37 protein-coding genes (2 of these 37 only partly in view) are annotated in these 57671 nt (G+C 70.7%); 15 read left to right on the top strand and 22 right to left on the bottom strand.

Going from position 1 to position 57671, the window contains the following annotated elements:
• Positions 1–38, bottom strand: the 5' portion of a protein-coding gene (locus tag QLQ12_RS36175) for a MarR family winged helix-turn-helix transcriptional regulator (RefSeq protein WP_282765298.1). The gene continues 403 nt to the left of window position 1, outside the view; only the first 38 of its 441 coding nucleotides appear in the window; the start codon lies at positions 36–38; its stop codon lies off the left edge, out of view.
• Between the two features lie 84 nt (positions 39–122).
• Here QLQ12_RS36175 and QLQ12_RS36170 point away from each other — a divergent pair, with 84 nt between their 5' ends.
• Positions 123–2186 carry an LLM class flavin-dependent oxidoreductase gene (locus QLQ12_RS36170; RefSeq protein ID WP_282765297.1) on the top strand — a complete coding sequence of 688 codons (2064 nt, stop codon included), beginning with the start codon at positions 123–125 and terminating at the stop codon, positions 2184–2186.
• Complete coding sequence (locus QLQ12_RS36165; RefSeq protein WP_282765296.1) at positions 2183–3079, top strand: LLM class flavin-dependent oxidoreductase; 897 nt, start codon at positions 2183–2185, stop codon at positions 3077–3079. The genes QLQ12_RS36170 and QLQ12_RS36165 overlap by 4 nt, the downstream gene beginning before the upstream one ends.
• Positions 3080–3114: 35 nt before the next feature.
• Here QLQ12_RS36165 and QLQ12_RS36160 read toward each other — a convergent pair whose 3' ends face one another.
• The 3 genes from QLQ12_RS36160 to QLQ12_RS36150 form a co-directional block, all read right to left on the bottom strand.
• On the bottom strand, positions 3115–3783 hold the full coding sequence (locus tag QLQ12_RS36160; RefSeq protein WP_282765295.1) for a response regulator: 669 nt from the start codon (positions 3781–3783) through the stop codon (positions 3115–3117).
• Complete coding sequence (locus tag QLQ12_RS36155; RefSeq protein WP_282765294.1) at positions 3780–4949, bottom strand: sensor histidine kinase; 1170 nt, start codon at positions 4947–4949, stop codon at positions 3780–3782. Before QLQ12_RS36155 ends, QLQ12_RS36160 begins: the two co-directional genes overlap by 4 nt.
• 91 nt (positions 4950–5040) lie before the next feature.
• A complete protein-coding gene (locus QLQ12_RS36150; protein ID WP_282765293.1) occupies positions 5041–5643 on the bottom strand; it encodes a hypothetical protein in 603 nt (200 codons plus the stop codon).
• A 225-nt stretch (positions 5644–5868) separates the two neighbouring features.
• On the opposite strand from QLQ12_RS36150, the gene QLQ12_RS36145 reads away from it, so the two are divergent.
• Positions 5869–6366, top strand: coding sequence for a hypothetical protein (locus QLQ12_RS36145; RefSeq protein WP_282765292.1), 498 nt, complete (start codon positions 5869–5871; stop codon positions 6364–6366).
• Positions 6367–6467: 101 nt separating this feature from the next.
• On the opposite strand, the gene QLQ12_RS36140 is transcribed toward QLQ12_RS36145, so the two are convergent.
• Positions 6468–6905, bottom strand: coding sequence for a chemotaxis protein CheW (locus QLQ12_RS36140; protein ID WP_282765291.1), 438 nt, complete (start codon positions 6903–6905; stop codon positions 6468–6470).
• 384 nt (positions 6906–7289) lie between these two features.
• Between QLQ12_RS36140 and QLQ12_RS36135 the strand changes: the two genes are divergently transcribed.
• From QLQ12_RS36135 to QLQ12_RS36120, 4 genes are read left to right on the top strand one after another with little or no spacing between them, the layout of a single operon-like run.
• The gene (locus tag QLQ12_RS36135) at positions 7290–8198 is read left to right on the top strand and encodes an amino acid ABC transporter permease (RefSeq protein ID WP_282765290.1); all 909 of its coding nucleotides are present in this window, start codon (positions 7290–7292) and stop codon (positions 8196–8198) included.
• Complete coding sequence (locus QLQ12_RS36130; protein WP_282765289.1) at positions 8195–8950, top strand: amino acid ABC transporter ATP-binding protein; 756 nt, start codon at positions 8195–8197, stop codon at positions 8948–8950. The genes QLQ12_RS36135 and QLQ12_RS36130 overlap by 4 nt, the downstream gene beginning before the upstream one ends.
• Before the next feature lie 50 nt (positions 8951–9000).
• The gene (locus QLQ12_RS36125) at positions 9001–9966 is read left to right on the top strand and encodes an ABC transporter substrate-binding protein (protein WP_282765287.1); all 966 of its coding nucleotides are present in this window, start codon (positions 9001–9003) and stop codon (positions 9964–9966) included.
• On the top strand, positions 9963–10664 hold the full coding sequence (locus tag QLQ12_RS36120) for a GNAT family N-acetyltransferase (RefSeq protein WP_282765286.1): 702 nt from the start codon (positions 9963–9965) through the stop codon (positions 10662–10664). Before QLQ12_RS36125 ends, QLQ12_RS36120 begins: the two co-directional genes overlap by 4 nt.
• A gap of 150 nt (positions 10665–10814) precedes the next feature.
• On the opposite strand, the gene QLQ12_RS36115 is transcribed toward QLQ12_RS36120, so the two are convergent.
• From QLQ12_RS36115 to QLQ12_RS36075, 9 genes are all read right to left on the bottom strand, one after another.
• Positions 10815–11933, bottom strand: a complete 1119-nt coding sequence (locus tag QLQ12_RS36115) for an LLM class flavin-dependent oxidoreductase (protein WP_282765285.1) — start codon at positions 11931–11933, stop codon at positions 10815–10817.
• Positions 11934–11935: 2 nt separating this feature from the next.
• Positions 11936–12949 (bottom strand): LLM class flavin-dependent oxidoreductase, encoded by a 1014-nt coding sequence (locus QLQ12_RS36110; RefSeq protein ID WP_282765284.1) that lies wholly within the window; start codon positions 12947–12949, stop codon positions 11936–11938.
• Positions 12946–14214, bottom strand: coding sequence for an LLM class flavin-dependent oxidoreductase (locus QLQ12_RS36105; RefSeq protein WP_282765283.1), 1269 nt, complete (start codon positions 14212–14214; stop codon positions 12946–12948). Before QLQ12_RS36105 ends, QLQ12_RS36110 begins: the two co-directional genes overlap by 4 nt.
• A complete protein-coding gene (locus QLQ12_RS36100; protein ID WP_282765282.1) occupies positions 14207–15172 on the bottom strand; it encodes an LLM class flavin-dependent oxidoreductase in 966 nt (321 codons plus the stop codon). The genes QLQ12_RS36105 and QLQ12_RS36100 overlap by 8 nt, the downstream gene beginning before the upstream one ends.
• Positions 15169–16698 carry a nickel ABC transporter ATP-binding protein NikE gene (nikE, locus tag QLQ12_RS36095; RefSeq protein WP_282765281.1) on the bottom strand — a complete coding sequence of 510 codons (1530 nt, stop codon included), beginning with the start codon at positions 16696–16698 and terminating at the stop codon, positions 15169–15171. The genes QLQ12_RS36100 and nikE overlap by 4 nt, the downstream gene beginning before the upstream one ends.
• A 55-nt stretch (positions 16699–16753) precedes the next feature.
• Positions 16754–17602, bottom strand: a complete 849-nt coding sequence (locus tag QLQ12_RS36090) for an ABC transporter permease (RefSeq protein WP_282765280.1) — start codon at positions 17600–17602, stop codon at positions 16754–16756.
• An 85-nt stretch (positions 17603–17687) separates the two neighbouring features.
• Positions 17688–18608, bottom strand: coding sequence for an ABC transporter permease (locus QLQ12_RS36085; protein ID WP_282765279.1), 921 nt, complete (start codon positions 18606–18608; stop codon positions 17688–17690).
• Complete coding sequence (locus QLQ12_RS36080; protein ID WP_282765278.1) at positions 18605–20239, bottom strand: ABC transporter substrate-binding protein; 1635 nt, start codon at positions 20237–20239, stop codon at positions 18605–18607. The genes QLQ12_RS36085 and QLQ12_RS36080 overlap by 4 nt, the downstream gene beginning before the upstream one ends.
• 486 nt (positions 20240–20725) lie before the next feature.
• Positions 20726–22018: a NucA/NucB deoxyribonuclease domain-containing protein gene (locus QLQ12_RS36075; RefSeq protein WP_282765277.1), complete on the bottom strand. Its 1293-nt coding sequence runs from the start codon at positions 22016–22018 to the stop codon at positions 20726–20728.
• Between the two features lie 603 nt (positions 22019–22621).
• On the opposite strand from QLQ12_RS36075, the gene QLQ12_RS36070 reads away from it, so the two are divergent.
• Positions 22622–23461 carry a hypothetical protein gene (locus QLQ12_RS36070; RefSeq protein WP_282765276.1) on the top strand — a complete coding sequence of 280 codons (840 nt, stop codon included), beginning with the start codon at positions 22622–22624 and terminating at the stop codon, positions 23459–23461.
• A 188-nt stretch (positions 23462–23649) separates the two neighbouring features.
• Here QLQ12_RS36070 and QLQ12_RS36065 read toward each other — a convergent pair whose 3' ends face one another.
• Positions 23650–24057, bottom strand: a complete 408-nt coding sequence (locus QLQ12_RS36065) for a hypothetical protein (protein WP_282765275.1) — start codon at positions 24055–24057, stop codon at positions 23650–23652.
• A 596-nt stretch (positions 24058–24653) separates the two neighbouring features.
• Here QLQ12_RS36065 and QLQ12_RS36060 point away from each other — a divergent pair.
• From QLQ12_RS36060 to QLQ12_RS36040, 5 genes are all read left to right on the top strand, one after another.
• Positions 24654–25304 carry a cutinase family protein gene (locus QLQ12_RS36060; RefSeq protein ID WP_282765274.1) on the top strand — a complete coding sequence of 217 codons (651 nt, stop codon included), beginning with the start codon at positions 24654–24656 and terminating at the stop codon, positions 25302–25304.
• Between the two features lie 45 nt (positions 25305–25349).
• Positions 25350–25598, top strand: a complete 249-nt coding sequence (locus tag QLQ12_RS36055; RefSeq protein WP_282765273.1) for a hypothetical protein — start codon at positions 25350–25352, stop codon at positions 25596–25598.
• A gap of 468 nt (positions 25599–26066) precedes the next feature.
• Positions 26067–26900 (top strand): hypothetical protein, encoded by an 834-nt coding sequence (locus QLQ12_RS36050; RefSeq protein WP_282765272.1) that lies wholly within the window; start codon positions 26067–26069, stop codon positions 26898–26900.
• Complete coding sequence (locus QLQ12_RS36045) at positions 26897–27820, top strand: hypothetical protein (RefSeq protein WP_282765271.1); 924 nt, start codon at positions 26897–26899, stop codon at positions 27818–27820. The genes QLQ12_RS36050 and QLQ12_RS36045 overlap by 4 nt, the downstream gene beginning before the upstream one ends.
• On the top strand, positions 27820–30042 hold the full coding sequence (locus QLQ12_RS36040; protein WP_282765270.1) for a hypothetical protein: 2223 nt from the start codon (positions 27820–27822) through the stop codon (positions 30040–30042). Before QLQ12_RS36045 ends, QLQ12_RS36040 begins: the two co-directional genes overlap by 1 nt.
• On the opposite strand, the gene QLQ12_RS36035 is transcribed toward QLQ12_RS36040, so the two are convergent.
• The 4 genes from QLQ12_RS36035 to QLQ12_RS36020 all read right to left on the bottom strand — a co-directional run bounded on the left by QLQ12_RS36035 (position 30013) and on the right by QLQ12_RS36020 (position 36279).
• Complete coding sequence (locus QLQ12_RS36035; protein WP_282765269.1) at positions 30013–31122, bottom strand: cation:proton antiporter; 1110 nt, start codon at positions 31120–31122, stop codon at positions 30013–30015. The genes QLQ12_RS36040 and QLQ12_RS36035 overlap by 30 nt on opposite strands.
• Positions 31123–31148: 26 nt before the next feature.
• Positions 31149–32075, bottom strand: a complete 927-nt coding sequence (locus QLQ12_RS36030; protein WP_282765268.1) for a hypothetical protein — start codon at positions 32073–32075, stop codon at positions 31149–31151.
• A 79-nt stretch (positions 32076–32154) separates the two neighbouring features.
• The gene (gene fxsT, locus QLQ12_RS36025; RefSeq protein ID WP_282765267.1) at positions 32155–35883 is read right to left on the bottom strand and encodes an FxSxx-COOH system tetratricopeptide repeat protein; all 3729 of its coding nucleotides are present in this window, start codon (positions 35881–35883) and stop codon (positions 32155–32157) included.
• 180 nt (positions 35884–36063) lie between these two features.
• The gene (locus QLQ12_RS36020) at positions 36064–36279 is read right to left on the bottom strand and encodes a hypothetical protein (RefSeq protein ID WP_282765266.1); all 216 of its coding nucleotides are present in this window, start codon (positions 36277–36279) and stop codon (positions 36064–36066) included.
• 121 nt (positions 36280–36400) lie between these two features.
• Between QLQ12_RS36020 and QLQ12_RS36015 the strand changes: the two genes are divergently transcribed.
• The gene (locus QLQ12_RS36015; RefSeq protein ID WP_282765265.1) at positions 36401–37546 is read left to right on the top strand and encodes an aKG-HExxH-type peptide beta-hydroxylase; all 1146 of its coding nucleotides are present in this window, start codon (positions 36401–36403) and stop codon (positions 37544–37546) included.
• A gap of 1046 nt (positions 37547–38592) precedes the next feature.
• On the top strand, positions 38593–39438 hold the full coding sequence (locus QLQ12_RS36010; RefSeq protein ID WP_282765264.1) for an alpha/beta fold hydrolase: 846 nt from the start codon (positions 38593–38595) through the stop codon (positions 39436–39438).
• Between the two features lie 177 nt (positions 39439–39615).
• Here the strand turns inward: QLQ12_RS36010 and QLQ12_RS36005 are convergent, their stop codons facing one another.
• The 3 genes in view from QLQ12_RS36005 to QLQ12_RS35995 are tightly spaced (each overlapping or abutting the next) and all read right to left on the bottom strand, a layout consistent with a single transcriptional unit that may run on beyond the window.
• Entirely contained in the window at positions 39616–40881 is a 1266-nt protein-coding gene (locus QLQ12_RS36005; RefSeq protein ID WP_282765263.1) for an MFS transporter, read from the bottom strand.
• Positions 40878–51500, bottom strand: coding sequence for a non-ribosomal peptide synthetase (locus tag QLQ12_RS36000; RefSeq protein WP_282765262.1), 10623 nt, complete (start codon positions 51498–51500; stop codon positions 40878–40880). Before QLQ12_RS36000 ends, QLQ12_RS36005 begins: the two co-directional genes overlap by 4 nt.
• Positions 51497–57671, bottom strand: partial view of a non-ribosomal peptide synthetase gene (locus QLQ12_RS35995; protein ID WP_282765261.1) — the 3' portion only. The gene runs 107 nt beyond the window's last position; the window shows 6175 of its 6282 coding nt (coding positions 108–6282); its start codon lies beyond the right edge, outside the window — the gene reads right to left on this strand; it ends in the stop codon at positions 51497–51499. The genes QLQ12_RS36000 and QLQ12_RS35995 overlap by 4 nt, the downstream gene beginning before the upstream one ends.

The raw sequence follows: 57671 nt of genomic DNA, 5'->3' as shown, positions 1-57671 counted from the left end.
TGGTACGCCTGCCAGGCGGTGAGGAGGTCGGGGGTCACGGTCGAATGTTACGTCTGTTTGCGGATCAGCTCGGGGTTGATGTATCAACTAAGTTGACACATCAACCGGGGAAGGCGACCACGATGACACACCGGCTGCGCTTCGGCGCTCTGGTCACCTCGGTGGCCGGGGCACGCCGGGCCGAGGAACTCGGCTATGACCTGGTCGCGGTCCCGGACACCCCGGACACCGACACCTGGACCCTGCTGGCCTGGATCGCCGGCCACACCGAGCGGATCGGCCTCGCCGCCACCGGGCTCGACGTGGCCCAGCGCGAGCCGGCGGTGCTCGCCCGCGCCGCCGCCAGCCTCGACCTGCTCTCCGGCGGCCGGCTCGACCTGGCCCTCACCGGCGACCACCTGGGCGAGGTCACCGCCATCGTCCGAGGCGTCCTCGACGCGGGCGTTCCCGGCCCCCTGCGCCACCTCGGCGCGCACCACCGGGTGCCGAAGGCCCAGCGCGGCCCGCTGCCGGCCCACCGCATCCCGATCTGGCTGACCGGCGCCGACCCGGATTCGCTGCGCCTGGCCGGGAGCACCGCCGACGCCTGGGTCGCGGACCTCGCGCTCATCGACGCGGCGGAGCTCGCCGCCGCGTACAAGATGATCGACGAGGCCGCGGCAGAGGCCGGCCGTGAGCCCGAGGAGATCCGCCGGATTCTGATCATCGGCCCGGGCCTCGGCCCGGACGAGCTTCTCGCGCTCGGCGCGGACACCTTCCTGGTGGACGCCGGCGATCCGCCGCCGCTGACGCCGTGGCAGACGCTGCGGGAGGCCCCCGGTCCGGCCGTCTTCCGGCCCGCGTCGGTCCGGGCGAAGCGCCGCCCCGGCATCGACTACGACGCGATTCCGGCGAGCCTGGCCGGCACCGCGGTCGAGCCCGGTGACCTCGACTACGCGCGGGTCCGCTCGACCTACATGCGGGGCGGCTCCCCCGGCCTCGTGCTGCGGCCCCGCACGACGGCCGAGGTGGTCGACGCGCTCGCCGTCGTCCGCGCCCATCCCGGTGTGCCGTTCGGTCTGCGCAGCGCCGGTCACGGCGTCAGCGGGCGGTCCACCAACGACGGTGGCATCGTGATCAGTCTGGCCGCGATGAACACCGTCGAGATCCTCGACAAATCCCGGCGCCTCATCCGCGTCGGGCCCGGCGCACGCTGGATGGACGTCGCGCGGGCGATCGGCCCGCACGGCTGGGCGCTGAGCTCGGGCGACTACGGCGGCGTCGGTGTCGGCGGCCTCGCCACCGCCGGCGGGGTGGGCTGGCTGGCCCGCAAACACGGCCTCACCATCGACCACCTGCACGCGGTGGAGGTGGTGCTCGCCGACGGCACGGTCGTGCGGGCCTCGGCCGGCGAGAACACCGACCTGTTCTGGGCGGTCCGCGGCGCCGGCGCCAACTTCGGCGTGGTGACGTCGTTCGAATTCGAGGTGTACGAGGTCGGCGACGTCGGGTTCGCGCAGCTCGTGGTCGCCGCCGACGACCCCGCCGACCTGCTGGTCAAGTGGGGCCGGGCGATCGAGGCGGCGCCCCGCGACGTCAGCGGCCAGCTGATCATGGGCCCGCCACGGCCCGGTCAGCCCGCGTTCGCACAGCTGATGGCGGTGGTCGACAACGACGACCCGGAAACCATCATCGACCAGCTCCAGCCGATCGCCGCGGTCGCGCCGCTGTACCAGCAGCAGGTGACCCTCACCCCGTACACCGCGGTCATCTCCAACGCCGCCGACGGCGGCTACCACCAGGGCGCCGGCGAGCCGATCTCCCGCTCCGGCCTGATCGAACACCTCACCCCCGCGTTCGCACGGGCGGTGGCCGAGCTGCTCGACAGCGGCGCGGTGCACTGGTTCCAGATCCGTACGGTCGGCGGAGCGGTCGCCGACGTCCCCGCCGGCGAGACCGCCTACGCCCACCGCGACGCCAACTTCTCGGTCATCGTGATGGGCGCGGACAAGCAGCGGGTCGACGCCGCCTGGGCCGGCCTGCAACCGCACTTCCAGGGCCTCTACCTCAGCTTCGAGACCGGCCTCTCGTCCGTCGAGGACGCGTTCCCGCCGGCCACCCTCGCCCGGTTGCGCGACCTCAAGCACCGCTACGACCCGGACAACCTCTTCCGCGACAACTTCAACATCAAGGCGGCGACCCGATGACCGACTACGGACAGGACCTTCTCTTCGGTACGTTCATCACGCCCACCGCCCAGCCGGCGCACCAGGCGGTCGAACTGGCCGTCGTCGCCGACCGGGCCGGGCTCGACCTGGCCACCTTCCAGGACCATCCCTACCTGCCGAAATTCCACGACACCTGGACGCTGCTGTCGTACGCCGCCGCCCGCACCTCGACGATCCGCCTCAGCGGCAACGTGCTCAGCCTTCCGCTGCGTCAGCCCGCGGTCCTGGCCCGCAGCCACGCGAGCCTGGACCGGCTCACCGGCGGCCGGATCGAGCTGGGCCTGGGCGCCGGCGCGTTCTGGGACGGCATCGAGGCCATGGGCGCCCGCCGCCTGACCGCGGGCCAGTCGGTCGACGCGCTCGGTGAGGCGATCGAGGTGATCCGGGCGGTCTGGGCCGCCGGCGAGCCCGGCCCGGTCCACGTGCCCGGCGAGTACTACCAGGTGGACGGCCTGAAGCGGGGCCCGGCGCCGGCGCACGACATGAGCATCTGGGTCGGCGCCTACAAGCCGAGGATGCTGCGCCTGATCGGCCGCGCCGCCGACGGGGTGCTGCCGTCGCTGTCCTACCTCGCGGGCGGCCCGGGCGACTACGCCGAGATCAACAGGCACATCGACGGCAGCGCCGCCGAGGCCGGCCGCGACCCGGCCCGGATCCGCCGCCTGCTCAACATCAACGGCACGTTCAGCCAGTTCGGCCGCTCCTTCCTCGACGGCCCGGCCGAACAGTGGGCCGAAGACCTCGCCGGCCTCGCCCTGGAACACGGCATCAGCGCGTTCATCCTGGCCACCGACGACCCCGCCGCCATCGAGGAGTTCGCCGCCGACGTCGCCCCCGCCGTCCGCGAACTCGTCGCCGCCGAACGAGCCTGACGACAGCGCGTCGCGAGCCCGGAACCGATGTGCGGTCAGTCGGATCTGCCGGGGACGGCCAGGCCGGTTTCGTAGGCGACGATGACCGCCTGGATCCGGTCGCGCAGCCCGAGTTTGGTGAGTACGTTGCTGACGTGCGTCTTGACGGTGTGTTCGCTGATCACCATGGCTTCGGCGATCTCCACGTTGGCCATCCCGCGGGAGATGAGCTTGAGGGTTTCCTGCTCGCGGCCGGTCAGTGCGGCGAGCCGCTCGGTCGACGGCGCCGGGCGGGGCTGGGCCGTCTCGGTGGTGAACCGGGCGATGAGCTTGCTGGTGATCGAGGGCGCCAGCAGTGACTCACCGGCGGCCACGACGCGTACCGCGTGGACGAGGTCGGCACGGCGGACGTCCTTGAGCAGGAATCCGCTCGCACCGGCCCGAAGCGCCTCGAATACGTATTCGTCCAGGTCGAAGGTGGTCAGGATGATCACCCGGGTGCCGGTCTCGGCGCAGATGACACGGGCCGCCTGGATGCCGTCCATCCCGGGCATGCGGATGTCGAGGAGCACCACGTCGGGCCGGTGGGTGCGGACCGCTTCGACCGCCTCGGTGCCGTTGCCCGCCTCGGCGACCACCTCGAAGTCGGGTTGCGCGTCGAGGATCATGGAGAACCCGGCGCGGACGAGTTCCTGGTCGTCGGCGACCACGATGCGCACGCTCATCCCCACACCTGCCGCACGGCGAGCGGGAGCTGGACGTGGACCTGGAAACCCGGGCCGTCCGGGCGCGGGCCCATCGCCGCTGTGCCGCCGCAGGCGGCGGCACGTTCCCGGATACCGACCAGGCCGTCACCGCCTGAGGGCAGCGACCTGCCCGCGCCGCGGCCGTCGTCGTTGATCTCGATGATCAGTGTCCTCTCCTGCCAGAGCAGCCGGATGTCGGCGCGGCCGGCACCCGCGTGTTTGACGACGTTGGTGACCGCCTCCTGGACGATCCGGTAGGCGGCGACCTCGACGTCGGGCCGCAGGGGCCGCTGTTCGCCCGTCGCGGTGCAGGTCACGGTCAGTGCGGGACCGGACGCCTTGGCGGCCAGCACGGCCAGGTCGTCGATCGTCGGCTGCGGGCTCCGCGGCCCGTCGTCCTCCTTGAGCACGTCGAGGATCCGGCGGAGTTGGACCATCGCATCGCGGCCCGCGGTGGAGATGGCGTCGAAAGCCGCCTCGGCGCGCTCCGGAGCGGTGTGGAGCATGACCGGGCCGGCTTCCGCCTGGACCACCATGACCGCGACGGCGTGGGAGAGAATGTCGTGCATGTCGCGGGCGATCCGGGCACGCTCACGCTCCGCGGCCCGCTGCATCTCGATGCCGCGTTCCCGCTCGATCTGTGCGGCGCGCTGGCGCAGGGCGGCGGTGTAGGCCCGCGACGTGGTGGCGGCCCGGCCGATCGCGTAGGCGGCGATGAACAGGACCCCGCTCCGCAGCGCGGTCTCCGAGGATGTGATCGCGAGGCTGCCACCGACGGTGACGATGAGCATGGCCACCCGGGGCAGGTGGCGTGATCGCTCCGCGACGGTGTAGATCGCCACCAGCCCGCCGTACCAGATCGGCTGGGCCGGCACGTCGCCGAACAGGTCGTAGCAGGCGGTCGCGGTCAGACTCGCCACCAGCACGGCGACCGGCGCGCGCCGGCGCCACAGCAGCGGTACCGCGGAAGCCGCGACGACGGCGTAGCCCCACCAGTGCCACGGCGCGCCCGAGGGGTTGATCCGGGAGCCGAACGGCCAGCCTTGCACGGCCACGACGAGTACGACGAGGGCCGCGTCGACCCAGCCGGGTGGCAACTCCCGCAGGCGCCGGCGGACAGGCTCGAGGATCGGCAACGCTGACACGAGGTCCCATCCTGCCTCTCCCCCACGAACTCGCCGCCGTCGGGCCGCGCTGATCCGGCGGGCACAGGATGCCCCCCGGATCAGCGTTCGGCTATACCAGGACCGTGGTGGCACTGGTGGTCTCGGCGACGCGGGAGGTCCGGGAGATCCGGCGCGCGATCCCGGCGTAGGAGAAGAGCAGGATGACGGCCCCGAGCGGGATGAGGTCCTTGTCGATGAACGGCATCAGGAGGTCGGCCAGGACCAGCACAGGCGTCCACGCTGTGATCCGGCGCATCACGGCGAGCTGGATCACGAGCGCGAGCTGACCCAGGTAGAACAGGTAGGGACCCAGGTCGTAGGCCACCAGCGAGACCACGGGATTCTGCCGGACCTGTTGGGTCAGCACACTCATGGCGAGGTGGTCGTCGGCCATGAATCCGGCGACCACGTCGATCCCGAACTGCACCGTCAGGGCCAGCGCGCCGGCGGAGGCGACCGCGGTCAGCACAGTGGACAGCACGTTGCGGCCGGCCAGCCGCCGCATCCAGAGGAAGACGACGACGAACAACGCCAGGGCGCCGAGAAAGGCCAGGTGACCAGTGGTCCACGCGAGTCCGGGCCCGCGGACGCCGTCGAGCCCGTCGATGATTCGGATCACTCCGTAGGCCAGGGTGAGCAGCGGGGCGCCCAGGAAGGCGATACGCGGGTTCATTTTCGGGCTCCTTGATCGGTGGGAACATCACCGATCCTGGTCCGGCCCGCACGCGAAGTAATCGCCGACGAGAGCGATCTTCGCACTCCCTCTCACGAGGGAGTGCCGCCCCCGATCCGGTCAGACCCCGCACAGCTTGAATCGGGCCGCTCATGCCTTCGCCCCTGCTTGACACCTTCGAGGAGGATGGCCGGAGTTGTCCACGGTCTTGGAGGTCCGATGCGAATGACGAAGTTCGCTGTACTGCCGATGGCGGTCGCGCTGCTGGCCGGTACGGCCGCCACCGCACACGCCGCCGACGTCGCGGAGGAGGCGGTCACGGAGTTCCGGTTCACCGCCGACGCGGGCGCCCACCCGCTCCACAGCGCAAGTGGTGTCTGGGCCACGCCCGACCGCGAGGTGCGGGTGTGGGAGAGCGAGAACGTCGTCAAGATCGACTCTGCCACCTGGCAGAACAGCGAGCCATTCCGGTTGGAGTTGAGCACCCCGGACGGGAGCGCGCTCGGGGTGGGCGCTTACCAGCAGGGGCAGGCGCCGGAGACGCTGCGCACCCTGGTCATCTTCAACGGCCTCGGCTGCGTCGAGGCACGCGCCGCCGTCCTCGTGGACCGCATTGAGCGCAACGCCGAGGGTTCCTTGACCGCGTTCGACGCGACGCTGGAGCACTACTGCGTTGGCTCCGACGACCAGGGCCTGCACGCCCAGGTGCGCTACCGCGCCTGAAGAGCGTGGGGCTGAGCCGAGGGCGGAGTAACCGGCGATAGCTCCCGGTGCGGGTGAACAGCGAAGGGCTCCGTCAGCGCGACGCTGACGGAGCCCTGGTCTCAGGCCGTGACGCGGGCGGTGTTCACGCACTCGGCGACGTCGAGCACCAGCAGCAGCCGACCTTCGGTCTTGTACGCGCCGGTGACCAGCGCCCGTGACGGGCCGGTCAGTGTCGCCGGCGGCTCCTCGAACAACTGCGCCTCCAGGTCGGCGACCTGCCCGATGCGATCCACCAACAGACTCACCGGCTCACCGGCGTACCGCACGATCACGTTCATCACCAGGCCGGACATGTCCCGGCGCGGCAACCCGAACTGCACACGCAGGTCCACCGCGGCGATCACCTGCCCGCGTAGGTTGAACAGCCCGCCGACCGCGTTCGGTGCCAGCGGCACCGGCGTGTACTCGCTGTACGACAACACCTCCTGCACAGCGTCCACGTCCACGCCGAAGAACTGGCCGGCGACCTCGAAGGTGACGAACTGACGACTGGACATCTGCGACTCCCGGGGTGATGACCGCCGGGGAACGTGCTGCGACGGATCACCAGGACTATCGGGAGTCGATTACCCAACTCAAGGAATCAAGCCCTTCGAGCTTTTCGCCGGACTCGTCGAGTCGAATGCTTCCACTGCCGGAATTCGCTCGGACTGGCCCTGCGCCTCGGCTACGACACCGTCGACGCCGGCACACTGGCGCAGAGCTGGCGCATCGAACCGGAGACCACCGCCTACACCCGCTTCTACCTGGCCGACCGCGCCTTCTGAGGGCCATCACGAGTCCCACCCCTTGGCGGCGGTACACCGTTGCAACGAGGCCGTTAAACATATATTCCTGATAGGTTTTGTGGGTTATGTGGGTCATTGCCTAGCGTTTCAGCCATGACCGTCCTGACTCCGCCACGGCGGAAGGAAAACGTCGACGACCCCGTCGTGGTCCCGGCCCGCCACCCCTGGCGCTGGGCCGGCACCGCGCTGGTCCTGGTCCTGGTGGCGCAGTTCGTGCACGGGCTCGTCACCAATCCCGGCTGGGACTGGACGACGTTCTTCGGCTACTTCCTGGAGAAATCGGTCCTCGAGGCGCTGGGCCTGACCCTGCTGCTCACCCTCGCCGGCGCGGTGTTCGGGTTCCTCGGCGGCATACCGCTCGCCGCCATGCGGCTGTCCCCCAACCCGGTGCTGGCCACGGTCAGCTGGGCGTACATCTGGGTGTTCCGGTCGGTCCCACTGCTCGTGCAGCTGCTGTTCTGGGCGAACCTCGGCTACCTCTACGACACCCTGCAGATCGGCATCCCCTTCGGGCCCGGCTACAGCTTCCCGACGGTCGACCTGATCAGCTCGTTCGGCGCCGCGCTGCTGGGCCTGGCCCTGCACGAGGCCGCCTACGCCGGAGAGATCATCCGGGCCGGCCTGCTCTCGGTCGACCACGGCCAGCACGAGGCGGCCGCCGCGCTCGGCATCCCGCAGTGGCGGCAGTTCTCCCGGATCGTGCTGCCACAGGCGATGCGGGCGATCCTGCCCAACGCGGCGAACCTGCTGGTCAGCCTGCTCAAAAGCACGTCCATCGTGTACGTGCTGGCCATCGGCGAGCTGTTCTATCAGGTCCAGGTGATCTACGGCCGCAACGGCCGGGTCGTGCCCCTGCTCATGGTCGCCACCGTCTGGTACGTCATCCTCACCGCCCTGCTGTCGATTCTGCAGTACTACACCGAGCGCCACTTCGCCCGCGGCGCGGTCCGCACCCTGCCGCCCACCCCGTTCCAGCGAATCAAGGCGGCGATCACGCGATGATCGAGATCTCCGGTGTGCACAAGTCGTTCGGCGACGTGGCGGTCCTCAAGGGCATCGACCTGTTCGCCGAGGCCGGTTCGGTCACCGTCATCCTCGGCCCGTCGGGCTCCGGCAAGTCCACCCTGCTGCGCTGCGTGAACCACCTGGAGAAGGTCGATCGTGGCCTGATCCGCATCGACGGCGAGCTGATCGGCTACCGACAGGCCGGCAACCGGCTGCACGAGCTCAGCGAACGGCAGGTCCTCCGGCAACGCGCCAGGATCGGCTTCGTCTTCCAGAACTTCAATCTGTTCCCGCATCGCACGGCCCTGCAGAACGTCGCGGAAGCGCAGATCTGGGCGCTCGGCAAATCCCCCAGCGCAGCGTACGAGAAAGCTCACGAGCTGTTGTACGCCGTGGGGCTGTGGGATCGTGCCGGCGCCTACCCCAGGCAGCTCTCCGGCGGACAGCAGCAACGGGTGGCGATCGCCCGCGCCCTGGCCCTGGAGCCGAAGCTGATCCTCTTCGACGAGCCGACCTCGGCGCTGGACCCGGAGCTGGTCGGCGAGGTGCTCGACGTGCTCCGGGACCTGGCCGCCGGCGGCACCACGATGATCGTGGTGACGCACGAGATCGGCTTCGCTCGGGAGGCCGCCGACACGGTCGTCTTCATGGACGAGGGCCGGATCGTCGAGCAGGGCACCCCCGCCGCCGTCCTGGACGACCCACAACACGAACGCAGCCGGGCCTTCCTGTCCAAGGTCCTGGTCTGACCGCCGCCTCTTTCGTGGAAACTGGAGATCTCGTGCGTACAAAATGGATTGTGGCTCTCGCTGCGGTGACCTTGAGCCTTGCCGCCTGCGCCGCGCCGGAGGAGAAGGCCCCGGTGTCCGCGGCGGTCGATCCGGCGGGCTCCTCCTCCGCTGCCGGCTCGCTGAACCTCACCCCGGAGCAGAACCGGATCGTCCCGGCCAAGGACGAGGCCGCCGCCGCGCTGCTGCCCGCCGACGTCAAGGCGTCCGGCAAGCTGATCATCGGGGTCGGTGCGGCCGGCTCCGGCTTCCCCCCGCTCGCCTTCGCCGCGACCGACAACAAGACGCTGATCGGCAACGAGCCGGACATCGCCGTCGCGATCGCCGGCACGCTGGGCCTGGAACCGATCCTGGAGAACGCCTCCTGGGAGAACCTGTTCATCGGCCTGGACAGCGGGCGGTACCAGATCGGCGCGTCGAACATCACGGTCACCGAGGAACGCAAGCTCAAGTACGACTTCGTCACCTATCGCCTGGACAACCTGGCCTGGCTGGCCAAGAAGGGCTCCGGCCTCTCCGTTTCCCAGGCCGCCGACATCGCCGGAAAGAAGGTGTCGGTCAGCTCCGGCACCAACCAGGAGAAGATTCTGGTCGAGTGGGCCGAAGAGGTGAAGAAGCAGGGCCTGCCCGAGGTCGAGATCAAGTACTACCAGACCAACCAGGCCGTCTATCTGGCACTCGGCTCCGGCCAGATCGACCTGCACCTCGGCCCCAACCCGTCGGCCGCCTACCACGTCGCCACCACCGGCCAGACCGAGATCGTCGGTAGCTACTCCGGCGCCGGCAAGGACCTGCAGGGTCTGATCGCGCTCACCACCAAGAAGGACAACGGCCTGATCAAGGCGTACGCCGCGGCGCTGGACAAGCTGATCTCCTCCGGTGACTACGCCAAGATCCTGGCACGCTGGAACCTGGCCAACGAAGCCGTCACCACGGCGGAGGTCAACCCGCCGGGTCTGCCGATCGAGGGTAAGTGACCCGCGCGCTCGCTCCGGCCTTGGACAACCCGGCCTGGAGCTCGCTGACCGGCGCGCACTCCCGGTTCGCGGTGGTGCACGGCCTGGCCGCCCGGTACGACCACGAGGTCGCCCCGTTCCACGCCCTGGCCGACCCGGCCGACCCGCTGGCCTGGAACGACCTGGCTCATCTGGTCGAGCCGGACGACACGGTGACGATCGCCGGGGCGGGCGGTGTCGCCCACCCCGGCTGGCAGACCGGGCACAGTGTGGGCGGTGTCCAACTCGTCGACGTGTCGCTGCGCTCGTCGGCGGCACCGGACGCGGTCCGGCTCGGGGCGGCCGACGTGCCCGACATCCTCGACCTGGTGGACCGCACCCAGCCCGGCCCCTTCCGCCGCCGGACCGTCGAACTCGGCACCTATCTGGGGCTGCGTTCGGCGGACGGGCGGCTGATCGCGATGGCCGGCGAGCGGCTGCATCCGCACGGCTGGACCGAGATCAGCGCCGTCTGCACCGATCCCGCACACCGCAAAAATGGGCTGGCCACCCGCCTGATCCGGGCGGTGGCGGCGGGCATCCGCGACCGCGGCGAGACCCCGTTCCTGCACACCTCGGCCGGCAATGTCAACGCCATCCGGCTGTACGAGTCGATCGGCTTCGTCCTGCGCGCGCGCACGGACTTCACCGCCTACCACAGGACGCCCCCAGGCGCCTGAGCCGGTCCCACGGTGGAGCCCGGCGGCCGTACGGCCGCCGGGCGCCCCCCGCCGGTCAGGCCGCCCCCACCCTGGCGGGCACCCCCGGCGCCGGCGCGGGCCCCCGGGGGGCGCCGGGGGGCGGTCGGGCCGCCGGGCTCCACCGTCCGGTCAGGCCGACCACTCCTTGGCGAGCAGCTCGTACGAGTGGACGCGGTCGGCGTGGTCGTAGGCGATGGTGGTGACCAGCAGTTCGTCGGCGCGGGTGACCCGTTGCAGGGTGTGCAGCCGTTCGGTGACCGTCTGCGGCGATCCGACGAACCGGGTGGCGACCCGGTCAGCGACCATCGCCCGGTCCTGGTCGGTCCACCGATGCGCCTCGGCTTCCTCGATGCTCGGGAACGGGACGGCACCGAGACCCGTACGGACGCTGCGGACCCAGACGGCGAACGGTGTCGCCAGCCGCCGCGCGGTCGCGTCGTCGTCGGCCACCAGCACGTCGGCCGAGACCATGACATACGGCTCGGCAAGCGTCGCCGACGGCACGAACGACTCCCGATAGGCTTCGACGGCCTCCAACACCTGGGCCGGGGCGACGTGGTAGTTCGCGGCGAACGGCAGCCCCCGCGCACCGGCCGTGCGGGCGCTCTCCCCGCCGGAGCTACCGAGCAGCCACACCGAAAGGTCCGCGCCGGCGCCGGGGGTGGCGATCACCTGGTTGCCCTCGTCGTCGACGACCGGCCCGGCCAGCAGCGCCCCGATCTGGTCGAGGACGTCGCCGAGCCCGAGCGGCTCGGCGCCGGGCTGGGTCAGGAAGCTGCTCGCCAGTGCGGTGCGCTTGGAGGCGAAGATCGGCGCCCAGGAGAAGGGCTTCGGGATGAGCAGCCCGTCGACGATCCGTTCCTCCTGGGGCGTCTCGTGCTTCTTCGCCTCCCGTACCGCCTCCTTCTTGGCCTGCCCGGACCGGCCGAGCCCGAGATCGAAGCGGCCCGGATAGAGGGCGTCGAGCAGCCCGAACTGCTCCACGATCGACAGCCCGGTCTGGAAGCCGGTCTGCACGGCGCCGGAGCCGAGCCGGATGCGGTCGGTGATCGCGGCGATCTGCCCGAGCAGTAGGGCCGGCTGCGAGCTGGCCACCCCCGGTGTGAAGTGGTGCTCGGCCACCCAGAAACGGTGATAGCCGAACTGCTCGGCCCTTCGGGCCAGGTCCAGGGTGCGGCGCAGGGCGTCCGCCACGTCACCGCCGGACACCAACGGGGCGAGATCGAGGATCGAGAGGGGTACGGGCATGGCTACCGCTCCTTCAGTCGGCGTAACACGGGGGCGATCTCGGAGGCGAACAGTTCCAGGCCGGCCCGGTTCTGTTTCTCGGTGAGGCCTTCGGTGTCGGCACTCAGGTGGGTGACCGAGTGCCCGAACCGTTCGTGGTACCGGTGCACCTTGTCGATGATCTGCTGCGGGCTGCCGACCAGGATCGAGCCGCGTTCCACCGCGTCCTCGATGCTGTCGAAGACCGGCGGCACGCCGACCTTGCGGAACGCCTCCTGCCGCGCCTCGAAGATCGGCCGGTAGACGTCGATCGCCTCCTGTGAGGTGCGGGCGGCGTAGAAGCCGGCGCTGCCCGCACCGATCCGGATCGCCGCCGGGTCGTGGCCGTGGTGGGCCCACCGTTCCCGGTAGTGGTCGACCAGTTCGGCGTACGGCTCGATCGGGTGGGTGACGTTGGCCGAGAACAACGGGTCACCATAGGATGCGGCCAGGTCGACCGACGCCTTGCTGGTGGCCGAGCCGTGCCAGACGGTGATCGGGTTCTGCAACGGCCGGGGCCAGGTCTCGGCGTCGGTCAGCGACGGCCGGTACCTGCCCTCCCAGGTGACCTTCTCCTCGCGCCACAGCCGGCGGAACAGGTCGTAGCTCTCCCGCAGCCGGTCCCACTGATCGTCGACGGTCACGTGGAACAGCTGTGCCTGCGCGGCTCCGTTGCCCTTGCCGATGATCAGTTGTAGGCGGCCGTCGGACAGGTTGTCGAGGGTGGCGTAGTCCTCGAACGCGCGGACCGGGTCGAGCAGGCTCAGCGTGGTCACCCCGGTCCACAGTTCGATCCGGCTGGTCCTCGCGGCGATGTGGCTGAGCACGACCGGCGGTGACGACGACAGGAACGGCCGTTCGTGCCGCTCCCCCACGGCGAAGCCGTCGAAGCCGAGCTGCTCGCCGAGGACGGCCACGTCGACGACCTCCCGCAGCCGCTGCCGCGGCGTCTTGGATCGGTCGAGGTAGGTGATCAGGCTGAGCAGCAGGAACTTCACGACAGCCCCAGGTTGCCGCGCAGCGTGCCGGCGGCGTACTCGGTCCGGAAGACGCCACGGTCCTGCAACAGCGGGACCACCTGCTCGACGAAGTCGTCCAGGCCGGCCGGGGTGAGGTGGGAGACGAGGATGAAGCCGTCGCAGGCGTCGGTCTGCACGTACTCGTCGAGTTGCTCGGCGACGCGGGCCGGGGTGCCGATGAAGTTCTGCCGCCCGGTGACCTCGATGATCAGGTCCCGGATCGACAGGCTCTTCGCCTCGGCGCGGGCCCGCCACTCGGCGGCGGTGGCGAGCCGGTCCGGGTACATGCCGGCGCGGCCCTTGATGATCGTGTCGTCCTCGTCGAGGACCGGGTCGATGTCCGGCAGCGGCCCTTCGGCGTCGTAGCCGGACAGGTCGGTGTTCCACAGCTGTTCCAGCAGCAGGATCGCGGTCTGCGGGCTGACCTGCTGGCGCCGGATGTGGTGGGCCTTCTCCTGGGCGTCGGCGTCGCTGTCGCCGAGCACATACGACACGCCCGGGATGATCTTCAGGCTGTCCTCGGCGCGGCCGTACTTGGCGAGCCGGTCCTTGACGTCGCGGTAGAAGCGGCGGGCGTCGTCGATCTGGTGATGCCGGGAGAAGATCGCGTCGGAGTGTTTCGCGGCCAGCTCCCGGCCGCCGTCGGAGTCACCGGCCTGCAGGATGACCGGGCGCCCCTGCGGGCTGCGCGGGACACCGAACCGGCCCCTGATGTCGAACTGGCTGTTCCTGATAGCGAACTCGCCGCCGTCGGTGTCCCACAGCGTCCGGGCGGTCGCGATGAACTCCTCGGCGCGGACGTAGCGGTCCGCGTGGTCGAGGAACCCGCCGCGCCGGAAGTTCTCGCCGAAGAACGCGCCGGGCGAGGTGACCACGTTCCAGGCGGCCCGCCCACCGGACAGGTGATCCAGAGTGGCCAGCTGGCGGGCCAGCTCGTACGGCTCGTGCCAGGTGGCGTTGAGCGTCCCGGCCAGCCCGAGGTGCTCGGTGACGGCGGCCAGTGCGGTCAGCACCGTGATGGTGTCCGGGCGGCCGACCACGTCCAGGTCGTGGATGAGCCCGCGCTGTTCGCGCAGCCGCAGCCCTTCGGCGAGGAAGAAGAAGTCGAACAATCCCCGTTCGGCGGTCTTCGCCAGATACTCGAAGGAGCCGAAATCGATCTGGCTGCCCGCGCGCGGATCGCTCCAGACGGTCGTGTTGTTCACGCCGGGGAAGTGGGCGGCGAGGATGATCTGCTTAGGCAACGGAAGCCTCCTCCGAACGAGCGGCATAGCGGTTCACGGCGACCGGCAGTCCGAGCCGTTCCCGCAGCGTCGTGTGCTCCGACGGCTGGAACAGGCCACGCCGGCGCAGTTCCGGGACGAGGACGTCGGTGACGTCGGCGACGTCGGTGACGCGCAGCCGGAACCCGTCGACGCCGGAAACGGTCCACCAGTTCTGGATCAGGTCGGCGAGCTGGGCCGGCGTACCGTCGAACGTCGCCGCGTCAGCCGGGACGTGACCGCCGACGGTGATGTCGGCGAAGACCTTCTTCTCCGGCGCGATTGCGCGGACCTTGCGGGCCGCGTCGTCGGCGTCGGCGGGTGTCACGAAGAAGACGTCGGCGTCGAGGGAGTCCCACACCCGCGGGCCGTGGGCGAGGGCGGCGACCACCGGCCGGCCCTGCGGCGGTCGCGGCACGATCGACGGCCCCTTGACCGTGAAGTGCGGACCCTCGAAATCGATGTAGTGCAGCTTCGCCCGGTCGATGTACCGGCCGGTGGCGACGTCCTTGATGATCGCGTCGTCCTCCCAGCTGTCCCACAGCCGCCGCACCACCTCGATCACGTCGCCGGCCTCGGCGATCAGCTCGTCGGCTGCCAGCGGCCCCCGACGGCCGAGCAGTGCCGCCTCGGCCGGGTCCGTGGAGACCCGCACCTGCCAGCCGGCCCGGCCACGGCTGACCCAGTCGAGGGTGGCCAGGGCGGTGGACAGGTGGAACGGCTCGGTGTGGGTGGTGGTGGCGACCGGCACCAGGCCGACGTGCCGGGTCAGCGGCGCGACCCGGGCGGCGACCTGCACCGCGTCCGGGCCCCGCCGGCCGAACGTGTCGTCGAACGTCACGAGGTCGAGCCCGGCCTCGTCGGCCCGCCGGACCTGGTCGATCCAGTCGCCGGCCGCGAACGAGTCCCCGGCCAGGGCGACCGCGAGATGCAATGTCATCGGGAAACCTCCAAGGTGGGTACGGCGGCGAGCAGCGCCCGGGTGTACTCGTGACCGGCGTGGTCGAAGACGGCCTGGACCGAGCCCTTTTCGACGACCCGGCCGTCGCGCATGACCAGGACGCGGTCGGCGATGTCGCGGATCACGCCCAGGTCGTGGGAGATGAACAGCAGTGCCGTGCCGTCGTTCTCGCGGATGCCGGCGAGCAGGTCGAGAACCTGCGCCTGCACCGACACGTCGAGGGCGGAGACCGGCTCGTCGCAGATGATCAGACTCGGCCGTGGCGCGATGGCGCGGGCCACGGCGACGCGCTGCCGCTGCCCGCCGGACAGCTGCCGCGGATACCGGTCGAGGACATCGGCGCCGAGCCCGACCCGCTCCAGGTAAGGCCCAGGGTCCTCGCCGCGGGGCAGTGCCTCGCCGACGATGCGGCGCACGGTCCAGCGCGGGTCGAACGCCGACAGCGGGTCCTGGGCGATCAGCTGCAGACGGCGCCGGATCGGACGACGGGCGCGTTCCGGCACCCCGCTGAAGTCGGCGCCCTCGAACCGCACGTGCCCGGACGTCGGATCGGCCAGCCCGAACATCAGCTGCGCCACGGTGGTCTTGCCGGACCCCGACTCGCCGACCAGCCCGACGATCTCCCCGCGGCGGATCGTCAGGCCGAAGTCCCTCACGACGGTGCGGTCGCCGTACACCTTGCGCAGCGCGGTGGCCTCGGCGACGACGTCGCCGGGCGCGGTGGTGGTCCCACGCCGCTTCCCGGTGGCCGCCGAGATCAACTTCTTGGTGTACGGGTGACCGGCGCTCACCAGAATGGTGCGGGTGTCACCGCCCTCGACGACCCGGCCGTCCTTCATCACCAGCACCCGGTCGGCGAGCTTCGACACGACCGCCAGATCGTGGCTGATCAGCAGCAGGGTGTCCCCGCTCGTGCGGCGTTCGGCGAGCAGTTCGAGGATCTGCGCCTGCACGGTCGCGTCCAGCGCCGTGGTCGGTTCGTCGGCGATCAGCAGCCGCGGCCCGCCGGCGATGGCCGAGGCGATCAGTGCCCGCTGCCGCAGCCCGCCGGACAGCTGATGCGGGTACTGCCGGGCACGCCGGTCCGGTTCGGGCACATGCACATCGGTGAGCAGCTGCCGGATGCGCTGCGGCCGGTCGCGGCGCTCGCCGATGCCGTGAGCCTGCAGCACCTCGCCGATCTCCGCGCCGACGGTGCGCAGCGGGTCGAGCGAGACCAAGGCGTCCTGCAGGATCAGCCCGGCGAACCGGCCGCGCAGCCGCCGCCAGTCACGGGCGGCGAACCCGCGCACGTCCCGGCCGTCGACGGTGAACGTGTCCGCCTCGACACGGGCGTTCGGACCGGCCAGTCCGACCAGGCTACGGGCGGTGACGCTCTTGCCGGAGCCGCTCTCGCCGACCAGCGCGACACACTCACCCTCGCTGATCGTGAGGTCGACCCCGCCTACCGCCTCGACCTGCCGTTTCCCGGTGAAGGTGACCCGCAGGTTCTCGACGTGTATCAAGACTGAGCCTCCTTGGCGTGCTCTCGCGGCCCTTGCTTCGCTGCGGTGCCCTCGATCACGCCGGGCGCCCTTCGAACCGGTTCTGCAGGAGCCGACCGATCACGGTGAGAGAGATGACGGTGGCGGTGACGGCTGCCCCCGGCAGCACCGACGCCCACCAGGCGATGTGCAGGTATCCCCGGCCCTCGGAGAGCATCGCGCCCCACTCCGGCGACGGCGGCTGCGGCCCGAGCCCGAGGAAGCTGAGGCCGGCCGCGATCAACACCGCCTCGCCGAGCCCGATCATCGCCAGGACCGGGATCGGACCGAGCACATTGGGCAGCACGTGCCGCAGCACCAGCCGCAGCCGGGACACCCCGAACGCGACGGCATGGGTGACGTACGGCGCCTGCCGCACCACCAGCGTCTGTGCCCGCACCACCCGGGCGTGGTGCGGTGTGGTGGCGATCCCGATCGCCACGATCAAGCTGGTGGTGCCGGTACCCGCGATCGCGATGAACAGCAGCGCCAACAGAACCAGCGGGAACGCCGCGAGCGCGTCGAAACCCCGGCTGAGGGCCTCGTCGGCGACCCCGCGCACGAGCCCGGCGATCAGCCCGAGCACGATGCCCGCGCCGACCGCGATGACGGTGGCCGCCACACCGATGCTCAGCGAGTGCCGGGCGCCGTGCACCACCCGGTCGAAGACGTCACGGCCGAGCTGGTCGGTGCCGAACCAGTGCGCCGCCGACGGCGCCTGTAGCACCCGCAGCGGGTCGGCGGCGAGCGGGTCGCCGGCGAACAGCGACGGCAACGCCACCGCGGCCAGCGCCAGGAACAGAACGAGTCCGGCCGCGGCGAGGCCGGGCCGGGGCCGTCGCCGGGTGAGCCGGCGCGCCACCGACCTGGGCAGAGCTAGGGTCACGGCTGTGCCTCCTTGGTCATGCCCTCCCGGCCCTCGCCCGCGACGTCGCCGTCGGCCGCGGGTGGCTGCCGCTCGGTGCAGTCGGTCATGACGTGGTCCTTCGCAACCGCGGATCGATGAGCAGATAGGCGAGATCGGCCGCCGTGTTGATGACGACGAAGACGGCGGCCGCCAGCACGACGACGGCCAGCACGACGGGCATGTCGCCGTTGCCGACGGCCTGGAGGGTGACCTGGCCCAGCCCCGGACGGCCGAAGACCTGCTCGATGATCACCGCACCGCCGAGCAGCACACCGGTGAGCCAGCCGAGCACGGTGACGGCCGGGATGAGCGCGTGGCGCAGCGCGTGCCGGACGAGGACCGCCCGTTCCGTCAGGCCCCGGGCCCGGGCGGTGACCGCGAACGGCTCGTCCAGCGCCCGGTCCAGGCCGTCACGCAGCACCTGAGCCAGCACCCCGGCGATCGGTAGGCCCAGCGTGACGGCGGGCAGCACCAGCGCCGCCCAGCTCTGGTCACCGGAGACCGGAAAGATCCCGAACCGGAACGAGAACACGCTGAGCAGCACGATCCCGATCAGGAACGGCGGGGTGGACACGATGATCAGCTCGGCGGTGGAGCTGACCCCGCGCACCCACCGGCGCCGGGTGGTGACGGCCAGGACCAGCGCCAGCACCACCCCGAAGGCGGCCGCCGCGACGGCCAGTCTCAGGGTGGGCGGCAACTGGTCGCCGATCACCTCGCCGACCGGCCGCTGCAGCAGATAGGAACGGCCCAGGTCGCCCTGGGCGGCGCGCCACAGGTAGTCCAGGTACTGCACGACGGCGGGCCGGTCCAGGTTCCACTCCGCGATGATCTGGGCGCGGACCTGCGGGGTGTCGGCGCCGTCGCCGATCAGGCTGTCGACGATGTCGCCGGGGGCGGCCAGCAGCGCGAGATACGCAGCCGTGGCGGCCGCCCAGAGCACGACGGCACCGGAGGCGATCCGCCGGGCGATCGCCCTCGTCACTTGCTCACCCAGAGGTGGTAGGCGCTGCCCGGCACACCGGCGGTCGGTTCGAAACCCAGCCCGCCGACGGCCCTACTTGCGGCGATCTGGTCGGCCGGGGCGTACAGCGGCAGGATCAGCGCCTGGTCGGTGATGGCCAGCTTCTGCACCCGCTGGTACACGGCCTGCCGCTGCGCCTGGTCGGTGCCGGCTCGACCCTGCTCGAGCAGCTTGTCCAGCGCCGGGTCCGTGAAGCCGGTCCGGTTGATCGCCCCTCCGGAGTGCAGCAGCAGGTTGAGGGCGGCCCCGGCGTCGGTGTCGGCACGGGAGTTGTCGAACACCTCGTACTGCCCGTCGGCCAGCGCCTGGGTGGCGGTGCCCTGGTCGACGACGGCGATGTTCAGGTCGATGCCGGCGCTCTGCTTGACCTGGGCCTGCACGGCCTGGGCCAGCACGTCGCGGCGGTCGCGGACGAACGGCGCGGACTGCACCAGGCGTACCGTCAGCCGTTTGCCGTCCTTGGTCCGGAAACCGTCGGCGTCCCGCGCCGTCCAGCCCGCCTCGTCGAGCAGCTTGTTGGCCTCGGCGGCATCGCCGCCGTAGGTCTTCTCCAGGGTCTTGTCGTAGAACGGGCTGGTCGGCCCGATCACGCTCCACGCCCGGGTGGCGCTGCCCCGGTAGACGCCGGTGAGCACCGCGTCCACGTCGACGGCCTCGCGGAACGCCCGCCGCACCCGGATGTCGTCGAACGGCGCGTGCGTGGTGTTGAAGTAGTACGAGTAAGCCGACCCGGAGTTCAGTCCGCGCGACAGCGACAGCGACAGCTGCGGGTTCGCGGTGATCAGCGGCTCGTCGGTGGCCGGCACGCCCTCGATGACCTGCACCTGGCCGGAGGTGAGCGCGCCGACCCGCACCGACGACTCCTTCAGGAACCGGTAGGTGATCTCGTCCAGATAGGCGGCTCCGCTGTGCCCGGCGTTGGCCGGCGCCCAGTTGTAGGCCGCGTTCTTCGTGAAGTGGACCTCCTGGCCGGCGGTGTACCGGTCCAGGATGAACGGGCCGGTACCGGCCAGTTCCGGGCCGCCGGCCTTGAGGTTCTTCGCCTCCTTCAGCGACTTGGGCGACACCTGCGCACCCTGCGGCGAGGAGAGGAAGTCCAGCAGCAGCACGTCCGGCTGCCGGAGGTGGAAGGCGACCGTGGCCGGATCGACCACCTCCACCCGGTCCAGGTTGCGCAACTGCACGGCCAGGACGGCCGGGTTGTAGCCCTCGACGAAGAACTGGTCGATGTTCGCCTTGACCGCCGCAGCGTCGAATTTGGTCCCGTCGGTGAAGGTCACGTCCGTACGCAGCGCGAAGGTGTAGGTCATTCCGTCGGCCGACACCTGGTGGCCGGTGGACAGCCACGGAACCAAACCGCCCTGGCTGTCGTGGCCGAGCAGGGCCTCGAACGTGTTCCAGACCAGCAGGCGAGCCTTGGCCTGCGCGTACTGGTGCGGGTTGAAGGTGATCGGCTCAATCTCGACCGCCCAGGTCAGCGATCCGCCACTGACCGGACGGCCGACTGCGGCCGGTTGCTGCCCTCCGGAGGAGCAGGCGGTGAGGAGCAGGGTGAGTGCCAGAACTACGGCTGCGGGTCGGGTATGTCGCATCAGCAGTGCCTCCTGTACCACTTTTCCTATAGCTAAAATAGGAGATTGGCAAGGAGATATGACACTGGTCTCGACGGGGAATCCCGGCACCCATCCACCACAGCCCGTCACGGCCTCGGTGTAGGTGCGGCAGACGGACGGGCCCTACCCGCGGACAGCAGAACCCGGACGGCCAGACCGCCGCACTTCGGCGGCGATCTGCACCGCGGATGCGGACGCCGCAACGACCACGACACATTCCCCGGGCCGACGATCAGGCCGTCGCCACGATCGCCGACGCGGTGACGCGGCTAACCCTGGTTCAGCATCGATGCCGAACCAGGGGCCGGGTAGAAGGGCGCGTCACCCTCTGGGAGCACCAGGTAAGAACAGGTGACAAGCTGTGTTCCGCGAGCGCGCGACAGCTACTACTGCAGGAATCGGAGCATCACCCTCAGCGATCTCATCGAAAGTGCACGATGAACCCGTTCGCGCGGTGGCCGTCGGCTACGGCTTGATATTGATCCAGAAAGGGTCCTTCTCAAGGATGTGGTCGTCTTTGTACCAGGCGCCGAGGCGTCCGCCGGCGCGCCGATTGTCGTACTTGTCGAGCGCCCGGACGGAGAAGGACCTCGGATTGTTCGCCAGGTCGACGGTCGAGGTTCCCTGGTGGGTGCTTTGCATCGGGTACTCGTCGCAGTCCTTCGTGCGCCCTTCGGAATAGCCCGAGCCATAGGCAGCCTTGCATGCCCTGACGGAGGCGTCGTAGTTCTTCTTCTTGAAGGCCGGATCAGTCGCGCGAGTCAGTGCCGCGCCCCGCTGAGCGGAGTCGTTGCTGTTGAAGTTGCCCGGCACATAGGTGCCGGGTACCCCAGGCTTGGTCCGGGCGATATCGGTGAAGGCGTCATGGAGGTGCCTGGCGACCTCATCGACGTCGGGATTGCTCAGGCTCAGGCCTTCCCAGTGGGCCCGGACATTATTGAAGATACAGCCGCCGTTGTCCTCGTAGGTCGCCCAGTCGCAGCGGACGTCGAGGGTCGAAAGAACAACCTCAGGCGCGGTCGGGTACGCCGTCAGGAACAGTTCCGGCGTGATCTCGTAGTAGATCAGCTTGTCGGGCCCGGCGCCAACGGTGTTGTTGTTGAGGTCGACGATGAAGTCGGTCTTGCCGGTCCGGCGAAAGTTCAAGGCGGTGTCACGGCGGCTCTGTTGGTTCACTTCCGGGCAGCGCGCTCCGGTCACGAAGGCGCAGTCGGCGTCGAAGTCCAACATGGCCGACCAGTCCGCTGCCCCCCACTCGTCCCAGTCATCGAACTCGTAGCGGTGGACCAGTTGACGTGTTCCCTTGGACCCTTCGACGACGCCCGTGACACGGAAGAATATCTGGCCGACAGTCACCCACTGGCCGTCGACTTTCCGGAGCGTGTCCACCGACCATTCGTCGATCGCGCAGGCCACGAAGTGGTTCTTGATCCACCAGGAATCCTCGACACCGTCGGTGTGGTCGTAGTACTGGTTGCGGCACTGGTCGAGCCCGAACTCCTCGGCTGCCGCACGCGCTTGCTGGGCACCGCCACTTGCGTAAGATTGCTTGGCGGTGGACGAGAGACGCTGCGCCGCCTCCAGGCCACGCGGAGTTCTGCGTTTCTGGTGAGCCTCCACGTAGGGGTGGGGCTTCGTGAGCCGTTTGTCGGCTGATCCCGGTGAGCCGTCGTGATGGGTCAGAACCACGCGTTTGGTGTCCGGCGGTGCCGCGACGGCCGGCGGACCGGCCGCCATGACGGCCACCAGACAGAGCACGATGGCTCCCGGGGCACGCATTGACATCTTCAAGGGTTCCTCCTTCTCCGTGCGGAAATGCCGCCGATGGCAGCGGCAAAGAGATGTGGGGATCGTCCACATCTCGGCTTCCGCCGGACAACGCCTAACTGTCCGCGACCTCGGCAGATCTGTCCCCCAGAGACAGATGTCGGTCTCCCGGCCCCTCGCCTCGCCGCGACGCCGCCCGCGGGCCGCCATGGTCGTACGGGATGAGGCTGCAGGTGACCGGCTCGTGCCACCGGCCGCACCATGACCATCAGATCGTCGCGGGGGTAAGGCGAGAGGCGCCCGGGGCGGGTTTGGCATTATGATTCTTCGATGTCTCAGACGGTCGGACATCGGAATGGGGAGTCGGTGGAGGAACCTTTGTCGCCGTGGTGGAGCCGCGTCCATGACGCGGCACAACTGCTGGCTTCACGACTCAACGCCGCCGTGGCTCAAGCCGCGCGGGACGGCGTGTACACCGCACCGCCCGGCTTACCGCCGCCCCGCCGCAGCCGACGGCCCGCCTCGCTGCGTCACCTCGCGGAGGTGATCCGGACTAGCCGGCTGGCCCCCGGCATGTCAGTTGACAAGGATGACGTGGCAGCGGTACTCGCCGGGGAGTTACGCCCGATCACTGACCCGGTGCTCGTGGTCGCGACCGCGCGGGCCGCACACCTCATCGCCGGCGTGCCCTTCGATGAGGCCGAGGCGGACCGACTCGCGGTGGCCAGTGCCCATGTTTCGGCGTTGATTGACGCCGCGCGGCAGGCGGACGACCGCGCACCTCGGGCCGTGCCGGTACCCCGCTTCCCCTCGCAGGACCACTCCGCCGACCAACCACCGTCCGCCGAAAGGGCTCGACCGGCTGCGGAGCCGGTGATTCTTGACGCGTATTTCACCACCCGGCGGCCCAGCCGGCGCCGCGCACGCATGGCCGGCATCGTCGGTGGCCTCGGCGCCTTGGTGATCGCCGCCGCAGGAACCACGTTGATCCTGCGCGACCGGGAGCCTCAGCAGGCGGAACAGCCGGCCGCGGACGCCGAGTGCGGTCTCGGCGCCACCGGCATTGACATCATCGAGAACACCCCGCAACTGTTCGACGATGACGAGGCGACCCGGCTCAGCCCCACCCTCGACTTCGACCAGATGAACGGCTCGGCGCGGTACGCGCGGCACCAGGACCGCACCTACTACTGGGGACGGGCCGGTTCCGACGACCACGATCCGCGCTCGGGTGGTGCCCGGGTCCGCTGGAGCACGCCGGAGGGGCCATGGCGCAGCTGCGAGACGGTGCTGGCGCAGAACGAACGGGGCTACGCGCACACGCCGGCGATCGCCACCACCATCGGCGAGAAACCGGTGACGGTGCAGGTATGTCTGTGGCGGGACGACCCACGCCGGGAGAACTGCACCGCGGAGATCTCGAACGGGCGCTGAATCCGCGAGCGGTTCAGGCCAAACCATGCTCGTAGCGAACGCCGTCTTGAGCCGGGCCAGTGGGATTCATTGCCGCCTCTGGCCGGTTTCGGGCGCACTCCGGTCGGCCCCACGACTCCCGCTCCCAAGGACATGCACGGGGCACCCCGCACCGGGAAGGTGCGGGGTGCCCCGTGTCCGGTCACCGGTCAGACGCAGGAACCGCTGGTCCTCGCGCGATAGGGAACGATCTTCCAGTACCTGGATTCAGTGAGGTATTCGAACGACGGTCCTTGGGCGTCCGGTCCGTGCCGTGTCCAGGAGCCGGTCGTACCGCTGCGCTTCCAGATCTGGGCGCAGAACCCATCACCGATGAAGAACCCGCGGGCAGCGTCCCAGTACAGCGGCGCCTGGCTGGTGTTCTTGCCGGGAGCCAGCAGCTGGTCGTGGTAGCCGTCCGCGGCGACGCTGACGCCGATGCTGACCGAGCGCAGGGACGGATCGTTGTAGATCCAGTTGCGCGGCGCAGCCTGGACGGGCCCGGCGACGGCCAGCGCCGCCAGCGCGACAGTTGCCACGAGGGCGAGCCTGCCGACGATTAGGCGGATGCGAGACATGCGGTCTCCTCCTCTTCCATGCGGAGATATGCCGCCGATGGCAGCGGCAAAGGGATACGGGGATCGTGTCCACCCGAGCTTCCGCTGAACAACGTCCAACTGTCCGTGACCTTGGCCGATCTGTCCCTCGCGACAGATAGCGGCCCTCGCCGCCGAAGGAGCCGCCATGGTCGGCGACGCCACGACCAGCATGCCGACCGGCTGCTGGAGGACGTCACGGCACAGCACCATCAGCCCGACAAGAATCGGCGACGTCGTCGCGGCCGCACTCCACCCCCTCTAATATCGCTATCCATCCGAGGGCCGCCGAGACCACCTCTCGGCTCGTTCCACCGCCTCCCACACCTGGCGAGATTTACCATCAGATGTTGCGTATTTCGAATGAAACTCTTGATGGAGATGTGATGCGAAGTCCGGAAAAGGCGCGGGGACGGAAGAGCCGGGCAGTCATCGCATCGGCTTGTGCGGCGCTCCTGGTGCTACCTTCGACCGATCCCGCGAACGCAGAGATCACCGAATCATGCGACAAGGTCTACTTCGTCGGGGCGCACGGCATCAACGAGGGACCCTAATATTCGTCGACGATCGCCGCGACCATGACGGCATACAATCGATGGGCCGCCGAGCACGGCCACTCGCACGAGACGAGCTATCGATGGGTGAATTACCCGAATGTCTCCCTCGAGCAGCTCGTGTCATACTCCGGGAACGAGATCGTGATCGGGGCCGCCACTGATGCCTTCTTCGACGCGGTGGACAGTCTCTCGGGGATCATCGAGACCATCCAAAAAGAATGCGGCTCGGCGAAAGTCGTCTTGGCCGGCTATTCCTTCGGCGCAATGGCGATTGACATCTACCTGGCATCCACGAACAGTTCGGCTACCTCGGCGATTTCGGGAGTCGCACTCTACGGTGACCCGCTCTGGTTCGACCGGTCCCAGGGCGACAAGGGTTTGGCGCGTATGCTGAGAGACATCCTGATCAGGATCGTGGATCGCTTCGATCTGCTTTTCGATGACGAAGAGGCGTACCCCTGGTCTCCGGATCTTGTTCGCAGCGTCTGCTATGCCAAGGATCCGGTATGTGGTGCCGGATTCCATTCCAACGCCCTCGATCAGGTACATCAGGCGCTGCGGCACATGTCTTCCTGCGGAACGAGTGGCGTAGGCCCGCACCTGTGCTACGCCGAACACGCCGCCGGCAGTGGCGGCTCCTTTCTCGCCGAGCGGGCGTTGGGCGGATCTTGAGGGCATCGCTCTGCGGCGACTTCCTGCCAGCTCAGCGGAGGGTCGATGGTGCACGCCTCCCGCTACTACGAACTCGACGAGCCGCTGTCCGACGATGACATCGTGGAGTTGGGCGGCAATGCCGCCAAAGCCACCGAGTGGAACGACCACGCGCAAATACGGCCGGAGAAAGCCGGCGGGCTTGGCGACGGACTCGCCTGTTATCGGGTCGTGGCGGCGCGGCCGAGGAGATGCCGCACGGTGATCGCCGTCGACGGCACAACCCTGCGCGGCGCCCGCCGCCGGTCCTGGTGATCTTTGGACGTGTTGCGCCGGCCTTCACCCGGCACATGCCTTCCGCGACCGTATATCAGACCCTCAGCGAGCCTGCATTCGCCGATCAGAAGGCACTTCTTCGCTGTCGGCCGGTCCGTGGGCGGCCCGTGACGAAGGGCGGATGCCAGAGCCCGCCTCAACCGTGAAGAGCCTGAAGACCAAAGATCGCCGGTCCACACCGAGAAAGGCTCAGCGCGATTCGAAGAATGCCTAAATGTTCATGCGGCCGCGGCTGCCTCGGCATCCGGTTACCGCGTGGGGCGCCCGGCGCGGGTGATGGCGGCAATGTTCCCAGCGTCAAGCTGGCCTCGGAGTGCGGGTTTCCTGGTGATCAGAAATCGGCAAAACGCGCCAATCGAGATCAGAAGCGGCGTCCGGGGCCCGAGAAATCCACAGATCCCGAACCGGTCACCAATTGATCATTCTGCATCGTTACAGTGACTGGTCGTGAGAACCTGGGCGCGCATCGCGGTGATCGTGGGGGCTGCGTCCGTGATGTTCGCGGCAGGCTTCCTGGCCGGCCGCGTGGGCGGACAGGGCTCCGCGGAAGCGGAGGCACAAGCCGTCTACTGCCTGTCGGCAGCGCACCGTGCCGAGTTGGTGGAGGCGGCTGAGAGTCTGGACGTCGGCGTGGCTGTGGCCGGTGACCCGACACGGATCACCATCGACGGCGCCGACGTGACTCTCCGGGCCTGGCGTGCGGATCCCGACGCCGACTTCGCGCGGGTCTGCCGCTCAGTCGCGCCTCGCGCGGGCGCCTCCGCCGCACCGACCACCACCTTCGTCTTCGGTGTGCTCACGGCGCTCATCACCGCGGCAGTCGGTTCCGCGTTGGCCTGGTTCTCCAGTGCCCGCAAGGATGTGATCACCCAGCGCCGACAGCAGGCAGAGCGGCTCAGGGCCGCCGCTCGGGACCTGGACCAGGCCGCCGAGTCCTACCTGCGGGCGAGACGCGCCTCCGGGCCGCCCGACAGGGGCCTGCGCGACGCGGTCCAACAGCGGTGGATCGGGCTGGCTTCGGTCCTGGCCGAAATCATGGCGGCCAGGCCCGGCTGGGAGGCGCCGGAGGTGTTGCGTGCTCGTGCGGTGCAGGCGAGCGGGGCGGATCTGGCCACTAAGGGCGGACAAATCACGGACACCGATGCCACAGCGGCACGCGCCACGGTGATCGATGTCACCAGTGAGGCCGACCGGGTGGCGGCGGTGCACGAGTTCACCCGGCAGAGCCAACCACCACAGGTCGGGGCACAGGTGGCATCGAATCGGAAGAGTGGTCGATGATCCCCAATCCGTTCGCCTTACCCGGCCGGTCCGACCCCTTCGCCGCCCTCGACCCCTTCGCGGGTGACGCCAGTGAAGTCTTGAAGTTGTACGTCGACGTCGACCACACTGAAGAAGCCTTTCAACAATTCGAGCGGGCTTTCCGGGCACCGCGGGAGTTGACGGGGAGAGGCCAGTTGATCGTGGCGATGGGCGAGTCCGGATGTGGCAAGTCGGCGTTGATCAATCGTTGCGCCTGGCATGCCTGCACGCTGCTCAAGAACGCTGGATTAGAGCCCCTCGTGGTGGACGTTCGTGATCAGGGCCGTGACACCGAGAACCATGTGCAGCGCATCGAACAGATCTCCAAGTTCCTCATCCGCTACCTCTACCGCAAGCAATACCTTGACATCACCCAGACTGAATACGAGGAATTGATCAAGGACCCGGCCGCGGTGTTCGCCGATCTCGGTCTGTACCTCAGCGGCGAGGAGACGGTCGTCGTGGTGCGGCTGCCACGGACCGAGTTACCGACCGAGATCACCGCTTGGGCCAACAAGACCCACGCTCGTCTGCTCTTCTTCGCCGAACTGCGCGGGGAGCACGACGCGGCGGCCATCAGCGAGCAGTCCCGTGGCGCCGAGCAGTTACCCACCGTTGCGCTGGAGGTGAAACTGCTCGGCCTCGGTCACACCGCCGCCTTCGTTCGACACCGTATGGAGAGGGCGAATCATCCTGCCGACGGACCGCAGCTTCACGACGACGTCGCGCGGCGGGTGGACACCACTCGCGGATGGACTATTCGGGAGCTGCAGAAACTGCTGTTCTACTTCTTCGAGGAGCGGTGCAGGACGGACCGCGGCGGAGACATCCACTGGCAGGATCTCCTGGAGTACTTCATGCGGGACGCCGACAGACTCATCGGAAGGAATGATGGCTGATGAGCGACATCGGGCACCTGCCGGAGGGCATCGCCGCCGCCAACCCTTTCATGAGTGTGGCTCTCGGGTCGCATTACGACCCGGAGGGCGTGACGATCCCTACCAAGGCGATTCAGGATGCGAGCACCACAGTCGGCGAGTATCTCACGTTGCCCGGGCCGGGACAGGGACATGTCCTGGCGGTGATCGGCGATCACGGCATGGGCAAGACATATCTGGCCCGGCATGTGCTGAGCCTGGTGAAACGCCAACCCGACTTACAGATTCGCACCATGTACCTGGTAGCCCGCGACCAGACTTTCGTCGAGCTCTACCAGGACTTCGCCGAGGAACTGCTCGTGCAGTCGCCGCGCGAGATTCCGAATCTGGTACGCCGCATCTATGCCCGTATCGTGGCCGACTCGCTGCGCGAATCCGAGCTGACCGCGAGGCTGGCGACCGAGCTGGACAGCGGCAATCTGGACCCTGTCGACGTGGTCGAACGGTACGGCCTCAGGGAGAGTCGCTATCACCGAGAGCTGCAGCAGCGGCTTGAAGCGGTCACCGACAATCCGGAGTTCGGGGTCGCCTTCGCACTGCTGTTACGGCCTGCCTTCGAACCGTCCGTCCGGGAATGGCTGCGCGGCCACACCCCCGACCCGCTGCTGCGCGAGCGCGGTATCCAGCAGACCCTCGACACGGAGACGCGTGCTTTGGAGGCCATGGGCGTCTTCACGCTGCTCTACAGCCATGCCGGGTTCAAGTTCCTGCTGGTGGTCGATGAACTCGAGCAGATTCTGCGGCGCCGGGACCGGCCGGACACCGCGGTGCTCAGCGCTTTCCAGCAGTTGCTCGAGGTGTTCGTGCAGGCCGGCGGTTTCCTCATGCTGGCGGGAGTACCCGAGGCGATCTCGTCACTGACGCCGGCGGTCCGCGGGCGCATCGGGCAGCCGATCGTCATGAAGCCGTTCACCGGCGATGACGTGGCCACCTTCTTCAAGACCGCGCGGCCCGGGCTCAGCGAGCCGGACGCGCTCGCGCCGTTCACTCCCGCAACAGCCGCCTACCTGGCTGAGCTGGTCGGCGGCAACCCCCGGGCTGTCGTCATGCTGGGATACAAGCTGGTGCAGGCGGCGCGGGGCGTGGACGTGACTCCCGCCATGGTGCGCGAAGCCGTGCGTGAGCATTTCAACTTCGATGTGCTGCGGTCGGTGAACCGGGAGGTCGCGAGCACGGTCAGCGCGTCGGGGTGGCCGTACGAGGTGGGGCTGCGCGTGGGGCAGCCAAGTGTTCTGGTCGACTACTGGATATCGATCGGAGATGAGGGGGCGCACTGCGCGGTACTCATCGCCGACTCCATTCTCGGAGACGAGGATGCCAGGCGTCTGCGCGACGCGGCGGCGACGATCAGTGCGGAGCCGGGGCCGACGGAAGTGATACTGGTCGTGAGCGGCGTCCTTCCTCCGCGCTGGGTGCCCGAGCTGGCTCAGGCATTCGGCCGTAATCCCTTGGCCTATGACCGGACCTCGTTCGGCGACGACTTCCAGATCGCGTTCAAGGCGGCAGTGGACCGGTTGGGACCGCTGGGACGAATCGGCGCCGAGGATACGGTCTCGCATTCCCGCATCGCCCGGCAGCAGGCGAACATGTACCGCCTGCTGGGGCAGACCGCGAACCGCCTGGAAGGCCTGCGCGCCCAGTCGGACCGTCAATGGGCCACGGTCAGTCAAGTGTTGGCCGATCTCGCGGCGACCGCCCCGGCCCGCCTTCCCGACGTCACCGCGGTGCTGCCGGCGGAGGTGGAGGCCCTCTTCACACGGGCTGACGAAGCATTGCATCTGACCGTCGACACCGAGTCGGTGATCCGTCGCGCCTTCGGCCTCGGCACCGACGCCTCACAGTTTCCCTCCACCGCGAACCAACTCGGGCAGACAGTGATCCAGCGGGCCGCCGGGACCGGGTGGCTGCTGCGAACGATGCTGTCGGCCTTCAGGGAGGCGGTCGGCCAATGGTATGCCGAGGCACTCAATCGCGAGCCGACGTCCGAGCAGTGGGAGTCGCTCGACGGGCACTGCGAGACCTTCGCGCTGCTGTACGAGCAGTTGCCGGTCCTGTCGGTGGAAGCCCTACGCGACTTCACCGGACCGGTGGAGCGTCAGCCTCCGACCGTTTCGGATGCGATGGGGGCGCTCGGCAGCCGGGTTCGCCGGAAGCTAAGAAGCCAGTTCGAGCCGCGCGGGTGAGCCAGGGCCCGGCCGGCGCACGGTGTTCCAGACCGCGTTCGCGATGACATGCAGCAGATTGACCACGACGACCGCGGGTCCGACCACCGCGATGGTGCCGGGGAACTGCGGTTCGAGCAGCAGAGCCAGCAGGATCGCCGTGATGCCGTTCTGCTGGCCGAGTGCCAGCCCGACGCGGTCGTCGCGTGGGAGACGACGAGTGATCACGATACTGACCAGGATCTGCGAGCAGTATGCGGCGAGGCCCAGCACGACGCCCTCGACGATGTGCGCTCCGGCGCCGAGTCCGATCCCGATGGCACATGCCGCGAGCCAGAAGGCGATGGCGGTCGCCTTCTCCAGGAGCCAATCGATGCGGGGCCGTAGAAAAAGCCCGGCCGTAGCCAGGGCCAGCATGAGGAATTGCGACACTGCCGCAACGGCCACCGCGATCGTCAGCAGGCGTTGCGCCGGGATCCTCCATGGCGGCGCCTTGCCCTGGGTGCGCCCGCCGGTCAGCTTCCACAAGCCGTAAGCCAGCCCCGCGAGTCCCAGGTTCAGCGCCAGCTGCGGCAGGGCGGATCCCGTACCGAAGACGCTCGGCCCGGTGCCGAGCCAGGCAGCCAAATAGACGGTCATCAACGCGGTGATCGGATCGTCGAAAGAGGACCAGGCCGCCAGAATGTCCTGAGCGCGTGGGGAGAGCCGAGGTTCGCGGCGCAACGCCGCGACTGACAGTGGATCGATCTGCGCCACGGCGACGCCGAGAACCACGGACTCGGGGCGCCGGAAGACCGCGTACATGACACCGGCGATGATCGCGGTTTTGAGCAGCACACCGACCGTTACGGCGAGCAGCACGATGGGGGCGTCGCGCCGTGCGGCGTCCAGGTTGATCCCTGATGTGCTGGCGAACAACCCGATGGCCAGCAGCACGACGGCGACGCCGTTGTAGAGCGGGGTGCCGAGAACGCCGGTGAGCCCGGTCCACCATGCCAGCAGGGCGACGGCGGTCACCACCGCGACGAAGGCCAGCAGGCGAGTGAAACCGGCTGACGCGGTCGCGCCGATCGTGCGCTGAAGGCGGCGCCGGAACGTCACGTGCGGGAGCATCTCACCTGCCGGGGTCACCGGCCGGCCCATGAGTCAGGCGGACGGCTCAGCCACTCGCTCTTGAGATCCGCCACAATCACCCCCTCCTGGTTGAGAGTCACACCCACCAGATATAGGCAGTCATCAATCTTGCGATAGTAGATCGCACCCCGCTGCACGTCGAGTGTCAACCGGCGCAGACCACGCCCGATCGCCGGGTAGACGATGCGGCCGATCTCCCGCGCATGCGAATCGAGGAGCGGCGCGAGCCATCGGTAGAAGTCGCGTCGCCGGGCCGGTGTGTATCCGGCGCGGAAGAACCGGGCGGCCGCCCGTTCCCCGAACACGTCCGTCTCCAGAACAGCCTCACCGTCCTGGATCAGCGTGACGAACTGAAGGTCGCCCGGATCGAGCACCGCAGCGACGCGGCTGCGCAGATCGCCATCGGCGTCCGCCGGCGGCTCCCAGGCGAGCGGGTCCGTCGGCGCCTTGACGATGTTGAATCCGCCCGGGTTCTGGCCCTGCTGGCCCACGCTGCGGCGCACCTCGGTGACCAATTCCGCGATCGCCATGTCGGCACGCAGCGTGGGCACGTCTCGCAGCGAATGCCGGCTGTCCGGGTCGAGCGCCACACCGACCACATGCTCACCCTGCTGGAAGGTGTTGCAGAAGACCGCTCCCCCATCGGAGTGCGCCACGCAGCGCAGCAGGGCGCCCGTACCGGCCTCCGCGAGAGTGCGGCCGAGGCGGGTGAGCGCCGCGATGAGCGTCGAGGCCATGGTCTGATAGCCGTCATCGGGGACGGTGCCGAGCGTGAAGTCCCAATCGGCTTGGGTGTAGTGGCTGAGGTGGCACAACTCCGGGACCGCCCGCATGGCCTCATCGAAGCGGGTGCGGACGTCCTCCAGCTCGGGGCCGAAGAACGGGCTCTCGGCCGTGTAAGGCTGTGCGGCGTCTGTCATGTGGGCCACCCCCTCGGCCGATACGCGTCGTGCGCCGGCGCATCCGTCTCCATGCTGGACCGTCGCCGCCACCTCACGGTCACGTCTCCGGGATCGTGATGTCGATATGCCGGGCGGGCACCGCACCGGGTACCCGCAGTGCGGCCGCCGAGGCCCCGCGGCGAAGCTCCTCAGACCACAACGACGCAACGCGGAGAATGGGATGTTCCGGGCTCAAGAACTCACTCGCGAGCGACAGGGCCTCGCCGGCGTGGTCGACGGCGCTCTTCTCCTGCTGGCCGGCCTCGACCAGGACCCGGCCCAGGAGCGCGGTGAGGGTCCACGGGTGTGGTGCGCCGAGCCGGGAAGCGAGGGCGTCGTGCGCCCGCCGGGCGTTGGCGAGCGCTTGGGGGTACGCCTCGGCGTGTTGCTGGTACACCGCGAGGTTGGCCCGGGTAGCGGCGGTGAAGGGATGGGTATCGCCCAGATCGCTCTCGTAATGGGCGAGCACCTCTCCGGCGAGCCGGGTGGCCTGCTCGTGCTTGCCCGCGTGGTGCGCCTCGGCGGCCAGGCTGAGCCGGGTAGCCCACGTCTGTGGATGGTCGGGACCGAACAGCTCCTCGTACATCCGAAGAATCTGCTCCATGACCTCCGGGTCAGCCGCTGGATCGTCAGCGAGGCGCCGGGCGATCGCCAGATGGCGGCGAGCCCGCAGCCGGTGGGTGCCCGCCCGGTCCAGGTGTGCTTCGTGCATGCGCTGCTCAACGGTTTCCAGCATCCCGACAGCGGCGGTGTAGTCGCCCACTTCGCGGGTGTAGATGCCGCACTCCATCTCGGACCAGAGCGTCTGGGTCGCCTGCGGCCCGAGCAGGTGAAGACGGCCCGCGTACACCTTCCGCTCCGTGGCGAGCGCCAGATCCGCGAAGCCGGACAAGAACTGGGAGACGGCGAGGTTGTGCGAAGCGGTCAGAGTGTCGGGGTGGCCAGGGCCGTGGGTGGCCGCGAAGTGCTGTCTGATGCTCTCTTCCTCCGCGATCGCCGCGTCGAACTCCCCCATCGCCCGGTACGCGGCCGTGATCCCGCCGCGCAGCACCAGGATCCGGAAGTGATCACGCCCGAGAACGCTGCCGTACTCGGTCAGCATCCGCCGGTCGAGTTCCATCGCCTCCCGAAATCTGCCCAGGCCGCGATAGACGTTCGTGAGCTCGTTCGCCAGCCGCAGGGTCAGTTCCTCACCGCGGAACTCCTCGAACCAGCGGTGGTACAACGCTTCCATCAGAGGCCGGACATACCTCAGGTCGGACTGGTCCGCGTTGCGCACCAGGAAGCGCAGTTGGCGGACCACCCACTCGCGAATCGCCGGGTCGCCGGCTTCCGCGGCCTCGCAAGTGTCGAAGTGCCTCTGCAACTCCTGGTAGATCGACCTGGTCCACTGCGAGGCAGCCGACCGCATCCGCGTTTCGCCTTCCCAGGGCAGGACGACCGCGACGCCCGCGAGTCCACGGCGGACCTGCTCACGTCTCTGCTCACGCTGTTCGGGCGACAGCCGCTCGAGCAGCAGGGACTCGAACGCGGGAACCGTGCGCAGCAGCGCGTCCTCCGACCAGCGCACGTCGAAGAGCCCGAAGCGCGCGCCGGTCCACATGGTGCGGTCGATGTCGTCAGCGGTGATGCCCTCGCGTACGCCGCCTCGATCCGGGTGCACGAACTGCGTCAGCATCGCGGGAGCCCGCAGCAGACGCAGGTCGATGCCGTCGGGCGAGAGGTAGGCGCACATCTCGGCCAGATGCTGGGCCCGGGCCCCATAGGGGTCGGTGAGCAGCTGCTCAAGGACCAGCTCCAGCAGCGCCGCTTCGGGACAGTCGACGCCCGCGGTCACGGCGTTCACGCGGGAGAGGGCGGCGCCCAGTGTCCGCCGTAGCGGGCTCACGTCACCGACCTCGCCCAGGCCCTTCTCCGCGTTGACGACGTTACGCAGATAGGTCGAGGCCAGCCTCAGCGCGGCTCCGCTCCGGCCGGCGGCGGAGACAACCTGGCGCGCCTCCTCGTCGGTGAGATATGCCAGTTCCCCGTCGTTGCGTTCGAAGAGCGCCGCGAGCCCGATGACGCCTTCCTCAGCGGCGAGCGGACCGAGCACGAACTCGCCGTCGTTGTCGTCGCCCGCACCGTCACCGCCGTGCCTCGTCGTGATCACGACATGAGCGTCGCCGCCTGACGGCAGCAGCGGCGTGAGCCGCGCGGGATCTGTCACCCCATCGTAGACAAGCAGGCACTTGCCCGGATCGACGACGCCTCGCGGCGCACGGCCCGCGGCGATCAGGTCCAACGTGGCATCGGTCAGGTTGCCGCGCGGGCGGACGTTGAGCTGATGACCCAGCTCGGCCAACTTCGCTCGGACGACCCGGATGTCGTGCGCGGCGATCCACCAGACCGTGTCGTACTCCGCCCGGAAGCGTTCCAGATAATCGAGGACAAGCGCGGTCTTGCCGATTCCCCCGGGGCCGCTGACGGTCACCTTGTGGCGCTGCGTCAGCAGCCGGCGGATCTCGCGGATCTCCTTGTCCCGACCGAAGAACATCTCCTCCTTCGCAGGAGCCGGGTTGCGCAGCCGCGGCTCACCGAAGAGCCGCAGCGCCCCCGGCCCGCCTCCGGCGGCTCCCACCGGACGCGCCACGCCGGACAGGCCCAGAGCCGCGAACAATCGAGTCGCGGCCATTTTCGCCGGCTGTGCCCGGTCCAGGTGAACGACGGATGCCGGGATCGCCGAAGGCAGTCGCTCCAGCTCCTCGTCGACCTGGATGACCACCAGCTCACGCTCGCCGGTCCGAACATCGGCGGGCAGGCCGGCAAGGACACCGTTGCGATGCCGCGACACCACCGCGATCACCGATCCGTCCGGTACCTCGATCGGTGCGCCGGGCGGCACCGGGCACGGCCGGGCATCGAGTCCGTGAGCGCCCAGTTGTCCGGCCAGCCATTCGACGATCTGCTGATCGGCGGGGTGGTGCAGAACGGCGACCGGTTCGCGCGGCTCGGCCGTCGCCCGGGAGGCGACGCTGTCGGCGGTCATCCGGCGGTCCATCGTGGCGAGGTACCTGTTGCTCAGCGTCTGCGGACGCTGGATGGTTCTCTCCCGCTCGTGCGGCGCGATCTCGTGCAGCAGCCGGCCGTACGCCTCGGGCAACGCGCCACCGGGTGATTCCTTGAGGATGGCCAGGTAGTCCCAGTAGTGCTGGGTCGGCAGGGTGATCAGCCGTCTGGCGCCGACGAACGGTTCGAACGCCGCCTCGGCCTCCTGCCTGGTCCGCTCGGCCTGTTCCACGGCCTCGCCGAAGTGACTGACCACCAGGCTGACCGCGGGTTGCTCGGCGATGCGGCCACACAGATCGGCGGTGAGCTCGGCGGTCTCGTGCAGGTTGTGACTCTGAGGATTCAGGCAGACGACGAGCCGGTCCGAGATGGCGGCGAGCGACGCGAGCGACTCCCGCACGACCGCGCTCGGCGTGGCGCCGGTACGGTCCGCGGGGGCGTCGATCAGAACGTAGGCATAGTCGGAGTTGTCTGTCACCTGCCGGAGGGCGGCAACGCTGACATGTTCCGGCATGCCGGCCTGGAGGATGTCGAGGCGCCCCGGTCCCACGACGAAGCGCCGCAGCCTGATCGCCGAGCCACCCACCTCGCGCGGTGACGCCGGCAGCACGGCGGCCGCATCCCGGCCGAGGCCACCGGTCGTCTCCTCGGCGAGGAACGGCCCCAGATATTCCTGCGCGGCAGCACCCTCGGCGCTCAGGTCGAGTACCAGCACGTCGCGGCCGATGCGCGCGAGCATCCAGGCGAGATTTGCGATGATGCTCGTCTGACCGGTATTGGCGTAACACGCGACAAAGGTCACGACCGAGGGCCGATAATGCGATTCCGTAGACCGTGATCTCCGGACGATCATATTTTCTCCGCGAATCGGCCGACACAGGTGCTGTCAGGCCTGACGGCGCGGGTCACCCCGATCCGATCAGGCGGGTTCGGCACGCTGTTCTTTGTGATCATCGAAGCCCGCGACATGGTTGTCGAAAGCGGAATACTGCGCGGTCAGATCGCCCGCCTCCCGGAGTATACGACGCAGTGCTGCGACCAGAAAGATGTCCGGCATGGCTTCCGCCGCGCGGGGACCGAGGCCCGAAAGATCAACCAGATCGGAAACGATCTCCGGCTCCTCGACGTCACCCATTCGATCATCCTCCCGCTCATTCTCGGACGACCATCAGAATCGAGACTAACGGTGTGTCGCTAATAATACGGTCGATGTGTAAAGGATCGAACAGCCGTGCCGAGCGGCTATCGTCAACAACGTGCCCCCGCGCATATCCCCGCCGCCCTGTCTGCGCATGCCGTCGGCCCTGCTCACCGCCATCGGCTCCGGCGGTGGCGGCTTGGCGGCCGTCAGCCTGCTGCGGCGCGCCGTCCTCAGCAAGAACCTCGTGACGATCCAGGCGCTGGTCCGATCGGCCACGCTCAGTGGACACCCCGAGGCCGGCCGAGCCGCGGCCGGCTATCGAGAACTCGTCCGGCTCGCGGACCAGAACCCCGCTGCGGCCAACCAGGTGCTCAGTATGCCGATCGTCGGGCTGTGGGCACTGCACACCCTTACCGCCCTACGGTCGGCCGATCCCTCGGCCACTCCAGGAGAACTTCCGGAACTGATCGAGCGGTTCGCCGGCCCGGCCGACAGCGTGCCGCACCTGACAGCCGAATCGGGCTCACTTCGCCTCGATCTTCGACTCGAGCCCGTGGATCGCCGGCACCTGCCGGCAACCGCCGTGCGGTACGAGCTGGCCGGTGACGAATCCGACCTGGAACGGTGGCGGAACCGGCTGGCCGCGGGCTGGGAGTTCCTGGTGCGCGACCACCGTCCACGGGCGGTGGAGGCCGGCGCGGTGCTGAGCCTGCTGGTTCCCCAGCCCGAGAGCGGCAACAGCCATGGCAGCGCCACTCTCCGGCACGGGTTCGGGCTGATCATGATGTCGCGGCCGCCCAGCGCCTCGGCCACCGCGGTCACCATCACCCATGAAGTGCAACACGCCAAACTGGCCGCGCTGATGGACATGTTTCGCATGGTCGAGCCGGACAGGCGGGAAATGCACTACGCGCCGTGGCGGCCCGACCCACGCCCCACGACAGCGCTGCTGCAGGGCGCTTACGCCCATCTCGGCGTGGCCGGCTTCTGGCGCGAACGCATGTACGCCGAGCCCGACCCGGTCGCCGCAGCGCGGGCGCAGGTGGAGTTCGCGAGGTGGCACGAGGCTACCGAGCAGTCGACCGCCACGCTGCTCGACGGCGCGGCGTTGACCCCGATCGGGCGGCGCTTCGCCACCGCGATGCGCGACCAGCTTGCTCGCTGGCACGCGGAACCGGTCCCGGCCGGGCGGCGCGCGGAAGCCCGCAGCCACAACGATCGCCACCGGGCGAAATGGCAGCAGGCGCACGGACGCCCATAGAAGACAGACGGGGCCGCTGGCCCAGGGAGTGACGGCCCAGCGCCTCGATCCGGACGGTCAAGCGTTGCGGCGCGGCGCTCTTCGGCATTGCACGAGGGTGAACGATGGGTTAGCACGAATGCATTGGTCGTCATCTATCAGTTGGTCCATCGTGGAGGACAGTGCCGGGCATTCACACCGCGGCCTCTCCTCACCTCCGCGAATCCCCTCGCCAGACAGCTGAACAGGAGCTCGCACATGCGCGTCATCATCGCCGGCGGGGGCCTACGCGCCGAGGCACACGCGGGGCACCACGCCTGGCGGGCTGTCGTCCCCTCCGGCGACGAACCACCGCCGGCCAGCGTCCTCACCGTGGGTCACCACCGCACCCGGGGCGGGTACACCCGCACCTACAAAGGCAACACCACGTCGACGGTCAACCAGTTCGACCGCCCGCCGTTGACCGGAACAGTCGAGGAACAGGCCCTGCAGCGCGCCGCGAACCTGAACGACAACGGCTGGGGCGGGCCGCTGCGCCGCCTCATCGAACGCACACCGGACGACCGCATCCTGCAGAACCAGATCATGGCGGTGCCCTCGCTGTCCCGCTTCACCGATCCGCGGGTCGCGCTGATCGGTGACGCTGCCCACGGGCCTGTCACCGCACATCTCCGCCGGCGGCACGCTCGGTATCGAGGACGTCGGCGTCCTCTCCCGCATGCTCGCCGGCCGGCCCGACATCAGGTCGGCCCTGGCGAAGTTCGACGCCGACCGGCTCCCCCCGCTACGACACCGTCCACAACCTCTCGGCAGCCGTCGAGCAGTCCCGCACCGCCGAGGAGTACGCGCGCCATTACGCGGCCTTCCGGCCGCGGGCGCCCGGCACCGGCTGGGTCCTGGAGCGCTATATGCGCGCGACCTTCGCGGCGGTCGTCAACCGCCTCGCCCACCGGGCGAGCATGCCGAAAGGTTGAAGCACCTCGAACAGGACGCGGGCGCCGGCCGCGTCGCCGTGGGCCTCGCGGGCCAGGCATTCAGCCGTTCATGGAAGAAGTGAGAGGCGTCGAGTGAGTCAGCCGAGTGTGAAGATCAACGGCCAGCGGATCGCGTACTGGGAGAGTCCTGCCCACCGCGGCGCCGAGGACGCCCGCACGGTCGTTTTCGTGCATGGCAACTCCTCGTCGGCCAAGACCTGGCGTCCGCTGATGGCGGACCGGTTCGGTCGCCGGTTTCGCTGCATCGCCCTTGACCTGCCCGGCCACGGGCAGTCAGAGCCGGCCAGCGATCCGGCCGACTACTCGTTGCCCGGATATGCCGCCGTACTCACCGGTCTCGTGCACGAACTCGGCCTTGCCCACCCGGTCATCGTGGGATGGAGCCTCGGCGGCCAGATCGCGATGGAGGCGGCGCCCCGGCTGCCGGACGCGGCCGGCTTCGTGATTTTCGGCGCGCCGCCGGTCGCCTCGCCCGACCAGATGGCGGAGGCGTTCCGGCCGAACCCCGCGATGGGTGCTCTTTTCAGCGAGCACGTCAGCGAACCCGAGGCGAGGCTGGCGGCCGCGAGCTTCATCGCGCCCGGCTCGTCGCTGGACACCAGCGAGTTCGTCTCCGACATCCTGGCCACCGACGGCGTCGCACGCACCGGACTGAGAGCCAGCGCCGGTGCCGGCCGGTTCACGGACGAGATCGCGGTCGTCTCCGCCCTCCGCCGGCCACTCGCCATCGTGCACGGCGCCGACGAGCAGCTGATCAGCCTCGACTATCTGCGGAAGCTGACCATCCCGACCCTGTGGCGCGGCCAGATCCACGTGCTCGCCGGCGTCGGTCACGCACCGCACCAGGAGGCACCGCGGCAGCTCGCCGCCCTGCTGTCGGAATTCATCGGCGACCTCGGGCCGGCTCCACTCGGTTGAACTCGGCGAGGGGGACGCACTTGCGCAGGCGCACGTCCGCGGCGCTTCCCTCCCGCCGAGTTCAGCCTTCAGGGCTTGTTCGAGCTCACTGATGCGTTCGTCCGGTGCGTGCAGACCGCCAGGGCGGTCTGCACGCGGTTCGGGCGACCGGTCGGCCGTCCCGAACCTCCGACCACGTCACTGAGCGGCCCGCGGCACCGACGGCTCGCGGCGGGCCGCCAGCAGGGCCAGCGCCGCCGGGAGAAGGCCGATCCCCTGGATCAGGCAGAGTGTCCGTGGCTCGAGGACATCGCCGAGGAATCCGAAGAGGATGGACGCGACCGGGAAGGTCACGGTCATCAGGGCCTGCATCGCGGCGAAGAAGACCGGCTTGTCGGCCGCCGGGACGGTCTGCTGGAACAGGGTCACGAACTTGACGCCGAGCACTCCGGCGCACCAGCCGACCAGCAGCAGCGCCACCACGATGACGATCCGGTCGGTGACCAGGCCGGGCACGATCAGGCCGGCGCCGATGCCGGCCAGGCACGCCGGGCCCAGCGTGGCGGGGCGGCCCTTGACGTGCGGGCCGGAGAACGACCCGACGAGCATGCCGATCCCGATCGCCGACTGGAACAGCACCAGCGTGGTGGGGCTGTCGCCGAAGACGCCGCGGACGTACAGCGGGTAGACGACCGCGCCGGCCGTGGCGAACAGGTTCGCCGCGGCGAAGCAGACCAGCACGGCCCGGATGAACGGCAGTTCAGCGAGGACGGCCCGGAGTTTGCGCTGCACCGGCACTGCGGCGGGCCGGGTCCTGGTCCGCAGGTCGCCGTCGGTGGCCGGCTGCGCCGCGGGGACGGCGACCGGCGCCGGGGCGGGCCGGAACGCCGCCAGGTGGATCAGCAGCGCCGACAGCAGGTAGCTGCCGGCACAGGCCCCGATCAGCGCGGCAGGGCCGCCGAGATGGATCAGGTACGGGCCGAAGACCGCGCCGGTCAGGCCGGCGATCGACTGGGTGGACATCTCGAACGACGTCGCGTGCTGGATGTCGTCGCTGTCGACCAGTTCCGGCACCGATTTCGTCAGGCACGGGTCGAAGAAGCACTGCGTGACGGCCAGCAGGAGCACCGCCGGGTAGGGCACCAGCAGCGGCAGCTCCGCCAGCAGCGCCCAGATCAGCAGGACCAGGGTCACCGCAGCCGCGGCCAGCGAGGCCGTGCGCATCACGGTCCGGCTGGCGTACCGCCCGAGGGCGCGGGCCACCACCGGGATGAGCAGCACCGCGGGCAGGCTCGCCAACATCATGAACGGGCCGGTGGCCCGGCCGCGGAGGGCCTCGCTCACCTCGATGACCACCCACCAGACGATGCCGGCCTGGAACATCCGGCCGGCGATCTGGCTGCAGATCTGCGCCGCCCATACCCGGGCGAAGGCCGGGTTGCGCAATACCAGGGGCTGACTCATGAACGCTCCTCGAGCGACAGGGGCGACGACGGCGACACAGGCGACGGCGACAACGGGTGGGAGGGCGGGGCGGGCAGGAAGCCGGTCGCCGCGAAGAACCGCACGTAGCGTTCGAGGATGTCCGGATCGATCACCGGGCACTCGATGCCGGAACCGGCGAGCTCCCGCGGGGCGTTGGCGTCGCCGAACCGTGGCTCCGCACCGGCTTCCCCGGTGGAGCCGCTGTGCAGCAGCGCCGTCCCGGGCAGGGAACTGCCGGGCCCGGCCGTGCGCGCCGCCTCGGTCACCTCGGCGACCCACGCGGCGGCGGACAGGCTCCGCAGCGGGTAGCCGGCCGCGCGGACCGCCGCGTACACCGCCGCCGAACTGGTGTGAACCGGGTTGACCAGGTGATATGCGGTGCCGTCCAGCGGCGCCGTGCGGGACAGCCGGACGAGAGCGGCAGCCACGTAGTCGACCGGGACCAGGTCGACGGTGGCGAGCCGCCCGCCGTCCGGTGCGGCCCCGACCTCGACGCAGGCACGGATCTGGTTCCAGAATGCGTCGCCCTCGCCGGTCGCGCCGGTGGTGACCGCGCCACTGATCCGGCCGGGCCGGTAGACGGCGACCGGCAGGCCACGGCGGCCGGCCTCCCGGACCAGTTCCTCCGCCACCCACTTGGTCTGGATGTATCCGTTGTCCGGCACGTGGTCCAACGGGACGTGCCGGTCCTCGGTCAGCAGCTCGGGAGCATCGGCGGTGGAGTAGAGCACGCTGCATGTGGAGACGTAGTGCAGCGGGACGCCCCGGGGCGCGGCCAGCCGGATGACGTCGACGGTGGCGGCCACGTTGGTGGCCCGCATCCGCTGGTACGGGTCGGCGAGATGCACCCGGGCGCCGTTGTGGTAGATCACGTCCACGGTGGCGGCCAGCTCCTCGTACCGGGCGTCGGTCAGGCCGAGCCGCGGCTTCTCCAGGTCGGCCGGCCACGCGGTGACCCGGTCGCGGATCTGGTCGTCCCAGAGCCGGTAACGGCGCAGGCTGCTCTCGATCCGGGCTGTCGCGGCGGCCTGGCTGCCGGCCCGGACCGGGCAGACGATCCGGGCCGACGGGTGCGCCCGCAGCAGTTCGGTGAGCAGGAACGAGCCGAGGAAACCGGTCGCTCCGGTGAGGAGGATGTTCTCCGGTTCGTGCTCACCCGTACCGATGATGATCGAGGGGTCGAGCTGGAGATCGGCCCGCATGTCGTCGCCCGCCGGCCGGACGGCGCCGGACAGCGCGGCCACGGTGCGGCAGAGGAAGATGTCACGGACCGACACGTCCATCCCGAGATCGGTCCGGATCCGCGCGGCCAGCCGGGTCGCCAGGAGCGAGTACCCGCCGAGGGCGAAGAAGTCGTCGTCGATGCCGACGGCCGGCACCCCGAGTTCCTCGGCGAACAGCCGGCACAGGGCCTGTTCGCGGGCGTCCCGCGGGGCACGGCCCGGGTCGGTGGTGGTGGCCGGCGCCGGCAGGGCGGCCTTGTCGACCTTTCCGTTGCTGGTCAACGGCAGCGCGTCGAGCACGACCACGACCGGGACCATGTGGGTGGGCAGCTCCGCGGCCACGTGCTCCCGCACGGCGACCGGGTCCGGGTCCCGGCCGGGCACCGGGGTCACATAAGCGACCAGGCGTTTGTCGCCCGCCCGGTCCTCCCTGGCCACCGCCACGGCCTGCAATACGTCCGGATGGCCGGCCGTGACCCGGCTGACCTCGCCGAGCTCGATGCGGAAGCCACGGATCTTGACCTGGTCGTCGGTACGGCCGAGGAAGACGAGCTGTCCGTCCCGGTCCCACCGCACCAGGTCGCCGGTGCGGTACATCCGCTCCCCCGCGCCGCCCCACGGGCAGGCCACGAACCGCTCCGCGGTCAGCGCCGGCCGCCGGAGATAGCCGCGGGCCACGCCGTCGCCGGCCACGTACAGCTCGCCCGCCACACCCGGCGGCACCGGCCGCAGCCGGTCGTCCAGGACGTACAGCCTGGTGTTGAGGTTCGGGCCGCCGATCGGCGCCGGGTGGACGCCCGCCGACAGCGGCCGGCTGATGGTCGCGCAGACGGTGATCTCGGTCGGACCGTAGGCGTTGAACAGCTTCCGCCCGGCCGACCACCGGTCGACCACCTCGGCGGCGGGGGCCTCACCGGCCACTGTCAGCGTGGTCACGCCCGCGAGCGCGTCGCCGGACAGGACGGCGAGCGCGGTCGGCGGCAGCATCACCTGGGTCACGCCGTGTTCGGCGATCGTCGCCTCCAGCGGCGGTCCGACGGTGAGCCGGGCGGCGGACGGCACCACGAGGGTGGCGCCGGAGAACAGGGCCGGGCAGATCTCCAGAACGGTCGCGTCGAAGCTGGGCGAGGCGAACTGGAGGATCCGGGTGTCCTGGTCGATGCCGTACCGGCCGGCGGTGGTGGCCGCCAGCGCGGCCAGGCCGGCGTGGCTGACCACGACACCTTTGGGACGCCCGGTGGAGCCGGAGGTGTAGATGACGTAGGCGGTGTTGTCCAGGGTGAGCGGCCGGACCCGGTCGGCGTCGGACACCGGGCCGGTGGCCGGGCCGGACAGGTCGACCGATTCCAGCCGCACCAGCGGCACGTCGAGGTCCGGCAGGCCGTCCGCCGTCGCGTCGACGGTCAGCAGCATCGCCGGCCGGGCGTCACCGATCATGTAGCGGATGCGGCTGTCCGGGTAGGACGGGTCGACCGGCAGGAACGCCGCGCCCGCCTGGGTCACCGCGAGGATCGCCACGATCCAGTCGACCGAGCGGGGGAAGGCGAGCGCCACGATGTCCTCGGGCCCGGCGCCCCGTCCGATCAGCCAGCGGGCCAGGGCGTTCGCCCGCGCATCGAGCTCGGCATAGGTGAGGGTCACGTCGTCGCCGATGACGGCCGTCGCGTCCGGGGTACGGGCCACCTGCGCCGCGAACAGCTCGCCGAACGTGCCGGCCCGCACCGGTGCGCGGGTGTCGTTCCAGGTGACCAGCACCTGTTCTCGCTCGGCCGGGGTGAGGACGTCGACCTGGCCGATCCGGCGTTCCGGCGCGGCCGCCACCGCCTCGACGACCCGCAGCAGCCGGGCGGTCAGAAGCTCGGCGGTGGCCCGGTCGAACAGGTCGGTCGCGTACTCCAGCACGCCGGTCAGGCCCGCCGGCCCGTCCGGATGGCCGGTCTGCTCGACGAAGGTGACGGTCAGGTCGAACTTGGCGACCGGCAGCCCCGCCGGTTCGGTGGTCACGCGCAGCCCGCCGAAGTCGTGGTCGCCGCCGGCGTTGTTCTGGAGCACGCACATCACCTGGAACAGCGGCTGCCGCGACAGCGACCGGTCCGGGGCGAGTTCCTCGACCAGGTGATCGAAGGGGACGTCCTGGTGCGCGTACCCGTCCAGGGCCGTCTCCCGGACCCGGGCCAGCAGCTCGGTGAAGGCTGGATCGCCGGACAGGTCGGCACGCAGCACCAGGGTGTTGACGAAGAAGCCGACCAGGTCGTCGAGTGCCTCGTCGGCGCGGCCCGCGACGGGCGTGCCGATCGGCACGTCGTCGCCGGCGCCGAGCCGGTGCAGCAGCACGGCGAACGCGGCCTGCAACACCACGTGCAGGGTGACGTCCTGCCTCCGGGCCAGGGCGAGCAACGCCCGGTGCGATTCCGGGCCGACGGTGAAGGGCACGTGCCCGCCGGCGTGCGACGGCACCGCCGGGCGGGTCCGGTCGTACGGCAGGTCCAGCTCGGCGGGCACTCCCGACAGAGCCGCCCGCCAGTACGCGGTCTGCGTGCTGATCAGGCTCCCCGGGTCGGCCGCGGAGCCGAGCAGCTCCTCCTGCCAGATGGTGTAGTCGGCGTACTGGACCGGCAGCGGCGCCCGGCGGGCGCCGGACCCGCCGGTCCGGGCCGTGTAGGCCTGCCCGAGGTCGCGCAGCAGCGGCGCCAGCGACCAGCCGTCACCGGCGATGTGGTGCATCACCACGGCCAGGACGTGCTCCTGTGCGCCGAGTTCGAACAGCCAGGCCCGGACCGGGGCCCCGGCGGCGAGGTCGAACCGGTGCGCGGCGGCGCCGGCCAGCGCCTGCTCCAGGTCGGCGGCGCTGACGCGTACCGTCGTGAGCGGCAGTCGCCCGGCGGCGGGATCGAGGATCCGCTGGACGGCGACGCCGTCGACGTCGGCGAATACCGTCCGCAGCGTCTCGTGGCGTGCGGCCAGGTCGTCCAGGGCGGCACGCAGCGCCGCCCGGTCGAGTTCGCCGTGCAGGCGGAGCACCACCGGCATGTTGTAGGTGGCGCTCGGACCCTCCAGCTGGTGCAGGAACCACAGTCGCCGCTGTGCCGGGGACTGCGGGAGCCGTGCGGGCCGGGGCGCCGCGGTCAGCGCCGGGCGGGTGGCCCCGCCGGCGGTCGCGATCAGGGTCGCGAGGCGGGCCGGGGTGGTGGCGGTGAACACGTCGCGCACGGCGATCTCCACGCCGAGCGCGGTCCGGACCCGGGAGGTCAGCCGGACCGCGAGCAGGGAGTGGCCGCCGAGGGCGAAGAAGTCGTCGTCCGGGCCGGCCGTGGCGACGCCGAGCAGGTCGGCGAAGAGGCCGCAGAGGATCTCCTCGGGCCCGCTGCGGGGCGCCCGGCCGGTGCCGTGCGGTGAGGCCGGGTCCGGTGCCGGCAGCGCCGCGCGGTCGACCTTGCCGTTGCTGGTCAGTGGCAGGGTGTCCAGCGGGACGACCACGGACGGGACCATGAACTCGGGCAGGTGGCGGGCGGCGTACGCGCGAACCTCGGCCGCGTCGACCGGCCGTCCGGCCCGGCCGGGGGTGACGTAGCCGATCAGCCGCCGGTCGCCGGGCCGGTCCTCGCGGACCATCACCACGCTCTGGCCGACGTCGTGGTGTGCGGCGAGGGCGGCCTCGACCTCGCCGGGTTCGATCCGGAAGCCGCGAAGTTTCACCTGGCCGTCGGCCCGGCCCACGAAGACGATCTCTCCGGCGGCGTTCCACCGGACCAGGTCGCCGGTACGGTACATCCGCTCACCGGCCCGGACGGGGTCGGCGACGAACCGTTCCGCGGTCAGGTCGGCGCGGCCGATGTAGCCGCGGGCCAGGCCGGCGCCGGCGAGGTAGAGCTCGCCGGTGACGCCCGCCGGCACCGGCTGGAGGTGCCGGTCGAGCACGTAGGCGCGCATGCCGTCCAGCGGGGTGCCGATCGGCGCCTGGTCACCGGTCAGGGCGGCGGCGTCGGTCATCGGGTGGGCGGTGGCGAAGGTGGTCGCCTCGGTCGGCCCGTACACGTGGGTGAGGACGGTGTCCGGGCAGCTCTTCAGGAAGCGGCGCATCGTGGCGGGGCTGCCGGCCTCGCCGCCGGTGAGCACTTCGCGGAGCCCGGCCAGATGTTCCGGGCACTCCTCCACCAGCAGGTTGAACAGCGCGGTGGTGAGGAAGGCCGAGGTGACCCGCCCGTCGGTGATGGTGCGGGCCAGGGTCGCCACGTCGGGCTCCCCGGGCGGGGCGATGACGACGGTCCCGCCCCGCAGCAGCGGCACCCACAGTTCGTAGGTGGAGGCGTCGAAGGCGTGCGGCGAGCGGCACAGCACCCGGTCGTGGGCGCCGCCGGCCCACCGGTGGTCGGCCGCGAGCGCGGCGATGTCGCGATGCCGGACCGCCACGCCCTTGGGCCGGCCCGTGGAGCCGGAGGTGTGCATGACGTAGGCGAGGTTGTCGGCGTGCGGCCGGACTCCGGGGTCGTGATCCGGGCCGGATTCGTCGCGGTGGACGAGCACGGTCGCGTCGTGCGGGAACTCCGGGTCCGCGTCGGCCAGCAGCACGGCCGCCCCGGCCTGGCCGGTGATCCAGGCGAGGCGGTCGGCGGGATGGCTCGGCAGCAGCGGGACATAGGCGCCGCCGGCCTTGAGGACCGCGAGCAGCGCCACCACCAGGTCGGCGGAGCGCTCCATCAGCACGGCGACCGCCACCTCGGGGCCCGTGCCGGCGGCGATCAGCCGGTGGGCGAGACGGTTGGCGCGGGCGTCCAGCTCGGCGTAGGTCACCGAGGTGGCGCCCATCAGGAGGGCGACGGCGTCCGGCGTGCGCGCGGCCTGCGCCGCGAACAGCTCCGGCACGGTTCCGGAAATCGGGCGGGGCAGCGTACGGTCCCCGGCGGCGAGCATCCGTTGCCGCTCCACCGGGGTGAGGTCGCCGATCCCGGCGAGCCGGGTGTGCGGGCCGGTCGCGACGGTGCCGAGGATCCGGACCATCCGGTCGGCGAGGGCCTGTGCGGTGGACCGGTCGAAGACGTCGGCGGCGTATTCGAGGACGCCGGTGAGTCCGGCCGGCTCCTTGCTGGTGCCCTGTTCCTCGAAGGCGGCGAGCAGGTCGAATTTCGCCGCGTTCAGGGTGACCGGCTCGGCTGTCACCGTCAGGCCGGGCAGGTCCAGGCCGGCGTGGGCGGTGTTCTGCAACGTCAGCAGCACCTGGACCAGCGGCTGGCGGGCCGTCGAGCGGGTGGGGGCGAGTTCCTCCACGACCCGGTCGAACGGCACGTCCTGGTGGGCGTAGGCGTTCAGCGCGGTTTCCCGGACCCGGGCCAGCAACTCGGTGAACGTCGGGTTGCCGGACAGATCGGCGCGCAGGACCAGCGTGTTGACGAAGAAGCCGACCACGTCGTCGAGGGCTTCGTCGGTGCGACCGGCGACGGCCACGCCGACAGGCAGGTCGTCGCCGGCGCCGGCCCGGTGCAGGAGCACCGCGAAGGCGGCCTGCAACACCATGTGCAGGGTGGTGTCGCTGCCCCGGGCGACGCCGAGCAGCGCCCGGTGGGTGCCGGCGTCGAGCTGGAACCGGATGTGCCCGCCCTGGTGCGAGGCGACGGCGGGGTGCGGCCGGTCGAACGGCAGCTCCAGCTCCGCCGGAGCGCCGGCCAGGGTCTGCTTCCAGTAGCGAAGCTGCTGGCGCAGCAGGCTGTCCGGGTCGGTGTCGCGGCCCAGCAGGTCCCGCTGCCACAGGGTGTAGTCGGCGTAGCGGACCGGCAGCGGCGTCCAGCCGGGCGCGTGTCCGGCGAGCCGGGCGGTGTACGCGGTGGACAGGTCCCGCAGCAGCGGCGCCGTCGACCAGCCGTCGCCGGCGATGTGGTGGATGACCAGGCCGAGGACGTGGTCGTCCGGGCCGAGGCGCCACAGCCAGGCGCGCAGCGGCAGCTGGTGGGCGAGGTCGAACCGCACGGCTGCCGCGCCGGCCAGCGCACGGCCGAGTTCGGCGGCGGTGAGGTCCCGCTCGGACAGCTCGACGGTGGCCCCGGCGGGGTCGAGGACGACCTGGCGCGGTTCGCCGCCGGGCGCGGGATAGACGGTCCGCAGGCTTTCGTGGCGGGCCACCAGGTCGCCGAGGGCGGCCCGCAGCGCGCCGGCGTCGAGAGCGCCGGTGAGCCGCAACGCGTACGGCATGTTGTAGGTGGCGGTGGGCCCGTCGAGCTGGTTGAGGAACCAGAGCCGCTGCTGGGCCGGCGACAGCGGCAGCGGGTCCGGCAGCTCCGCCGGGCGCAGCGGGGGCCGCGCGGAGCCGGACGCGGCCTCGGCGACCGCGGCCAGCCGTGCGGGTGTCGGCGCGGCGAACACGTCGCGGACCGGCAGTTCGACGCCGAGTGCCGAGCGGGCGCGGGCGGCGAGCCGGGTGGCGAGCAGGGAGTGGCCGCCGAGGTCGAAGAAGTCGTCGTCGGCGCCCACCTCGGGCAGGCCGAGGATCTCGGCGAACAGCCCGCACAGGATCTGCTCGGCCGGGGTGCGCGGCGCGCGGCCGGCCGCGTTGCCGGTGACCGCCGGGTCGGGCAGGGCGGCACGGTCGAGCTTGCCGTTGCCGGTGAGCGGGAAGGCCGGCAGCACGGTCACGGTGGACGGCACCATGTAGTCGGGCAGGCTGCGGGCGGCCTGCTCACGGACCTGACCCGGAGCCACGTCGCCGGTCACGTAACCGGCCAGCCGGTCGTCGCGGACCACGACCGCCGCCCCGGTGACGCCGGGCTGCCGGGCGAGGACCTGCTCGACCTCGCCGAGCTCGATCCGGAAGCCGCGCAGCTGGACCTGGTCGTCGCTGCGGCCCAGGTATTCGAGGTGCCCGCCGGGCAGCCGGCGGGCGACGTCGCCGGTGCGGTACAGGCGGCTGCCGGCCTGCGGACAGCCGGCTCGGGTGAAGGGGTTGGCGACGAACCGGGCCGCGGTCAGGTCCGGCCGGTTCAGGTAGCCGCGGGCCAGGCCCGCCCCGGCGACGTAGATCTCGCCCGGCACACCGGCCGGCACCGGTCGCAGGCGCTCGTCGAGGACGTACATCGCCAGGTCCGGAATGGCCTCGCCGATGACGGAGCCGGGCCGCGCCGCCGCCGTCTCGTCGAGCGCGACGTAGGAGACGTGCACGGTCGTCTCGGTGATGCCGTACATGTTGACCAGCACGGGGGCGGCCGGGTCGTGCCGGCGGTACCAGTCGGTCAGCCGGCCCGGGTCCAGCGCCTCCCCGCCGAAGATCACCGTTCGCAGGGCCAGTCGCGCGCCGAGCTCCGGAGCGTCCCGGTCGGCGCCGATCAGTTGGTAGAACGCGGACGGGGTCTGGTTGAGGACGGTGACCCGCTCGTCGACGAGCAGCCGCAGGAAGTCCTCCGGCGACCGGCTGTCGGCATGGCTGACCACGACGAGACGTCCGCCGTGCAGCAGCGGGCCCCACAATTCCCAGACCGAGAAGTCGAAGGCGTACGAATGGAACAGGGTCCACACGTCGTCCGGCCGGAAACCGAACCAGTGATCGGTCTCGGTCAGCAGCCGGATCGCGTTGGCGTGCGGGACGAGCACGCCCTTGGGACGGCCGGTGGAGCCGGAGGTGTAGATGACGTAGGCCGCGTTCGCGGGTGACAGCGCCACACCGGGGTCGGTGGCGGGCTGCCCGGCGGTGGCCCTCAGCACCTCCGGCGTGACCGTCAGGACGGGGTCGGCGTCGGCGAGCATGTACGCGATCCGGTCGGCCGGATAGCCGGGGTCGACCGGCAGGTACGCGGCACCCGCCTTGAGCACGCCGAGCAGCGCCACCACCGCCTCGTGGCAGCGGGGGAAGCGGATCGCGACCAGCTTCTCCGGGCCGGCGCCGCGCTCGATCAGGTGGTGGGCGAGCCGGTTGGCGGCCGCGTTGAGCTCGCCGTACGACATGGTGACGCCGTCACAGGTCAGGGCGATCGCCCCGGGCCGGGCGGCGGCCTGCACCTCGAACCGCGACACGATGGTGTCGCCGGTGTCCGTACCGGCGCCGCCGGTCAGCGGCGCCGCCGTGAGCGCGCGGCGTTCCTCGTCGCCGAGCAGTTCGACGTCGCGGACCGGGGTGTCCGGGCCGGCGGCGAGCGCGGTGAGGACGATGCCCAGCCGGTCCACGATCGACTGGGCGGTCGCGGCGTCGAACACGTCGGTGGCGTAGTCGACGGCGCAGTCGATGCCGCCGGCCGGCCGTTCGTCGAAGTTGACCACCAGGTCGAACTTGGCGACGTTCGTGACCACCGACTCGACCTCGACCAGCAGGCCGGGCAGGTCCAGCCGGGCGGCGGTGGTGTTCTGGAGCAGCACCATCACCTGGAACAGCGCCGACCGGGCCAGAGACCGGGCCGGGGCCAACTCCTCGACCAGGCGGTCGAAGGGGATGTCCTGGTTGGCGTAAGCGCCCAGGGCGGTCTCGCGGACCCGGCCGAGCAGCTGGCGGAAGGTCGGCCCGCCGGAGACGTCGGCGCGCAGCACCAACGTGTTCACGAAGAAGCCGACCAGGTCGTCCAGGTCCTCCTCGGTGCGGCCGGCGACCGCGGTGCCGAGCGGGATGTCGTCGCCGGCGCCCAGTCGGTGCAGCAAGGCGGTGACCGCGGTCTGCAACACCATGAACAGGGTGCTGTCGGTCTCCGCGGCCAGTCGCAGCAGCCCCCGGTGGACCTCGGCGGGCACGGTGAGGGTGACCTGCTCACCGTGGTGCGACGGCATCGCCGGGTGCCGCCGGTCGTACGGCAGCAGGATCTCGGCGGGCGAGCCGGCCAGGGCCGTACGCCAGTGGTCGAGTTGTTCCTGCAGGACGCCGTGCTCCTCGCCGAGGAGTTCGCGCTGCCACAGGCTGTAATCGGTGTACTGGACCGGCAGCTCCTCCCAGCCGGGCCGGTGGCCGTGCAGCCGGGCCTCGTACGCCTGCGAGAGGTCGCGCATCAGCGGGGCGACCGACCAGCCGTCGCCGGCGATGTGGTGCACGACGAGGAGCAGCACGTGCTCCTCCGGCGCCAGGCGGAACACCCGGGCGCGCAGCGGCAGATCGGCGGTGAGGTCGAACGGCCGGCGGCCGCCCTCGGTCAGCGCCTCCGGCAGGTCGGTGGCGGCGAGGTCCTCGACGGTGAGGTCGAGGCCGACGCCGGCCGGGTCCAGGACGTGCTGGACCGGCACACCGTCGTGGGCGGGGAAGACGGTGCGCAGGCTCTCGTGCCGGTCGATGACGTCGAGCAGCGCGGCACGGAGCACGGCGAGGTCGAGCCGGCCGGTCAGCCGCAGCGCGAACGGCATGTTGTAGGTGGCGGTGGCGCCTTCGAGCTGGTTCAGGAACCACAGTCGCTGTTGGGCGTAGGACAGGGCGGTCATGAGGGGGTCTCTTTCTTCGCCATCCGGCGCAGCGTGGGCCGCGCGGGGCGGGCGGTCGTCAGTCGTTCGCTGATCCGGGCCGGCGTGCGTGCCGTGAACAGGTCACGGATCGACAGATCGGCCCGCAGCGCGGTGCGGATCCGGCTGACCAGACGGGTGGCGAGCAGGGAGTGGCCGCCGAGGTCGAAGAAGTCGTCGTCGACACCGACGGCGGGCAGGCCGAGCAGTTCGGCGAAGAGCCGGCAGAGGGTCTCCTCGCGGGCGTCGCGGGGCTCCCGGCCGGGCCCGGCGGTGACCGCCGGTGCGGGCAGGGCGGCCTTGTCGACCTTGCCGTTGCTGGTCAGGGGCAGAGCGTCGAGGACGACCACGGCCGGGACCATGTGACCGGGCAGACTCAGGCCCGCATGCCGGCGTACGGCGGAGGCGTCCACGGCGCGGCCGGGTTCCGCGGTGACGTACGCGACGAGCCGCTGGTCACCGGGCCGGTCCTCGCGGACCACCACGGCGGCCTGACGGACGTCCGGATGAGCGGCGACGGTACGCGTGATCTCGCCGAGCTCGATGCGGAAACCGCGGAGCTTCACCTGGTCGTCGGTGCGGCCCAGGAACAGCAGGTGACCCGCCGTGTTCCAGCGGACCAGGTCACCGGTCCGGTACATCCGCTCCCCCGGCTGGCCCCACGGGCACGCCACGAAGCGTTCACCGGTCAGCGCCGGCCGTCCCAGGTAGCCGCGGGCCAGGCCGGCGCCCGCGACGTACAGCTCGCCCGGCACGCCCGGTGGCACCGGGTTCAGCCGGGCGTCCAGCACGTACAGCCGGGTGCCGGTGATCGGGCCGCCGATCGGGGCCGGTCCGGCGCCGGCGTGGAGCGGGTCGCTGAGGGTCGCGCACACCGTGGTCTCGGTGGGGCCGTACGCGTTGATCATCGTGCGTCCCGCCGACCACCGGTCCACCACCCGCGCGGACGGCGCCTCACCGGCCACCACCAGCACCCGCACGCTGCCGAGCGAGTGCTCCGGGAGCACCGCCAGGGCGGCCGGCGGCAGGGTCACATGGGTCACCCCGTGCGCGGCGACCGTCGCCGCCAGCGGTTCCCCGACGGTCAGCCGCTCGGCGGACGGCACGACGAGGGCCGCACCGGACAGCAGCGCCGGGCAGACGTCGAAGACGACCGCGTCGAAGCTGGGCGAGGCGAACTGGAGGACCCGGCTGTGCTCGCCGATCCCGTAGCGCCCGGCCGTGGCGTGCACCAGGCTCGCGATGCCGGCGTGGCTGACCGCGACGCCTTTCGGGCGGCCGGTGGAGCCGGACGTGTAGATGACGTACGCGGTGTTCGCCGGCGCCACCGGCCGGGCGACCGGTGTGCTCGGCAGCATGGGCAGCCGCGCGGTGATCGCGGCGGAGTCGAGCGCCACCACGGGCACGTCGAGCGGCGGCAGGTCGCGGGCCGTCACCTCGACGGTCAGCAGCAGCGCCGGGCGGGCGTCGCCGGCCATGTAGCGGATCCGGTCGGCCGGGTAGGACGGGTCGATCGGCAGGAACGCCGCACCGGTCCTGGTCACCGCCAGCATCGCGACGACCCAGTGCGTCGAACGCGGGAACGACAGGGCCACGATGTCCTCGCGACCGACGCCCGCCTCGATCAGCCACCCGGCCAGGGTGTTCACCCGGGCGTCGAGTTCGGCGTAGCTCAGGGTGAGGTCGTCGGCGATGAGGGCGGGCGCGGCCGGAGTCCGGGCCACCTGGGCGGCGAACATCGCGCCGAGTGTCCGCGCCGGGACCGCCGCCCCGGTGTCGTTCCAGGTGACCAGCGTCCGGTGCCGTTCGGCGGGGGTGAGCACGTCGATCCGGCCGACGGTCCGGTCCGGTGCGGCGGCGACCGCGGCGAGGATCCGGCCCAGCCGGTCGGCCAGCCCCCGCACGGTGGCCCGGTCGAGGACGTCGGCCGCGTACTCCAGCTGCGCGCCGAGCCCGGCCGGGTCGCCGGCCTCGTCGAACTCCTCGACGAAGTTCGCGGTCAGGTCGAACTTGGCGATGTCGAGCGGGACCGGCCGCACATCGGCGCCCAGGCCGGGCAGTTCCAGGGCGGGGCGTGCGGTGTTCTCCAGCGTCACCATGACCTGCACCAGCGGGTGGCGGGCCGTGGAGCGGTCCGGAGCCAGCTCCTCCACCAGCCGGTCGAACGGCAGGTCCTGATGAGCGAAGGCTTCGAGATCGCGGTCCCGGACCTGCTCCAGGAGCCGGCGGAACGGCGGGTCGCCGGACAGGTCGGTGCGCAGCACCACGGTGTTGACGAAGAACCCCACCAGATCGTCGAGGGATTCGTCGGCGCGGCCCGCGACCGGTGTGCCGATCAGGACATCGTCGCCGGCGCCGGACCGGTGCAGCAGCACGGCGAACGCCGCGTGCAGCACCATGAACAGGGTCACGTCGTGATCGCGGGCCAGGCGCAGCAGGGCACGGTGCAGGGCGGCCGGCACGGTCACCGGCACCTGCCCGCCCCGGTGGGAGGGCTCGGCCGGGTGCGGACGGTCGTAGGGCAGCTCCGCCTGCTGGGGCGCCCCGGCCAGGGCCGTACGCCAGTGTGCGAGTTGCCGGCCGAGCACGCTGTCCGGCTCGCCGGCCGCGCCGAGGAGCCGGCGCTGCCAGAGGGCGTAGTCGGCGTACTGCACCGGCAGAGCGGCCCACGCCGGTGCGGCGCCGCCGAGACGGGCGGTGTACGCCGTGGACAGGTCACGCAGCAGCGGGCCGATCGACCAGCCGTCGGCGGCGATGTGATGCAGCACCAGTAGCAGGACGTCGCCGCCGGCACCGAGGTGAGCCCGGATCGGCAGGTCCCGCGACAGGTCGAACGGACGGTGCGCCGCCGCGGACAGCCAGCCGGCCGGGTCGCCGGCGTGCGGCTCGACCGCCACCGCGGCCCGGTCCCCGGTCAGGATGCGCTGGTGGGCGATGCCGTCGCGGTCGGCGAACACGGTCCGCAGGCTCTCGTGACGCGACACCACGTCGGTCAGCGCCGCCCGCAGGGCCGGCACGTCGAGCGGGCCGGTCAGCCGCAGCAGGTACGGCATGTTGTAGGTGGCGCGCGGGCCCTCCAGCCGGTCGATGAACCACAGGCGCTGCTGGGCCGACGACAGCGGCAACGTCTCGGGGCGGGCCTCGGGGCGCAGCAGCGGGCGTGAGCCGTACCGTGCGGTCGTCGCCGCGGCGGCCAGCCCGGCCGGCGTGCGTGCCGCGAACAGGTCACGCAACGACAACTCGGCGGTGAGCGCGGTGCGGACGCGGCTCACCAGCCTGGTGGCCAGCAGCGAGTGCCCGCCGAGGTCGAAGAAGTCGTCGTCGGCGCCGACCTGCGGCAGGCCCAGCACCTCGGCGAACAGGCGGCAGACGATCTCCTCGCGCGCATCGCGTGGCCGGCGCGGGCCGCCTTCCGGGACGATCCGCTCCGGTACGGGCAGGGCCGCCTTGTCGATCTTCCCGTTGCCGGTCAGCGGCAGCGCGTCCAGTGCCACCACCAGCGGCACCATGAACTCGGGCAGGTGCGAGGAGGCGTACGAGCGCAACTCGGCGGCGCTGACGTCACCGACGACGTACGCCACCAGCCGTTTGCCGCCCGGCTGGTCGTCGCGGGCGACGACCACGGCCTGCCGCACGGCCGGGTGTGCGGTCAGCGCCGTCTCGATCTCGCCGACCTCGATCCGGTAGCCCCGGATCTTGACCTGGCCGTCGGCGCGCCCGGCGAAGACCAGGCGCCCGTCCGGATTCCACCGCGCCAGGTCGCCGGTGCGGTACATCCGCTCGCCGGGCGTGTCCCAGGGGCAGGCCACGAAGCGTTCGGCGGTCAGGTCGGAGCGGCTCGCATAGCCGCGGGCCAGGCCGTGACCGGCGAGGTAGAGCTCGCCGGTCACGCCCGCTGGCACCGGCCGGAGCCGGTCGTCGAGCACATAGGCCCGCGTGTTGTCCAGGGGGCGCCCGATCGGCAGGGTGTCGGTGACATCGGTTACCCGCGCGATCGGGTGCGACGTGGCGAACGTGGTGGTCTCGGTCGGCCCGTAGCCGTCCACCACGACCGTGCCGGGACAGACCTCCAGCATCCGCCGTACGGCTGCGGGCGGCACCACGTCCCCGCCCGTCCAGATCTCCCGCACTCCGGCGAACCGGCCGGCGTACTCCTCGGCCATCGCGCCGAACAGGCCCGCGGTCAGCCAGACGGCGGTCACCCCGCTGTCGGCGATCAGGTCAGCGATGGTGGCCACGTCGGCGGGCCCGGACGGGGCGATGACGAGCTCGCCGCCGCGCAGCAGCGGAACCCACAGTTCGTAGGTGGACGCGTCGAAAGCGTGCGGCGAGTGCACCAGCACGCGGCGGTGCGCCGCACCGTCGAATCGGGTGTCCAGCGCCAGCGTCACGACGTTGCGGTGGGTGACCGCCACACCCTTCGGGGTTCCGGTGGAGCCGGACGTGTACATGACGTAGCAGAGGCCGGCCGGGTCGACCGGGACGGTGCGCCCGCTCGCACGCCCGGCGGAGCGGTCCGCGGCGTCCAGGGTCACGACGGCCGCGGTGTGACGGAAGTCCGGCATCGCCGGCTCCGTCACCAGGACGGTGGCTCCGGCCTGTTCGACGATCCAGCTCAGCCGCTCCGCCGGGTACCCGGGCAGCAGCGGCACGTAGGCGGCGCCCGCCTTGAGGACGCCGATCAGGGTGGCCACCAGATGTGCGGAGCGTTCCATCAGCACCGCCACCCGGGTCTCCGGGCCCACGCCGGCCTCGATCAGCCGGTCGGCGATGACGCCGGCCCGGGCGTCGAGTTCCGCGTAGGTCCAGCGCACCGGCCCGTCCGTCAGGGCTGTCACGTCGGGTGTGCGGGCGGCCTGTTCCGCGAACAGGGTCGCCACGCTCGCGGCCGGCACCGGGACCTCGCTGTCGTTCCAGTGTCGCCGGGCCTGCTCGTCGTCGGCGGTCGGCAGGATGAGGTCGGCCACCAGGGTGTCCGGGTCCGCGTCGACGAGCCGGCTGAGGAAGCTGAGGAACCGCGACCGGTGGCCGGCCAGCTCGCCGGGTGCGTACAGGTCCGGATTGGCGTCGAGGTCCACCCGGTACCCGTTGCCGTCGCGGCGGTCGTGCACCAGCATCGCCAGGTCCTCGTGCAGACCTAGGGTCAGGTTGGACGCGACCGCCGGGCTGTCGCCGAACCGGACGTCGTAGTCGAAGCTCACGATGTTGGCCAGCGGCCCGGCCAGCCGGGTACGGGCCGACAACCGGTCGCGGCGCATGTCCTCGACCCGGTAGCGCTGGTGGCGGAGAACGGTTCTCGCCTCGGTGGCGACCTGACGGATCAGGCCGCCGACACCGGCCGCCCGATCGATCGGCACGCGCAGCGGCAACAGGTTCGACACCATGGCCGGCGTCGCCCGGTCCAGCGGGTCGGGGCGCGCGGCGGCGGCCAGACCCACGACGACCTCGTCGGCGCCGGTCATCCGGTGCAGATAGCCGGCCCAGGCCGCGGTGACGACCAGCGGCCAGCGGGTGCCGTACGCGGCGGCCGCCGCGTCCAGCCGGCGGACGGCCGCCGCGTCGAGCACCCCGCTCCGGCGGATCAGGGCGGCGGGTTCGGTCGGCTGCCGAAGAGCCGGGCTCACCGGTTCCGGACAGTCCCGCAGGTAGTCGGCCCAGAAACGCCGGTCCTGCTCGCGACGTTCCGAGGTGGCGTACTCCCGGTCGCGATCCACCAGGTCGGACAGTCGGCCGAACGTGCTGTCCGGCACCTGTGTGCCCTCGGCGAGCGCGGTGTAGACCTCGGCCACCCGGCGCACGATCATGCTCATGCCGGAGCCGTCGATGACCAGGTGGTGATAGCTGTACGACCACAGCCACCGGTCGGCGGCCAGCCGGATCAGGGCGTACCGGAACAGCGGGCCGGCCGTCAGGTCGAACGGCCGGGCGAGGCCGGCGCGCATCCACTCCACGGCGGAGCCGAGCGGGTCGGCCTCCCCGCTGAAGTCGTGGACCGGGAGATCCCAGTCCCCCGCCTCGCCGATGTGCTGGCGCACCTCGCCGTCGGCGGTTTCCACGAAGCGGGCGGTCAGGCACTCCGCCTCACTGACGGTGCGGCGCAGGGCCTGCTCGAACAGGTCGGCCCGGACCGGGCCGCTGATGTCCAGATACTCG

Source organism: Actinoplanes sandaracinus (assembly GCF_030009775.1).
In the GTDB taxonomy this organism is placed as follows: Bacteria; Actinomycetota; Actinomycetes; order Mycobacteriales; family Micromonosporaceae; genus Actinoplanes; species Actinoplanes sandaracinus.
The sequence above is the reverse complement of the archived record's forward strand: the minus strand, read 5'-3'. Positions and strand labels throughout refer to the sequence as shown.

Excerpts from the sequence above, each read along its gene's own strand:
- QLQ12_RS36170 (WP_282765297.1), top strand. The coding sequence starts at position 123 with ATGACACACCGGCTGCGCTTCGGCGCTCTGGTCACCTCGGTGGCCGGG.
- QLQ12_RS36165 (WP_282765296.1), top strand. The coding sequence starts at position 2,183 with ATGACCGACTACGGACAGGACCTTCTCTTCGGTACGTTCATCACGCCC.
- QLQ12_RS36160 (WP_282765295.1), bottom strand. The coding sequence starts at position 3,783 with ATGAGCGTGCGCATCGTGGTCGCCGACGACCAGGAACTCGTCCGCGCC.
- QLQ12_RS36150 (WP_282765293.1), bottom strand. The coding sequence starts at position 5,643 with ATGAACCCGCGTATCGCCTTCCTGGGCGCCCCGCTGCTCACCCTGGCC.
- QLQ12_RS36145 (WP_282765292.1), top strand. The coding sequence starts at position 5,869 with ATGACGAAGTTCGCTGTACTGCCGATGGCGGTCGCGCTGCTGGCCGGT.
- QLQ12_RS36140 (WP_282765291.1), bottom strand. The coding sequence starts at position 6,905 with ATGTCCAGTCGTCAGTTCGTCACCTTCGAGGTCGCCGGCCAGTTCTTC.
- QLQ12_RS36135 (WP_282765290.1), top strand. The coding sequence starts at position 7,290 with ATGACCGTCCTGACTCCGCCACGGCGGAAGGAAAACGTCGACGACCCC.
- QLQ12_RS36130 (WP_282765289.1), top strand. The coding sequence starts at position 8,195 with ATGATCGAGATCTCCGGTGTGCACAAGTCGTTCGGCGACGTGGCGGTC.
- QLQ12_RS36115 (WP_282765285.1), bottom strand. The coding sequence starts at position 11,933 with ATGCCCGTACCCCTCTCGATCCTCGATCTCGCCCCGTTGGTGTCCGGC.
- QLQ12_RS36100 (WP_282765282.1), bottom strand. The coding sequence starts at position 15,172 with ATGACATTGCATCTCGCGGTCGCCCTGGCCGGGGACTCGTTCGCGGCC.
- QLQ12_RS36080 (WP_282765278.1), bottom strand. The coding sequence starts at position 20,239 with ATGCGACATACCCGACCCGCAGCCGTAGTTCTGGCACTCACCCTGCTC.
- QLQ12_RS36065 (WP_282765275.1), bottom strand. The coding sequence starts at position 24,057 with ATGTCTCGCATCCGCCTAATCGTCGGCAGGCTCGCCCTCGTGGCAACT.
- QLQ12_RS36060 (WP_282765274.1), top strand. The coding sequence starts at position 24,654 with ATGACGGCATACAATCGATGGGCCGCCGAGCACGGCCACTCGCACGAG.
- QLQ12_RS36055 (WP_282765273.1), top strand. The coding sequence starts at position 25,350 with ATGGTGCACGCCTCCCGCTACTACGAACTCGACGAGCCGCTGTCCGAC.
- QLQ12_RS36045 (WP_282765271.1), top strand. The coding sequence starts at position 26,897 with ATGATCCCCAATCCGTTCGCCTTACCCGGCCGGTCCGACCCCTTCGCC.
- QLQ12_RS36040 (WP_282765270.1), top strand. The coding sequence starts at position 27,820 with ATGAGCGACATCGGGCACCTGCCGGAGGGCATCGCCGCCGCCAACCCT.
- QLQ12_RS36030 (WP_282765268.1), bottom strand. The coding sequence starts at position 32,075 with ATGACAGACGCCGCACAGCCTTACACGGCCGAGAGCCCGTTCTTCGGC.
- fxsT (WP_282765267.1), bottom strand. The coding sequence starts at position 35,883 with ATGCTCGCGCGCATCGGCCGCGACGTGCTGGTACTCGACCTGAGCGCC.
- QLQ12_RS36020 (WP_282765266.1), bottom strand. The coding sequence starts at position 36,279 with ATGGGTGACGTCGAGGAGCCGGAGATCGTTTCCGATCTGGTTGATCTT.
- QLQ12_RS36005 (WP_282765263.1), bottom strand. The coding sequence starts at position 40,881 with ATGAGTCAGCCCCTGGTATTGCGCAACCCGGCCTTCGCCCGGGTATGG.
- QLQ12_RS36000 (WP_282765262.1), bottom strand. The coding sequence starts at position 51,500 with ATGACCGCCCTGTCCTACGCCCAACAGCGACTGTGGTTCCTGAACCAG.